53 protein-coding genes, 1 tRNA gene and 1 riboswitch (1 of these 55 only partly in view) are annotated in these 57671 nt (G+C 41.6%); of the genes, 22 read left to right on the top strand and 32 right to left on the bottom strand.

Annotated features, from left to right (window positions below):
- Positions 1-52: 52 nt before the first annotated feature.
- Both CZ809_RS16285 and ppa read right to left on the bottom strand, forming a co-directional pair.
- On the bottom strand, positions 53-433 hold the full coding sequence (locus CZ809_RS16285; RefSeq protein ID WP_080158617.1) for a rhodanese-like domain-containing protein: 381 nt from the start codon (positions 431-433) through the stop codon (positions 53-55).
- Between the two features lie 11 nt (positions 434-444).
- On the bottom strand, positions 445-972 hold the full coding sequence (gene ppa, locus CZ809_RS16280; protein WP_080158616.1) for an inorganic diphosphatase: 528 nt from the start codon (positions 970-972) through the stop codon (positions 445-447).
- Between the two features lie 48 nt (positions 973-1020).
- Between ppa and CZ809_RS21490 the strand changes: the two genes are divergently transcribed.
- Positions 1021-1155 carry a hypothetical protein gene (locus CZ809_RS21490; RefSeq protein WP_255418384.1) on the top strand — a complete coding sequence of 45 codons (135 nt, stop codon included), beginning with the start codon at positions 1021-1023 and terminating at the stop codon, positions 1153-1155.
- Here CZ809_RS21490 and fbp read toward each other — a convergent pair.
- A complete protein-coding gene (gene fbp / locus CZ809_RS16275; RefSeq protein ID WP_080158615.1) occupies positions 1134-2147 on the bottom strand; it encodes a class 1 fructose-bisphosphatase in 1014 nt (337 codons plus the stop codon). The two genes, CZ809_RS21490 and fbp, sit on opposite strands and share 22 nt — an antisense overlap.
- 196 nt (positions 2148-2343) lie before the next feature.
- Here fbp and mpl point away from each other — a divergent pair, with 196 nt between their 5' ends.
- Complete coding sequence (mpl, locus tag CZ809_RS16270; protein WP_080158614.1) at positions 2344-3699, top strand: UDP-N-acetylmuramate:L-alanyl-gamma-D-glutamyl-meso-diaminopimelate ligase; 1356 nt, start codon at positions 2344-2346, stop codon at positions 3697-3699.
- A gap of 11 nt (positions 3700-3710) precedes the next feature.
- Positions 3711-4325, top strand: coding sequence for a flavin prenyltransferase UbiX (locus CZ809_RS16265; protein WP_080158613.1), 615 nt, complete (start codon positions 3711-3713; stop codon positions 4323-4325).
- 115 nt (positions 4326-4440) lie between these two features.
- On the opposite strand, the gene argR is transcribed toward CZ809_RS16265, so the two are convergent.
- The gene (gene argR, locus CZ809_RS16260; RefSeq protein ID WP_080158612.1) at positions 4441-4911 is read right to left on the bottom strand and encodes a transcriptional regulator ArgR; all 471 of its coding nucleotides are present in this window, start codon (positions 4909-4911) and stop codon (positions 4441-4443) included.
- 394 nt (positions 4912-5305) lie between these two features.
- On the opposite strand from argR, the gene mdh reads away from it, so the two are divergent.
- Positions 5306-6244 carry a malate dehydrogenase gene (gene mdh / locus CZ809_RS16255; RefSeq protein WP_080158611.1) on the top strand — a complete coding sequence of 313 codons (939 nt, stop codon included), beginning with the start codon at positions 5306-5308 and terminating at the stop codon, positions 6242-6244.
- 90 nt (positions 6245-6334) lie between these two features.
- Here mdh and CZ809_RS16250 read toward each other — a convergent pair whose 3' ends face one another.
- Together CZ809_RS16250 and ispB are read right to left on the bottom strand one after the other, a co-directional pair.
- On the bottom strand, positions 6335-6526 hold the full coding sequence (locus tag CZ809_RS16250) for a hypothetical protein (protein ID WP_045038638.1): 192 nt from the start codon (positions 6524-6526) through the stop codon (positions 6335-6337).
- 144 nt (positions 6527-6670) lie between these two features.
- A complete protein-coding gene (gene ispB / locus CZ809_RS16245) occupies positions 6671-7642 on the bottom strand; it encodes an octaprenyl diphosphate synthase (protein ID WP_080158610.1) in 972 nt (323 codons plus the stop codon).
- 278 nt (positions 7643-7920) lie between these two features.
- Between ispB and rplU the strand changes: the two genes are divergently transcribed.
- The 7 genes from rplU (at position 7921) to folA (ending at position 12700) form a co-directional block, all read left to right on the top strand.
- On the top strand, positions 7921-8232 hold the full coding sequence (rplU, locus tag CZ809_RS16240) for a 50S ribosomal protein L21 (RefSeq protein WP_005369904.1): 312 nt from the start codon (positions 7921-7923) through the stop codon (positions 8230-8232).
- Positions 8233-8250: 18 nt separating this feature from the next.
- On the top strand, positions 8251-8508 hold the full coding sequence (gene rpmA, locus CZ809_RS16235) for a 50S ribosomal protein L27 (RefSeq protein ID WP_036796188.1): 258 nt from the start codon (positions 8251-8253) through the stop codon (positions 8506-8508).
- A gap of 67 nt (positions 8509-8575) precedes the next feature.
- Entirely contained in the window at positions 8576-9502 is a 927-nt protein-coding gene (locus CZ809_RS16230; protein WP_080158609.1) for a DMT family transporter, read from the top strand.
- A gap of 87 nt (positions 9503-9589) precedes the next feature.
- Positions 9590-10762, top strand: a complete 1173-nt coding sequence (gene cgtA / locus CZ809_RS16225; protein ID WP_080158608.1) for an Obg family GTPase CgtA — start codon at positions 9590-9592, stop codon at positions 10760-10762.
- Positions 10763-10910: 148 nt separating this feature from the next.
- Entirely contained in the window at positions 10911-11702 is a 792-nt protein-coding gene (locus CZ809_RS16220; protein ID WP_080158628.1) for a threonine/serine exporter family protein, read from the top strand.
- The gene (locus tag CZ809_RS16215; RefSeq protein WP_107276407.1) at positions 11699-12163 is read left to right on the top strand and encodes a threonine/serine exporter family protein; all 465 of its coding nucleotides are present in this window, start codon (positions 11699-11701) and stop codon (positions 12161-12163) included. Before CZ809_RS16220 ends, CZ809_RS16215 begins: the two co-directional genes overlap by 4 nt.
- 51 nt (positions 12164-12214) lie before the next feature.
- Positions 12215-12700, top strand: a complete 486-nt coding sequence (folA, locus tag CZ809_RS16210; protein ID WP_080158606.1) for a type 3 dihydrofolate reductase — start codon at positions 12215-12217, stop codon at positions 12698-12700.
- Between the two features lie 65 nt (positions 12701-12765).
- Here folA and CZ809_RS16205 read toward each other — a convergent pair whose 3' ends face one another.
- The 6 genes from CZ809_RS16205 to lptD all read right to left on the bottom strand — a co-directional run bounded on the left by CZ809_RS16205 (position 12766) and on the right by lptD (position 19728).
- Positions 12766-13584 (bottom strand): symmetrical bis(5'-nucleosyl)-tetraphosphatase, encoded by an 819-nt coding sequence (locus tag CZ809_RS16205; protein WP_080158605.1) that lies wholly within the window; start codon positions 13582-13584, stop codon positions 12766-12768.
- Positions 13585-13634: 50 nt separating this feature from the next.
- Positions 13635-14051, bottom strand: coding sequence for a Co2+/Mg2+ efflux facilitator ApaG/CorD (gene apaG, locus CZ809_RS16200; RefSeq protein ID WP_369925598.1), 417 nt, complete (start codon positions 14049-14051; stop codon positions 13635-13637).
- A gap of 101 nt (positions 14052-14152) precedes the next feature.
- Positions 14153-14974 (bottom strand): 16S rRNA (adenine(1518)-N(6)/adenine(1519)-N(6))-dimethyltransferase RsmA, encoded by an 822-nt coding sequence (rsmA, locus tag CZ809_RS16195; protein WP_080158603.1) that lies wholly within the window; start codon positions 14972-14974, stop codon positions 14153-14155.
- Entirely contained in the window at positions 14971-15963 is a 993-nt protein-coding gene (gene pdxA / locus CZ809_RS16190; protein ID WP_080158627.1) for a 4-hydroxythreonine-4-phosphate dehydrogenase PdxA, read from the bottom strand. Before pdxA ends, rsmA begins: the two co-directional genes overlap by 4 nt.
- Positions 15964-15973: 10 nt before the next feature.
- A complete protein-coding gene (surA, locus tag CZ809_RS16185; RefSeq protein ID WP_080158626.1) occupies positions 15974-17281 on the bottom strand; it encodes a peptidylprolyl isomerase SurA in 1308 nt (435 codons plus the stop codon).
- A 47-nt stretch (positions 17282-17328) separates the two neighbouring features.
- Positions 17329-19728 (bottom strand): LPS assembly protein LptD, encoded by a 2400-nt coding sequence (gene lptD, locus CZ809_RS16180; protein ID WP_080158602.1) that lies wholly within the window; start codon positions 19726-19728, stop codon positions 17329-17331.
- A 170-nt stretch (positions 19729-19898) separates the two neighbouring features.
- Between lptD and djlA the strand changes: the two genes are divergently transcribed.
- Positions 19899-20753 carry a co-chaperone DjlA gene (djlA, locus tag CZ809_RS16175; RefSeq protein ID WP_080158601.1) on the top strand — a complete coding sequence of 285 codons (855 nt, stop codon included), beginning with the start codon at positions 19899-19901 and terminating at the stop codon, positions 20751-20753.
- Positions 20754-20840: 87 nt separating this feature from the next.
- Here the strand turns inward: djlA and CZ809_RS16170 are convergent, their stop codons facing one another.
- The 3 genes from CZ809_RS16170 to rapA form a co-directional block, all read right to left on the bottom strand.
- Complete coding sequence (locus CZ809_RS16170; RefSeq protein ID WP_080158600.1) at positions 20841-21794, bottom strand: D-2-hydroxyacid dehydrogenase; 954 nt, start codon at positions 21792-21794, stop codon at positions 20841-20843.
- Between the two features lie 66 nt (positions 21795-21860).
- Positions 21861-22559 carry a bifunctional tRNA pseudouridine(32) synthase/23S rRNA pseudouridine(746) synthase RluA gene (rluA, locus tag CZ809_RS16165; protein WP_080158625.1) on the bottom strand — a complete coding sequence of 233 codons (699 nt, stop codon included), beginning with the start codon at positions 22557-22559 and terminating at the stop codon, positions 21861-21863.
- Between the two features lie 158 nt (positions 22560-22717).
- Complete coding sequence (gene rapA, locus CZ809_RS16160; RefSeq protein WP_080158599.1) at positions 22718-25639, bottom strand: RNA polymerase-associated protein RapA; 2922 nt, start codon at positions 25637-25639, stop codon at positions 22718-22720.
- A 342-nt stretch (positions 25640-25981) separates the two neighbouring features.
- Between rapA and CZ809_RS16155 the strand changes: the two genes are divergently transcribed.
- Positions 25982-27358: a PhoH family protein gene (locus CZ809_RS16155; protein WP_080158598.1), complete on the top strand. Its 1377-nt coding sequence runs from the start codon at positions 25982-25984 to the stop codon at positions 27356-27358.
- A gap of 78 nt (positions 27359-27436) precedes the next feature.
- On the opposite strand, the gene thiQ is transcribed toward CZ809_RS16155, so the two are convergent.
- The 8 genes from thiQ to leuA form a co-directional block, all read right to left on the bottom strand.
- Positions 27437-28159: a thiamine ABC transporter ATP-binding protein gene (gene thiQ, locus CZ809_RS16150; RefSeq protein ID WP_080158597.1), complete on the bottom strand. Its 723-nt coding sequence runs from the start codon at positions 28157-28159 to the stop codon at positions 27437-27439.
- Positions 28152-29759, bottom strand: coding sequence for a thiamine/thiamine pyrophosphate ABC transporter permease ThiP (thiP, locus tag CZ809_RS16145; RefSeq protein ID WP_080158596.1), 1608 nt, complete (start codon positions 29757-29759; stop codon positions 28152-28154). The genes thiQ and thiP overlap by 8 nt, the downstream gene beginning before the upstream one ends.
- Before the next feature lie 12 nt (positions 29760-29771).
- The gene (gene thiB / locus CZ809_RS16140; protein ID WP_370738022.1) at positions 29772-30764 is read right to left on the bottom strand and encodes a thiamine ABC transporter substrate binding subunit; all 993 of its coding nucleotides are present in this window, start codon (positions 30762-30764) and stop codon (positions 29772-29774) included.
- Between the two features lie 114 nt (positions 30765-30878).
- A riboswitch (TPP riboswitch) is annotated at positions 30879-30995 on the bottom strand.
- Positions 30996-31023: 28 nt separating this feature from the next.
- Entirely contained in the window at positions 31024-31806 is a 783-nt protein-coding gene (locus CZ809_RS16135) for a DUF547 domain-containing protein (protein ID WP_080158594.1), read from the bottom strand.
- Between the two features lie 121 nt (positions 31807-31927).
- Entirely contained in the window at positions 31928-32530 is a 603-nt protein-coding gene (gene leuD / locus CZ809_RS16130; RefSeq protein ID WP_080158593.1) for a 3-isopropylmalate dehydratase small subunit, read from the bottom strand.
- A gap of 13 nt (positions 32531-32543) precedes the next feature.
- Positions 32544-33971 (bottom strand): 3-isopropylmalate dehydratase large subunit, encoded by a 1428-nt coding sequence (gene leuC, locus CZ809_RS16125; RefSeq protein ID WP_080158624.1) that lies wholly within the window; start codon positions 33969-33971, stop codon positions 32544-32546.
- 26 nt (positions 33972-33997) lie between these two features.
- Entirely contained in the window at positions 33998-35086 is a 1089-nt protein-coding gene (gene leuB, locus CZ809_RS16120) for a 3-isopropylmalate dehydrogenase (RefSeq protein ID WP_080158592.1), read from the bottom strand.
- Positions 35087-35144: 58 nt separating this feature from the next.
- Positions 35145-36686, bottom strand: a complete 1542-nt coding sequence (leuA, locus tag CZ809_RS16115; protein WP_080158591.1) for a 2-isopropylmalate synthase — start codon at positions 36684-36686, stop codon at positions 35145-35147.
- 865 nt (positions 36687-37551) lie between these two features.
- Here leuA and leuO point away from each other — a divergent pair.
- From leuO to ilvN, 4 genes are all read left to right on the top strand, one after another.
- The gene (leuO, locus tag CZ809_RS16110) at positions 37552-38511 is read left to right on the top strand and encodes a transcriptional regulator LeuO (RefSeq protein ID WP_080158590.1); all 960 of its coding nucleotides are present in this window, start codon (positions 37552-37554) and stop codon (positions 38509-38511) included.
- A 369-nt stretch (positions 38512-38880) separates the two neighbouring features.
- Positions 38881-40704, top strand: a complete 1824-nt coding sequence (locus CZ809_RS16105; RefSeq protein WP_080158589.1) for an AMP-dependent synthetase/ligase — start codon at positions 38881-38883, stop codon at positions 40702-40704.
- A gap of 330 nt (positions 40705-41034) precedes the next feature.
- On the top strand, positions 41035-42753 hold the full coding sequence (locus CZ809_RS16100; RefSeq protein WP_080158588.1) for an acetolactate synthase 3 large subunit: 1719 nt from the start codon (positions 41035-41037) through the stop codon (positions 42751-42753).
- A complete protein-coding gene (ilvN, locus tag CZ809_RS16095; RefSeq protein WP_080158587.1) occupies positions 42753-43250 on the top strand; it encodes an acetolactate synthase small subunit in 498 nt (165 codons plus the stop codon). Before CZ809_RS16100 ends, ilvN begins: the two co-directional genes overlap by 1 nt.
- A gap of 74 nt (positions 43251-43324) precedes the next feature.
- Here ilvN and CZ809_RS16090 read toward each other — a convergent pair whose 3' ends face one another.
- The 7 genes from CZ809_RS16090 to rpsU all read right to left on the bottom strand — a co-directional run bounded on the left by CZ809_RS16090 (position 43325) and on the right by rpsU (position 51036).
- Positions 43325-43948 carry an FCD domain-containing protein gene (locus CZ809_RS16090; protein WP_080158586.1) on the bottom strand — a complete coding sequence of 208 codons (624 nt, stop codon included), beginning with the start codon at positions 43946-43948 and terminating at the stop codon, positions 43325-43327.
- Between the two features lie 378 nt (positions 43949-44326).
- On the bottom strand, positions 44327-45739 hold the full coding sequence (gene pykF, locus CZ809_RS16085; protein ID WP_080158585.1) for a pyruvate kinase PykF: 1413 nt from the start codon (positions 45737-45739) through the stop codon (positions 44327-44329).
- 510 nt (positions 45740-46249) lie between these two features.
- Positions 46250-46325: transfer RNA gene (locus CZ809_RS16080), tRNA-Ile, on the bottom strand.
- 181 nt (positions 46326-46506) lie between these two features.
- Positions 46507-48366, bottom strand: a complete 1860-nt coding sequence (gene rpoD / locus CZ809_RS16075) for an RNA polymerase sigma factor RpoD (RefSeq protein ID WP_080158584.1) — start codon at positions 48364-48366, stop codon at positions 46507-46509.
- 92 nt (positions 48367-48458) lie between these two features.
- A complete protein-coding gene (gene dnaG, locus CZ809_RS16070) occupies positions 48459-50216 on the bottom strand; it encodes a DNA primase (protein WP_080158583.1) in 1758 nt (585 codons plus the stop codon).
- Between the two features lie 129 nt (positions 50217-50345).
- Complete coding sequence (locus tag CZ809_RS16065) at positions 50346-50789, bottom strand: GatB/YqeY domain-containing protein (protein WP_080158582.1); 444 nt, start codon at positions 50787-50789, stop codon at positions 50346-50348.
- Positions 50790-50820: 31 nt separating this feature from the next.
- Complete coding sequence (gene rpsU / locus CZ809_RS16060) at positions 50821-51036, bottom strand: 30S ribosomal protein S21 (RefSeq protein ID WP_005301411.1); 216 nt, start codon at positions 51034-51036, stop codon at positions 50821-50823.
- Between the two features lie 249 nt (positions 51037-51285).
- Here rpsU and tsaD point away from each other — a divergent pair, with 249 nt between their 5' ends.
- A complete protein-coding gene (gene tsaD, locus CZ809_RS16055; protein WP_080158581.1) occupies positions 51286-52302 on the top strand; it encodes a tRNA (adenosine(37)-N6)-threonylcarbamoyltransferase complex transferase subunit TsaD in 1017 nt (338 codons plus the stop codon).
- 74 nt (positions 52303-52376) lie between these two features.
- Here the strand turns inward: tsaD and plsY are convergent, their stop codons facing one another.
- Complete coding sequence (gene plsY, locus CZ809_RS16050) at positions 52377-52991, bottom strand: glycerol-3-phosphate 1-O-acyltransferase PlsY (RefSeq protein WP_080158580.1); 615 nt, start codon at positions 52989-52991, stop codon at positions 52377-52379.
- A gap of 251 nt (positions 52992-53242) precedes the next feature.
- On the opposite strand from plsY, the gene folB reads away from it, so the two are divergent.
- The 3 genes from folB to CZ809_RS16035 are packed head-to-tail and all read left to right on the top strand — an operon-like array spanning position 53243 to position 54916.
- The gene (folB, locus tag CZ809_RS16045) at positions 53243-53596 is read left to right on the top strand and encodes a dihydroneopterin aldolase (protein WP_080158579.1); all 354 of its coding nucleotides are present in this window, start codon (positions 53243-53245) and stop codon (positions 53594-53596) included.
- Positions 53596-54069 carry a 2-amino-4-hydroxy-6-hydroxymethyldihydropteridine diphosphokinase gene (gene folK, locus CZ809_RS16040; protein ID WP_080158578.1) on the top strand — a complete coding sequence of 158 codons (474 nt, stop codon included), beginning with the start codon at positions 53596-53598 and terminating at the stop codon, positions 54067-54069. Before folB ends, folK begins: the two co-directional genes overlap by 1 nt.
- Before the next feature lie 43 nt (positions 54070-54112).
- Positions 54113-54916 (top strand): undecaprenyl-diphosphate phosphatase, encoded by an 804-nt coding sequence (locus CZ809_RS16035; RefSeq protein ID WP_080158577.1) that lies wholly within the window; start codon positions 54113-54115, stop codon positions 54914-54916.
- A gap of 60 nt (positions 54917-54976) precedes the next feature.
- Here the strand turns inward: CZ809_RS16035 and CZ809_RS16030 are convergent, their stop codons facing one another.
- A complete protein-coding gene (locus CZ809_RS16030; RefSeq protein ID WP_080158576.1) occupies positions 54977-56206 on the bottom strand; it encodes a multifunctional CCA addition/repair protein in 1230 nt (409 codons plus the stop codon).
- Positions 56207-56450: 244 nt separating this feature from the next.
- On the opposite strand from CZ809_RS16030, the gene CZ809_RS16025 reads away from it, so the two are divergent.
- Positions 56451-57671, top strand: the 5' portion of a protein-coding gene (locus CZ809_RS16025; protein WP_162841609.1) for an AAA family ATPase. It continues 396 nt past the right edge of the window; 1221 of the gene's 1617 nt are visible here — the first part of the coding sequence; it begins with the start codon at positions 56451-56453; the stop codon falls past the right edge of the window.

Genomic DNA, 57671 nt, shown 5'->3' with positions numbered 1-57671 from the left:
CTGATAATGAAAGGCCCGATTAGTAATAATCGGGCTTTTTTTTATCATGTTATTATGGGATTGGATGTGGTTGTGTTGCTTTGAGATCTTGATAATTACGCCCATTATATACTGCGGTGTATCCTAGCTCTTGTAAGCTTGTTGCTGCTATTTCTGCTCGTCGACCTGATTTACAATAAAGTAAGATTGGTTGCTCTTTATCTTTATAGGTCGTCACTATGGCTGCAATATCTTGGTAAGGGACATTAATTGCTGAAGTTAGATGGCCTTGTGAAAATTCATTTGGTGTTCTAACGTCGATAATGACATGCGGTTGTTGTTGCTGTAGTTGCCAAAATTGTTGGACAGAAACATTCTGGGCATAAGTTATTGGAACGATAACGGTAAGACTAAATATGGTTATCAACAATTTATATTGTAGAGTGTGTTTCATGGCGTTGATCGCTATTTTTGTGCACGTTCAAATGAGGTGATGATTTCTTCTTTTGCTGCCGTTACATTTTCCCAACCATCAATTTTGACCCACTTATTGGCTTCTAATTCTTTGTAATGTTCAAAAAAGTGAACTATTTGTGCTTTCAATAAGCTTGGTAGATCATCGATATTCTGAATATGATCATATTCAGAGCTGAGTTTACTATGAGGAACTGCGACAATTTTGGCATCTTCACCTGATTCATCAGTCATTTTTAATACCCCAATTGGACGACAACGAATCACTGATCCTGTCAGTAATGGATATGGTGTTGGTACTAAGACATCGACAGGATCGCCATCAAGAGAAAGAGTATGGTTAATATAGCCATAGTTACATGGATAAAACATTGGTGTTGATGTAAATCTATCAACAAAAATAGCCCCACTGGCTTTATCGACTTCGTACTTAATTGGATCGGCATTGGCGGGAATTTCAATAATCACATTGATATCGTGAGGAATATCTTGACCTGCTGTTACTTTATTTAAACTCATGACTGATCTCTTTGTTGTTAATTAAATGTTAATGGTGTTGAGGTTATCATGATTGATATTAAAAACAACCGTCGTCATGGCGCAGCTGTTGAGGTACAAACAACAGCTGAATATATTGCTGACACTATCAAGGTGGTTAAGACCACCTTGAACATTAGTGATTATGATTCATCGACTTCATGAAGGAAGGCTTCTACTTTGTTGACCATGTTGGTTGAGCCAACAAAAAAAGGTACCCGTTGATGCAATTCTGTTGGCACGAGATCTAAAATACGTTGTTGGCCATTAGTAGCCCGTCCTCCTGCTTGTTCAATTAATAATGCCATCGGATTACATTCATACAGTAACCGTAACTTTCCATTTGGATAACTGGCAGTACTTGGGTAAAGGTAGATGCCACCTTTTAATAGATTACGATGGAAATCAGCGACTAACGACCCAATGTAACGTGATGTATAAGGACGGTTATCTTGTGGTGCATATTCTTGGCAGAATTTGATGTATTTTTTAACACCTAATGGAAAGCGAATATAGTTACCTTCATTGATGGAATAGATATTGCCATCAACAGGAATTTGCATATTTTCATGAGAGAGGCAAAATACACCGAGTGAGGGATCATAAGTAAAACCATGTACACCATTACCTGTGGTGTAAACTAGCATGGTGGATGAACCGTAGATAACATAACCGGCAGCTACTTGGCGATGCCCTGGTTGCAGAAAATCAACCTCTGTTGCGGGGGAGCCAACGGGAGATATACGGCGATAAATAGAGAAAATTGTACCGACAGAGACATTAACATCGATGTTAGATGAACCATCAAGAGGATCCATTAGTACCACATATTTAGCATCTCGGTTTAACTGTCGATTAAAGCTAACTGCTTGATCTTCTTCTTCACTGGCAATACCGCACACTTGATCGCGTGCTTCTAATGCGGCTTTAAATTTGTCATTAGCATAAAGATCAAGTTTTTGTTGTTCTTCACCTTGTATGTTTTCTGTGCCTACGGCTCCTGTTATATCAGCTAATCCGGCTTTATTGATTTCGCGATTTACGATTTTAGCCGCCAGTTTTATCGAGCCGAGCAGTGAGGATAGTTCGCCACTGGCATGAGGAAAATCACTCTGTTTCTCGACAATAAATTCACCAAGCGTTCTAATATCGGTCATAAACAATCCTTGCATTATGTTGTCATAAGAAGATGTAGGTTCAGTTGTATACTTGTTGGATCTCAACTTGTAATGAGAGCGAATGCCTCACAGTATTTTTTGTTATATAAAGAATTGTATATAAAGATCTTTTTTATGGTAACGAAGTAACGTCAAAGCGTGACATTAATAAAATTTAAGGATGGAAACAGCAGTTATGCATATTCATATTTTAGGTATTTGTGGAACATTTATGGGAGGCGCTGCCACATTAGCAACTAAGCTGGGCCATAAAGTGACTGGTTCTGATGCCAATGTATATCCGCCGATGAGTACGATGCTTGAGTCTCAAGGTATTGAAATAATTCAAGGATATGATCCAGAACAATTAAAGCCTGCGCCTGATTTAGTGGTCATTGGTAACGCCATGAGCCGTGGTAATCCATGTGTTGAATATGTGCTTAATAATAATTTACGTTATACCTCGGGCCCACAATGGCTACAGGATTATTTATTGCATGATCGCTGGGTTATGGCAGTGGCTGGCACCCATGGTAAAACCACAACCGCGAGTATGTTAGCGTGGATCTTAGATGATTGTGGTTATCAACCCGGTTTTCTTGTTGGGGGAGTGCTTGGAAACTTTGGTGTTTCTGCTCGTCTTGGCGAAAGTATGTTCTTCGTTGTTGAAGCTGATGAATATGACAGTGCTTTTTTTGATAAACGTTCGAAGTTTGTTCATTATCATCCTCGCACATTGATCATGAATAACCTTGAGTTTGATCACGCTGATATTTTTGATGACTTAAAAGCCATTCAACGCCAATTCCATCATTTAGTACGTACAGTACCTGGTAATGGACGTATTTTAGCGCCGCATGGCGTGAAAAATATTGATGAGACATTAGCAATGGGCTGCTGGAGTGAGCTGGAATATATCGGTGATGATGGTCATTGGCGTGCAGATAAAAAGTTAGCTGATGGCAGTGTGTTTGATGTTTATCTTGATGATCAATTAGTCGGCACTGTCGATTGGGCATTAGTCGGCGACCATAATGTCAATAATGCCTTAATGGCCATTGCTGCGGCTCGACACGTTGGAGTTACCGCGAATTTAGCGTGTGATGCATTAGCTAAATTTATCAATACTAAGCGTCGATTAGAGTATAAAGGTGAGGTAAATGGTATTACGGTTTATGATGATTTTGCTCATCATCCAACGGCGATTGAATTAACATTAGGTGGATTAAGAGCTAAATTACCTCAGTCTCGTATTCTTGCTGTACTTGAACCGCGTTCAAATACCATGAAATTAGGGGTGCATAAGCATGATTTAGCGCCAGCCTTAGCTGCCGCAAATGAAGTGTTTTTATTTCAGCCTGATAACATTCCATGGTCAGTGCAGGAAATTGCCGATCAATGTCCTCAACCTGCATTTTGTAGTGATAACATTGATACGCTGGTGGCGAATATTGTTGAATCAGCACAAGTTGGTGATACGATTTTAGTGATGAGTAATGGTGGTTTTAGTGGTATTCATGACAAACTATTAGCGGCATTAACTGCAAAATAAAGTGAGAGATAATGACAAATAAACAGATAACATTAGCATGGACGGGCGCGTCTGGTGCACCTTATGGTTTGCGTTTACTTGAATGCTTGTTAGCTGCAGATTATCAGGTTTATCTGTTGATTTCATCTGCTGCTCGAGTGGTATTAGCGACCGAACATGGACTTAAATTATCGGCGGCACCAGCAACGGCACAGCAACAGTTAGTGGCACATTTACAGTGTCCTGCTGAACAGCTGGTGGTGTGTGGTAAAGAAGATTGGTTTTCACCGGTAGCATCGGGATCGGCGGCGCCAAAACAAATGGTAATTTGTCCGTGTTCAGCATCAACATTGGCATCCGTGGCTTATGGAATGTCTAATAACTTGCTTGAGCGGGCTGCGGATGTGGTTATTAAGGAGCGTGGTCAGTTACTGCTGGTGATTCGAGAAACGCCATTTTCAAGTATTCATTTAGAAAATATGCTTAAGTTATCGCAACTGGGGGTGACGATTATGCCTGCGGCTCCGGGGTTTTATCATCAACCGCAAACCATTGATGATTTGGTTGATTTTATGGTGGCTCGAATATTAGATCATTTAAATATTGAGCAGGGTTTGGTGCCGTGTTGGGGATATGATCAACGTTAACCGTGAGCATGTCGCGATTAACATGAGTTAAGCACGATAAAAACGAAGGGTCTATATTTCTTGAGCAATTATGCTGATGCCATATAAAGTTAGATAGACCCTAATCGTCGGTCAATCAGTTGCTGTAATCAAACAGCTCACACACTGATTCATAAAGCTCATCAGTGGTGATGTTATTGGTCGGTGTGATAAAGATAGTATCATCACCCGCAACAACACCAAGGATCCCTTCTGCTCTACCTAAAGAATCTAATAGACGCGCAATGACTTGTGCAGCACCAGGACCGGTGTGGATCACAACTAATGCGCTGTTAAAACCAACTTCCATTACTAGTTCTTTTAATGGGCTTGTAATTGTTGGTACGCCAAGTTCAATCGGTAAACAATACACCATTTCCATTTTGGCATTGCGAGTACGTACTGCACCAAATTTTGTTAGCATGCGAGAGACTTTTGATTGGTTAATATTATCAAAACCCTGTGCTTTCAATGCATCAACAATCTCACCTTGAGAACTGAACTTTTCTTCTTTTAAAATTAATTTAAACGCTTTAACTAAACGTTCTTGCTTATCTGAATTTCGCATAAGTAAATATTATCTACAGGGACGAGGTGAGCCATTTTTGCATAACCTGTGACTCACTGGCAAACAAAGTGCATTAAAATAAATATGTGAAATCGCATTTTTAGCGTATATAAAATTTTTTATTGTGACTCTTGTCATTGTTTTATCATGACTTATTAGATGAAACCCACGAAAGGCGAGTCACGATTAAATTTATAATTTATTTGTCTGATAAAAGCGTTTGAGTGCATTTTTATGGGATTCTGCGTTACTTCGCAAAGCGAGTCGGAGATGATTGTATTTTTTTTTTGCTTAATATAACGTCCATAGATTGTTATTCAGTTACTACGATTATTAACTGGATCAGATTGTACCCACGTCAATAAATATACTTCTATCGTAAAGGAGAACGAATATGAAAGTTGCTGTAATTGGTGCGGCTGGTGGTATTGGTCAAGCATTAGCGTTGCTATTGAAAAACCGTTTACCTGCAGGCTCAGATCTTGCTTTATATGATATAGCTCCAGTAACACCCGGTGTTGCGGCTGATTTAAGTCATATCCCAACACCTGTAGCAATTAAAGGGTATTGTGGGGACGATCCAACACCAGCATTGGAAGGGGCTGATGTTGTGCTTATTTCTGCGGGTGTGGCACGTAAACCTGGAATGGATCGTGCCGATTTGTTCAATGTTAATGCTGGTATTGTTAAATCATTGGCTGAAAAAATAGCGGTAGTATGTCCAACAGCTTGTGTTGGTATTATTACAAATCCGGTCAATACCACAGTTGCAATTGCTGCTGATGTACTCAAAAAAGCGGGTGTATACGATAAGCGTAAGTTATTTGGTATCACAACATTAGATGTGATTCGTTCTGAAACATTTGTAGCAGAGCTTAAAGGTATTTCTCCGTGTGATATTCGTGTTCCTGTTATTGGCGGCCACTCGGGTGTGACAATTTTACCATTGTTATCACAAGTTAAAGGTGTGAGTTTTTCTGAAGATGAAGTTAAAGCATTAACCCCACGTATTCAAAACGCAGGTACGGAAGTTGTGGAAGCTAAAGCGGGTGGTGGCTCTGCAACGTTATCTATGGGTCAAGCGGCATGTCGCTTTGGCTTAGCCATGGTACGTGCACTACAAGGCGAGCAAGGTGTGGTTGAATGCGCTTACGTTGAAGGCGATGGTCAGCATACACGTTTCTTCGCTCAACCTGTGTTATTGGGTAAAGAAGGTATTGAGGAAGTAATGGATTACGGCAACTTAAGTGCGTTTGAACAAAATGCCTTAGAAAGCATGCTTGAAACATTACGTGCAGATATCGCGCTTGGTGAAGAGTTTGCGGCTAAATAAGTCACAGTTCTACTAAGCTTAAAAAAGTAAACATAAAAAAAAGCGGCTTAATTAAAAAGCCGCTTTTTTATGTTCTAAAGAGTGTGAATGTTAATAATAGCGTTCACAGCCATTATGTAATTGAGGCTGTTCGATAAGATCGGCGACGTCAATCGACTGTAATTGATGATCCTGACCGTGTTCAATGATCGCTGAATGATATTGATGATCGATGCCGATCACTTTTCCTACCCCGTGATGAGATTCTACCCACATACCCGTTGTTAAATGATTAATATCCATGATCGCCTTCTTGGTCTACAGCTCATAAAATGATGTGATAGCTATAGTATAGATCATGATTGATCGTGACCTTGGTATTGAACGCGAGGTATAAAAAAACCTGCCTTTAAAAAAGACAGGTTTGAATAAGATAGGGGGAATAGATTATTTTTTACGTTGCACAGCCATATGAGCAAGCGTAATCAGTGCTTGTTTATAATCTGACTCAGCAATAGGGGCTAGTGCGGCAATGGCTTTCTGGGCTTCTTGTTCTGCACGTTGTTGGGTATACTCCAACGAGCCGTGTTGACGCATACAAGCCAGAATTGCATCAAGCTTATCCATACCATTAGCATGCACAATAGCGTCTCTAATCATTGCTGATTGCGCTTGATCGCCATGATGCATAGCATGCAATAATGGCAATGTGGGTTTACCTTCTGCAAGATCATCGCCAACGTTCTTACCCATTTCTTTGCCATCGGCAACATAGTCAAGAACATCATCAATTAATTGGAAAGCCGTCCCTAAATAACGACCATACTCTTGCAATGCGATTTCAACTTCCGCAGATGCATCAGCGATGATCGCTGCAATTTGAGTTGATGCTTCAAATAAACGTGCTGTTTTTGAGTAGATCACCTGCATGTAGCTTGTTTCTGTGGTGTCGGGATCATTACAGTTCATTAACTGCAGCACTTCACCTTCGGCGATCACATTAGTTGCTTCACTCATGATGTCAAGGATCCTTAATGATCTTAGGCTTGTCATCATTTGAAAAGAGCGCGTATAGATGTAATCACCAACTAACACACTGGCCGCATTTCCGAAAGCTGCGTTGGCGGTTTCTTTACCACGACGCATATCTGATTCATCAACCACATCATCATGAAGCAATGTGGCAGTGTGAATAAATTCAACAAAAGCAGCGGCTGTGGTGTGTTTATCACCGTCATAGCCAAGTGCGCGGGCTGTTAATACAGCCAGCATAGGGCGAATACGTTTTCCACCACTGTTTACAATGTAGAATCCGAGTTGATTAATCAGGGCTACATCTGAGTTCAGTTGCGCCTGTATCTTCGCGTCGACTTCCGCCATATCGTTGGCGGTGAGCGCTTGGATAGCTTTAAAATCCATTATACGTCCAGCAAGATTGTTAGCCGCGTAGGGCGGAAAATATTTCGAATTGATACGTGAATCTTACACTAAAATAACCATATCGTCATAACCTCAAATACAGCTATTTCAAACAGTTTTTGTGCTGGGTAGCTTTTCACCAATTTTCTTTCGAGAATGGCTTGCCACAAAGTCTCTTTTCGCGTAACATTCGCGCCCTATTGATGACAAGATTAAGCGCATACCCATTGCCCATTTTAGACGTGGCAAATGGCCTATGCGGAGAAGCGGAGTAAGACATGTACGCTGTTTTCCAAAGTGGTGGTAAACAACACCGTGTAAGCGAAGGCCAAACCTTACGCTTAGAAAAACTAGACGCTGAAACTGGCGCTAGCATTGAATTTGACTCAGTACTTTTAGTAGCTAATGGCGAAGAAGTATCTGTAGGCGCACCTTTTGTAGCTGGCGGTAAAGTAACTGCTGAAGTTGTTACTCACGGTCGTGGCGATAAAGTAAAAATCGTTAAGTTCCGTCGTCGTAAGCACTCTCGTAAGCAAATGGGCCACCGTCAGTGGTTCACTGAAGTCAAAATTACTGGCATCAGCGCTTAATAACAGGAGAATTTAAAGATGGCACATAAAAAAGCTGGCGGTTCTACTAATAACGGCCGTGATTCAGAAAGCAAACGCCTAGGTGTTAAGCGTTTTGGTGGCGAGTCTGTATTAGCAGGCAACATCATCGTTCGTCAACGTGGTACTAAGTTCCACGCTGGCACAAACGTTGGCCTAGGTAAAGACCACACTCTATTCGCTCTATCTGACGGTAAAGTGAAGTTTGAAGTTAAAGGTCCTAAAAACCGTAAATTCGTATCTATCGACGCTGAATAATTTTCAGAATCGACACGAATATTAAAGCCCTGCCTTTTTGGCGGGGCTTTTTATATCTGGAGGGTTTATGATTAATAGCAACCCCATGATTGGTTTTTTTCTCGCAATGACAACCGCCGTTTTTTGGGGCGCATTACCCATTGCAATGAAACAAGCCGTAGAAGTGATGGATCCTTTTACGATCGTTTGGTATCGCTTTCTTGTTGCAGCATTTGGCCTTGGCCTTTTTTTAATGTGGCGCAAGCAACTACCGATTATATCAAATCTTGGGAGAATGAGTTGTGTGGTGCTTGCCATCGGCAGCTTGGGTCTTGCAGGGAACTTTGTGCTGTATAACAGCTCATTGAAATATTTAAACCCTCACGTTGTACAAGTTATTATCCAATTAGCGCCGGTGATGCTATTAGTATCAAGTGCTTGGGTGTTTAAAGAGAAATTAGGTCGGCATCAAGTTGTGGGAGTCATTGCTCTCATTGGTGGTTTGATCCTATTCTTTAATGAACGGCTTATTGAGCTGTTTACCAGTTTTTCTGGCTATACTGTAGGTGTTAGCCTTGCTGTTACCGCAGCGTTAGTATGGGTTGTTTATGGCCTAGCTCAGAAGTGGCTATTACGGCAATTTTCATCAGCACAAATATTACTGATGATTTATATCATATGTGCTGTAATACTGACCCCAATGGCACAACCACAACAAATTTTCGCAATGGATAACCGCCAATTAGGGATGTTGTTATTCTGTTGTATTAATACGCTTGTTGGCTATGGTGCATTTGCAGAAGCAATGTCACGTTGGCAAGCATCACAAGTGAGTGCGGTGATTACACTGACGCCCTTGTTTACGATATTATTTGTCGATCTTGCGAGTTTGGCTTGGCCACAATATGTTGCGACGGTCTCTTTAAATATATGGGGCTATCTCGGTGCTATAGTTGTGGTAGGTGGCGCTGTTTGTTGTGCTATAGGCCATAAGTTTATTAGCCCAAGCAAATAGCCAAGGTCCATGAAATAATTACTACGCGGTGATATGTGCTAAATGCCTTCATCGCAGTATGTTAAACGCCACAGTGCGGAGAAAAAAATGAAGTTTATAGATGAAGCGGTTATTCGCGCCGATGCCGGTGATGGCGGTAATGGTGTAGTAAGTTTTCGTACTGAAAAGTACATTCCTCGTGGCGGCCCTGACGGCGGTGACGGCGGCGATGGTGGTGATGTTTACCTATACGCTGATGAAAACTTCAATACACTGATTGATTACCGTTTTGAGCGTTTCCATGCCGCTGAGCGTGGTGAAAACGGCCGTGGCGGTAACTGTACTGGTAAACGCGGTGCGGATGAAGTATTAACAGTACCTGTAGGTACACGTGCTATCGATGAAGATACGGGCGAAGTGATTGCCGATCTTACTGAGCATGGTATGAAAGTGATGGTTGCTAAAGGCGGTTTCCACGGCCTAGGTAACACCCGCTTTAAATCATCTGTAAACCGTGCACCACGTCAAAAGAGTATGGGCAGTAAAGGTGAAATTCGTCACTTACGCCTAGAACTGCTACTTTTAGCTGATGTGGGTATGCTAGGTTTGCCTAATGCGGGTAAATCTACCTTTATTCGCGCTGTATCGTCTGCTAAGCCAAAAGTAGCTGATTACCCGTTCACTACCCTTGTTCCAAGCTTGGGTGTGGTACGTGTCGATGCAGAGCGTAGTTTTGTTGTTGCCGATATTCCTGGTCTAATCGAAGGTGCTGCTGACGGTGCTGGCTTGGGTATTCGCTTCTTGAAGCACCTTGAGCGTTGTCGTGTGTTATTACACATGGTTGATCTGCTTCCTGCCGATGGTTCTGATCCAGTAGAGAATGCCTTTACTATCATCAATGAACTTGAGCAATACAGCGATAAACTTGGTAATAAGCCTCGTTGGATCGTATTTAACAAAGCAGATCTTCTTGATGAAGAACAAGCACAAGAAAAGATCACTGAAGTGCTTGAAGCATTAGCATGGGAAGGCAAACACTATAGTATCTCAGCGTTAAACCGCATTGGTACTAAAGAGCTGACTTATGATCTGATGGCTGCTATCGAGGCTCTACCTCGTGTTAAGTATGAAATTGAAGAGCAGAAAGAAGATAAAGTCGACTTTAAGTGGGATGATTACCACGCTGAACAAATTAAGAAAGTTCAGGATGAAGACGACGATGATGATTGGGATGACTGGAATGAAGATGATTACGATGTAGAAATCATCTATAAGCCATAAGCCATAAGCCATTATCGGCGACATGCATAAGAAGCCATACCGTTGAGGTGTGGCTTTTTTTTGTGCTTAATCAACACGCGTGGTAGTGGGTTAGGTATGCTAGTTATTCTGAAATGATTTTTATAATGGATTGTAAATGGATATCAACATGGAGAGGGTCTTGCTACCGTTGAGCGAAACCCAGCAACGGAAAGTGACTCGGTTGGCAATAGAGGCGGGACAGCGGTTATTACAGCATGGCGCTGAGAGTACCGTAATTATGGATGTTACCCGTCGATTGGGATTAGCGCTTGGTGTCGAGCATGTTGAGGTGTCATTATCGGCCAGTTCGATGGTGATCAGTACTCGCCATTTAGGTTGTTGTATTACCACTACTCGACGTTGCCAAGACGGCGGGATCAACATGCAGATAGTGACCGATATTCAACGAATTTGTATTCTTGTTGAGCGGGGTTTATTGGATGACAATGACGTTCAACATCGTTTAGAAAACCTCAAAACTCAACGTTATAATCGCTGGTTAGTGGTGGTTATGATAGGTCTATCTTGCGCCGCATTTAGCCGTTTAGCTGGTGGTGATTGGCCAGTATTTTTACTGACTTTTTGTGCCTCTTCTGTCGGAATGTATGTTCGCCAACAAATCGCCAGTTACCATTTTAATCCACTGCTTAATTTTGGGGTGACAGCGTTTGTAACCACGCTCATTTCAGGCCTTGGTGAAGTGTATAATATTGGTGCTCAACCGTTTTTAGCTATGGCTTCATCGGTATTGATGTTAGTGCCTGGTTTTCCATTAATTAATGCTGTGGCTGATATGGTAAAAGGCTTTCCAAGTATGGGGTTAGCCCGTTGGACCATGGCAAGTTTATTAACCTTATCGACCTGCATGGGCATCATCGCTGCGATGAATGTATTGGGAGTATGGGGGTGGTTACTATGACATTAATGGTGGCATTACTGAATGATATGTTACTGGCAATGATCCCTGCTTTGGGATTTGCATTGGTGTTTAATGTACCTCAAAAAGCGTTAAAATATTGCGCTATTGGTGGCGCAATTGGCCATGGAACACGGTTTCTATTAATGCATTGGGGGCTTTCGATTGAATGGTCGACACTTGCGGCGGCAACCTTAGTTGGCATGATTGGTGTGCATTGGTCGCACCGCTTTTTAGCCCACCCTAAAGTGTTTACGGTGGCGGCATTGATCCCTATGGTGCCTGGAGTGTTTGCCTTTAAAGCGATGATTGCTATCGTTGAAATCAACCATCGGGGTTTTTCGTTAGCTTTATGGGGATTGATGATCGATAACGTGCTAAAAGCGGTATTTATTGTTGCTGCACTAGCGATTGGGTTAGCTATGCCAGGGTTATTATTTTATCGTCGCCGTCCTGTGGTATAACTACGACAGAATGACAAGACGAATACTGGTAACGTAAATGGAGATGCAAAAATGAAGATCAGTATGATCGCTGCAATGGCTCACCAACGGATCATTGGTAAAGAGAATAGCATGCCATGGCATTTACCCGCTGATTTTGCATGGTTTAAGCATTGCACGCTAGGTAAACCGATAGTGATGGGACGTAAAACCTTTGAATCAATTGGACGACCATTACCGGGACGATTAAACATTGTTATTAGCCGTAATCCTGATTTTTATGCAGAAGGGATCACTGTCGTTAGTGATATGGCGGCTGCAAAATTAGCCGCAGGTGATGCACCTGAGCTAATGATCATTGGTGGCGGCAGTATTTATCAAGCGTGTTTACCGATAGCGGATAGATTATATTTAACCTTTATTGATGCTGATATTGATGGCGGTGATACCCAATTTCCTGAGTGGGGTGATCATTGGCATCGCGTTGAAAGTCAGCATTATGATGCCGATGATAAAAATGCTTATGCGATGGAGTTTGTGATCTTAGAGCGATCATAACCAAAGTTGCAGACGTTAATATCAAGAATGCCGACAATAACTGTCGGCATTTTTATGTGTCTCGATCATGCGTAAAGCGGGCACTCTGTAACGAATCGCTGCCCATCTTCCCAACGCAGCATAGTTAAGCTATTGCCCCATACACAGCCAGTATCTAATCCAATACAGTGTTCATCTTGATGACCCATTAAGGCAGCCCAATGACCAAAGATAATCGTCTTTGCTAATGGTTGTGTGCGCTTAACATCAAACCAAGGGATCAAGTTACCAGCACTTGGATCATTGGGTTGTACTTTACAGTGCATATCCAATCGTCCTTGAGGATCGCAAAATCGCATTCGCGTAAAACTGTTGATCGTAAATCGTAACCGTTCTATTTGAGAAAGATCGTCTTGCCACCAATCAGGGCCATCACCATACATGTTTTTTAATAACCACAAGTAATCATCAGACTGAAGCAGAGCCTCGACTTCTCGTGCATGTTGACGCGCCTGTTCAAGCGTCCATTGTGGCGTAATACCCGCATGTACCATAACCAATGGGTAATGAGGATGTTCCGCTAATAATGGCTGGTGGCGTAACCAATTAAGGAGTTCTGGGCCATCTTCAGCGGTAAAAATTTGATGGATATTATCGCTTTTTTTAGCGCGCGCCAGTTGATGAGATACCGCTAATAAATGCAGATCATGATTGCCTAAAATGACCGTAGCATGATCGCCCAATGCTTTTACAAAGCGTAATGTTTCTAACGATTCTGGGCCGCGAGCAACCAGATCGCCAGCAAGCCATAAATGATCATGATGAGGATCGAAATTTGCTTGGGCCAGTAATTTTTTTAAGTCGGGTAAACAGCCTTGAATATCACCGACAAGATAAGTCGCCATGGTGCTCCCATTATCAATGCGTTAATTAACATGAAATTAATCGCATTAGGTTAATGAAGAATGTTCGGCATTGCTAGTCGAAATGGTGTCACTTCAACTTTAAAGCGATTACCTGCTTCATCTTCCATGGTGTATTGACCTTGCATAACACCGACAGGGGTTTCAATGATAGTGCCGCTGGTATAAGTGAATTCATCAGCAGCGTTGATATGCGGTTGTTGTCCGACGACGCCTTCACCTTCAATAACCAATTTTTTGCCATTAGCATCAGTAATTAACCAATAGCGTGTTAGTAAGTGAGCGCTACCGCGGCCTAGATTTTTAATGGTGATAGTGTATGAAAATACATAACGTTGCTGATCAGGTTGCGATTGTTCTGCTAGATAATGACTGACAACATGGCATTTGATCGTTGGAGGAGATGAGATACTCACAGGCAATATCCTTTGCTGATGATTTATTCTCATTTTAGTATTGTTGGCTGATAAATAAAGAAAACCCTGCATAACACGTGATACGTTACACAGGGTTATTATGTTATAGGCGCAGTTGTTAATGCGCTATACCATTATTGCTCTTCTTTTTGGAAATTAACGTCAAGCCAATTAGCCATAGCAACAAATTGTTCTACCGTAATGTTTTCTGGGCGGTGGCCTGGGTTAATACCAAGCGCTTCTAGTTGTTCTGGTGTCAACAAGCCTTTGTAACAGTTACGAATTGTTTTACGACGTTGGTTGAAGCCTTCACGACACACACGATCTAGCCATTTAAGGTTAGTACATGGGAATGGTAGCACTTCATACGGCGTTAAACGTACTACTGCTGAATCTACTTTTGGTGCAGGTACAAAAGATTCTGGCGGTACTTCTAGTACTGGCATCACTTTACAGTAGTATTGCGCCATTACCGTTAGACGGCCATAAGCTTTACTACCAGGGCCTGCAGCAAGACGATTAACCACTTCTTTTTGAAGCATAAAGTGCATATCTAGTACGTCTTTATGAAATTCAAAAATGTGGAACATCAACGGGGTTGAGATGTTGTAAGGCAAGTTGCCGAAGATACGTAACTTATTATTTTCTTTAATAAGTTGCGTAAAGTCGAAACGCATTGCATCGCCTTCGTGGATGGTAAGTTTTGACGCTAGATCAGGGTGATTACGTAAACGCTCAGCCAAATCTCGGTCAAGTTCGATAACTGTAAATTTATCAACTAACTTACCAACATATTCAGTGATCGCACCAAGGCCGGGGCCAATTTCTACCAGATTTTGGCCTGGTAAAGGGTTAATCGCTGACACAATGCCATCAATAATATATGGGTCTTTTAAAAAGTTTTGGCCAAAGCGCTTACGCGCGCGGTGACCTAAGTGGACTTGATCGCTGCTCATGCTTGTTTTTCTACCAATTCGAGGGCGTGGGATAGCGCTGTCCGAAGGCTACCTATGTCTGCTTGCCCAGTACCTGCGAGTTCCAGTGCGGTACCATGATCTACTGAAGTTCTGATAAAGGGAAGTCCCAACGTAATGTTGACTGACTTACCGAAGCCTTTGTATTTCAGCACCGGTAACCCTTGATCGTGATACATGGCTAACACCGTATCGGCATCAGCTAAATATTTTTCTTGAAAGATGGTATCAGCCGGTAACGGTCCGATAAGATCCATGCCTTCTTGTTGACGTAGTTGTTCTAATGTTGGAGCAATGGTATCAATTTCTTCCATGCCCAAACAGCCATCTTCACCGGCATGAGGATTGAGCCCACAAACATAAATTTTGGGAGACGCAATACCAAATTTAGTCACTAGATCAGCATGCAAGATACGAATAACTTGCTTTAGCCGAGGTTCTGTAATGGCTTTTGCGACACAGTTTAACGGAATATGGGTTGTCACTAAAGCAACCCGTAATCCTTCTGTTGCAAGCATCATAACAACTTGCGCGGTATCTGACTGCTGTGCAAAAAACTCAGTGTGGCCACTAAAAGAAACCCCAGCGCGGTTAATAACCCCTTTATGAACAGGGCCGGTTATAACCGCAGCAAATTCACCACTCATACAGCCTGCAGCTGCACGCTCTAGTGTTGCTAATACATAGAGACCATTTTGCTCGTTAAGCTGTCCGCAGACAACCTCAGTGGTACTATTAATCTGTATAACAGTCATGGTTCCCGCTTGATGCGGTTGTGCTGCTAACTCAGGTTGATAAGGCAAAATGGTTAAAGGTAAACCTAATTGAGCCGCACGTTCTACCATAACCTGCGCATCAGCACAAATGACAAGTTGGTGCGGCCAAGGTTGTTGGCACAAGGCTATGACTAAATCAGGGCCAATCCCGGCCGGTTCACCTGGGGTGATAACAATCCGTTGTGTGTTAGTCATATGCTTGTTATTAGCCATTATTTACCTTATTCATTTGTTCGATATATGCGCCAGCACGAAGGTCTTGTAACCATGTTTGTGCTTCTTCATTAAACTTACGGTTAAATAGGATTTGAGCCGCACGATTTTTTAATGCAGCTTCGGTACGATCGACATTACGACGGCCTTCAACTTCAACAATGTGCCAGCCAAATTGAGATTTAAACGGTTGGCTAATTTGATCGACAGGTAATGTTTCTACTTCTTTTTCAAAAGCAGGCGCATAGATTGATGGTACCTGCCAGCCTAGCTGACCACCGTTAGCCGCAGAACCGGGATCTGCACTGTATTGTTTTGCAGCGGCAGCAAAGGTTTCTTTACCACTGATGATCTTTTGGCGAATTTGTTGTAATTCTTTTTTAGCGGCGGCATCACTTAAAATAACAGATGTTTTAATTAAAATATGACGAGCTTTCACTTCAACCACTGAAACGGTTGGCATGCCTTTAACATCATTAATTTTTAAAATATGGTAACCAACGCCACTACGGAAAGGACCGATGACACTGTCTTTGCTGCTAGTTTTGATTTGGTCAGCAAAAATTGTCGGCATTTCTTCTTTGCTCATCCAACCCCATTCGCCACCTTTTAGAGCTTTAGGGCCTTTTGAGTAACGGTAAGCCAATTCGGCAAAATTAGCGCCTTGTTTAATCTCAGCATAAATTTTGTCTGCTTCTTGCTTGGCTTTTTCTCGGGTCGCTTTATCAGCGTCGTCATTAACGGCAATTTGAATTTGGCTGATATTGTATTGCACGTTTTGTTGGGTTTGTTTTGCTAATTGTGCTGCAAGGTTATCCACTTCTTGAGGAAGAATGTTAACGCGTTTACGCACAATAATGGTGCGTGCTTCAGAGGCTAGCATGTCGTTACGTAATTGCTCACGGAACATTGGGTAGCTAATACCTGCGCTTGCTAAATCTTGACGCAGTTGAGTCACCGTCATCTTGCGCTGTTTAGCGACATCGGCAACGGCTTGATCTAACTGGCTATCATCAATGCGTAAACCTAGCTGCTTGGCTTGTTGAATCTGCAAATTCTCCATGATCAATTTATCCATCACTTGCTGACGTAAAATATTGTTCGGAGGCAGTTGCTGACCTTCTGCTGCAGCATTGAGATGAACCGTTTTCAACATTGCATTGACGTCACTTTGTAAAATCACGCCGTCATTTACTGTGGTGACAATTTGATTTAATTCTTGTAGTTGAGGTGCTGCAACCGCTGTTGCTGTCATACCCATGAGCATTACGCTTAGCGCCGAATACTTCCACTTTTTCATTGATAGTCCGTCATGTTGAGTGGCGATATTAATTACCGCCACGATCATTAATTTTTAAGTGTAAATGGGTCTGCATAACCCAGAATATTGCCGCCATCATCTGATGTTTGACCAAATGGTCGTGCACCTTGAAGACCAAGTAGACTAAACGAGAAACTAACATTGCTGTCGTATTCGGTAAAATCTTGGTTCAATGGATCTTTTGCATAGCGATTATAGCTTAAACCTATCATCCAACATGCCGAGCGGTAAACTAAACCTACGCGACTCTCTAACATTTTATTGACGTTCATATCTTGGAAATAATCCGCAGTAACATCAATGTTGTCATTAATAGGGAAACCTGCCGATAAACCTAATTGTGAAATACCATCGCGTTTGCCATTAACTTCAATATTAGGGTTATCAACATATTTGGTTAAGTAACTACTGGATACATAGCGATAACTTGGTTGCACAAACACACGTCCATTACGGTATTCAACCGCGGTACTGCCTTGCTGAACTTCATTTTCACTTGAATCATATTGCATTGCGCTCTTGAAGAATAAATTATCATCAAGGTTGAATTCAGTCTCTAATGCGGTTGCAGAATAGCTCTTTGCATCTGTGCCATCAGCGACGGGTTTATCAATATAGAAAATTTGACCCAATGAAAGGGTAAAACGTTCCTTAAAGTTTGCATCATAATAACGCGTGGTTGCACCAACCGTAAATTGGTTGGCCGGTGCGATATAATCATGACCACTATAAGTTCTATCGTTAAATAGGCCGTAATAGTCTTGTTGTAGGCGCGTTGAATCATAGCCGCCACCGTTATAATTAACCGGGTTATAGATGCCACTTTGATCAACATCCTTAACGTATAAATATTGCAGTTGTGGCTCTAAACTTTGGGTGTAATGCTCACCCATGATCGAGGTATCACGTTCAAAATAGAGGCTACTGTTAACTCTAAATTCGGGCACCGTACGGTCTGCAGTTTTGTCGAGAGTGTTGAGTTCGGGGTTTGCCTGAACATCAAACTGCTGATTGTAATGGGCATACATTAATTTAGCTTGCGTGGTAACAGACCACCAAGGGGTCGCATACGGCAAGGTTAATGTAGGTTCTACTGTGACTCGATCTGCTGTTGGTTTGGATCTGTCATCGGTATCAAATTTACTGATACTCATCGGTAAACTAAAATCTAACCCGTAAGGCAGATCAGATTTATAGTAGGTGCTCGATAGTTGGGGCATTAAACGATACTGGGTGCCTTCGCCACTTTCAGTCAGTGGTTGGAAGTCACGTACCATTAAGCTGGTGTCCCAATTATCATTACGATAAGCCAACGATGCCGTTTGAAGAAGGTTATTATCTTCACGTTGACCAATAATTGAGTCGACGTCATCAAAATATTGCGCATCACTGACTTTGCTGTAATCGATGTTCAGCAACCAGTTTTTATCGATAATGCCGCTATGCGTCCATTGGAAGCCCCAACGTTTATCATAGTCACGGTATTTTTTATCGTGGCCTAAATATTCACCGATTACTTTACCTTGACCAAAATCAGACAAGTAACGGAATTCAGAGGTTAACTGTAATCCTCTGTGGTTCATATACTTAGGGGTGAAGGTTAAATCGTAATTGGGAGCTATGTTCCAGTAAAAAGGTGTTTCTAGCTCCATACCGTTTTTCGAACCGTAGCTAATTGACGGGTATAAAAAACCAGTAAGACGTTGATCAGTAACAGGAACACGTAACCATGGTAGATAAAAAACTGGTACATCAAGGACTTCAAAACGGGCGTTGTACAAATCGGCAAATGGTGAATCACCATCACGATCTAGACTACCTGCTGCAAAGCGCCAGCTTTTATCGTTCTCAGGACAGGTGGTATAAGTACCATCTGTCATCTTGTAAAATTGAGTGCCATCCACATTGCGACGTTCAATTAATTTAGCGTCACCGCGGCCAGCCTGACAGGTCATTTGATAGACCGCATCATTCATTTGCGCATCTTTAGTATTAAGATCACTGGTTAAGCTTTTGGCATCAATGTCCATGCCACCATCTTGATAGAAAACATTGCCGTTAGCGGTCACAATGTTGGTAGGTTGTTGTAAGGTCGCTTTATCAGCAACAATCGTCCGCGTGCCTTGTTTTACTACCACATCGCCAGAATACACTGCTGCTGTATTTTGTTGTGCTTCCACACGGTTAGCACTGATATGGATAGGTTCGTTATTGGTATCTTGTTTGCGATCTTTTTCCGGGATGCAGACACCACGTACCATCGCAATTGGATTTTTGTTACCATTAATTGCATTATTAGCAGGATCGGCAATGTTTTTTTGGTTGTGACTATCACCGCTTGTAGGGGTAATGTCAGCAGCCATTGCTGGGCCATATAGGGCTAAGCTAATCATTGTGGCTAGTAAACTGTGAGAGGTAAGTGACATCTAATTCAACATTCCTGTATCAATTTGGTGCAAGGCGAATTGTTGCGCTTTTTACAAGCATTCCCGACAAATGACAGCTATCATAATGCAAATTTAACGCGACGGCATCTTTTCAGCGCATGCTGTTGGGTAAACAGTGAAAAAATTAACGAACTACCAGAGAGTATAGAATGCAGAGAACGGGTATATGGGGAAAAATTTTCGGTGCTCTACTGGGAATATTGCTTGGCCCTAAATATATAGGTCTTCTAATTGGCTTATTTATTGGTCATCAATTTGATAAAGCGTATGCCCGCCAAAGAAACGGTGGTTTTGGCGGTTTTGGTGGTAAAAATGCCACTAATGCAGAGCGCCAAGCTGAGTTCTTTAATGCTTGCTTTGCCACCATGGGACACATGGCGAAGGCCAAAGGTCGTGTCACTGAAAATGAAATTCGTGTTGCCAGTACGATCATGGATCGAATGGGGCTACAGGGTGAATCTCGCCGCCAAGCGCAAAATGCATTTCGTGAAGGTAAAGAAGATAACTTCCCTCTGGAAGAAACCCTTAATCGCGTTCGTAATAGCGCCGGTCGTGCTGACTTATTACAGTTTTTCTTAGAGCTTCAAATTCAAGCGGCGTTTGCGGATGGACAATTACACCCAAAAGAACGTCAACTCTTGCATGTTATTGCACGTTACCTTGGTTTCTCTGAAGCTCAGTTAGAACAACGCTTACAGATGCAAGAAGCAGCGTTTCGTTTTCAACAAGGTGGCTTTCATCAGCAATACCAACAACAAGGGGGTGGTTTTCAAGCGCCACCGACTCGTGATCAATTAGCGGATGCCTTTAAAGTGCTAGGTGTTAATGAAGACGCGTCAGCACAAGAAGTGAAACGTGCTTACCGTAAACAAATGAATGAACACCACCCTGATAAATTAGCGGCAAAAGGTTTACCACCAGAAATGATGGAAATTGCTAAGCAAAAGACCCAAGAACTGCAAGCAGCTTATGATCTGATCCGTAAAGAAAAAGGCTTTAAATAGTCAGTTAACGGCATCGATAGTTGAACCGCAATTAGCAATAAAAAGAAGCGAGCGCCATGCTCGCTTTTTTGTGGCTAAAAATCGAGATTAGAGCTGATTTTTATGGGTACCTTGATGGAAGCTATTAATATTATCTATCAATTGATTAACCAATGTTTGAATGGCGGAATCAGATCCCCATGCTACATGTGGCGTTAGAATCAGATTGGGCAACTGACTATGAACAATTAATGGATTTGACGGCAATGCTGGCTCAGTTGTAAAAACATCGATTCCTGCTCCTGCTATTTGGTGAGAGAGGAGTGCATCAACTAATGCTTGTTCGTTAATTAAACCGCCGCGGCTAGTATTAATTATTATTGCGCTTGATTTCATCAGAGCCAATTGTGATTCGGCAATCATATTATGGGTGGTTGGTGTCAGTGGGCAGTGTAAGCTAATGATATCAGCTTCGCGCAGCACTTGCTCAAAGGGATGATAGCCATCACGGCATTGAGTTGCCCCTGCATGTTCGGCAAATAACACCTCAATACCAATAGCGCGTGCCAGTGTGGCGACAGCCTGACCTAAGCCTCCGTTACCAATAATACCCAAAGTTGATCCTGCAACATCAGTAATTGGGTGGGTGAAAAAACAAAATTGCTGCTGACGTTGCCATTCACCGTTAGCGATGTCTTGTTGATAGCCCGCAAGATTGCGTTTAAGGGCAAAAATCATCGCAATAACATGTTCTGGCACTGAGCGAGTAGCATAACCTTGAATGTTAGCGACCTTGATATTGTGAGTGCGACAATAATCGAGATCAACGTTGTTAGTCCCTGTTGCAGCAATGGCGATAAATTTGAGGAGAGGTAATTGAGCCAGTACCTGACTATTTAGTACAACTTTATTGGTGATTGCTATCGTGGCGTGTTGTAGGCGTTCAACCACTTGTGATGCAGTTGTTGCGTCGTATTGATGCCATTGGTGACAAAAATCAGGGCGAGGAAGACTAATGTGTGCCGGAATAGTGCCATGATCAAGAAAAACGATAGTTTCCATGGGTCATCTCAATAAACAATGAATGCAAGCTGTACGCTAGCATTCATTGTAAAAGATGCCTACCGTTTACGGGTAAATTGTTTGCGTTAGTGCTTGTGGGTAAAATTCACATGGCGCAAATAGGTGCATTGGCTCATCAGTCCCTGGATGGGTAAAGGTCAGTTCTGCTGCATGCAATAATAGTCGTGGTGATGCCGCAATCGCTTCGTCATTGGCATAGAATTTATCACCTAAAATAGGGTGCCCTAGCGCTTGCATATGTACGCGTAGCTGATGTGAGCGACCTGTAATCGGTAATAAGCGAACTAGAGTGCTATTTTCATCGCGACTTAATACTTCATAGTGGGTTACTGACGGCTTTCCGTCATCAAAACATACTTTTTGACGAGGGCGGTTAGGCCAATCACAAATTAGTGGCAAATCAACCGTACCTGTATCATGCTCCATTTGTCCCCAGACTCGTGCGTAATACACTTTTTTGGTTTCACGCTCACGAAATTGTGCTTTGAAGTGGCGTTCAGCAGCTTTATTTAATGCCAATACAATCAAGCCAGAGGTACCCATATCTAACCGATGTACAATTTGTGATTGAGGATATTGAGCTAATACGCGCGCAAATACACTGTCATGATGCTCAGGTTGACGACCTGGATTTGATAACAGACCCGCTGGTTTATTGATCGCTATAATATCGCTATCAATAAAAAGAGTATCCAGCCAAGGATCCGTGGGGGGATTATAGTTTAGCACTGGCAATGGTTTCATGATGCGCTCGCAAATTGAGAGTGAAAAATTGGTCAGCATACTAATATGAATGCCTTACAATTGGTATGTCTATAGTATGTTAGCTATAAAAAAACCGCCGATAAGATGCTGTAAACATACTCTCGACGGTTAAATTTTCATACCGATAATGTCAGTAATTAGTTATGGCTAACAACAATTAAACGCAGTGAATCCAGTTGAATTTGAGCCTTAGCAATGTAGTCTGTTAAATCCAAAATTTGAGATTCAATCAATTCTAACTCGTCATCACGAATGTTAGGGTTAACTGTTTTTAGTGCCAGTAAACGTTGATGCTCAGCACGTAATGTTGCTTCCATCTCGGCTTGTGCTTGGCTACGTACGGTAACTAACTCTTTGTCAATTTCACGTTCAGCATGAGCAATAAGAGTATGGATTTCTTTTTGTACTGAGTTGACTAACTTGCTGCCTAAATGACGGTTAATTGGGCTTAACTGACGGTTAAAGCTTTCAAACTCAACATTGGCAGACAGATTATTACCTTTGCTATCAAGTAGAATGCGAATAGGTGTTTTAGGTAAGAAACGACCAATACCCGATTGTTTTGGTGCTTGCGCATCAACCACGTAAATCAGTTCTAATAACAAAGTACCGACAGGCAGTGCTTTGTTTTTCAGTAATGAAACTGCCGTTGTTCCGACACCTTCACTCAATAGCAATTCAATGCCACCTTGAATCATTGGGTGTTCCCAGCTGATAAAATGCAGATCTTCGCGTGATAGCGCAGTATTACGATCAAAGGTGATGGTACAACCGTCGTAAGGTAAGCCAGGGTAGCTTGCAACCATCATGTGCTCTGATGGTGTTACCACAATTGCGTTTTCACCCTTGTCGTCTTGGTTAAGACCAATGGTATCAAATAAGCCCAGTGCAAAAGAGACCAAGTTGGTATCACCATCTTTGCTGCTAATTTGTTCCACTAACTGTTGTGCGGCTTCGCCACCATTGGAGTGGATTTCAAGTAAGCGGTCACGGCCTTGTTCAAGTTTACCTTTAAGTTCGTTATGTAGTGCCGCACTTTGAGTGATCACCGCTTCCAGTGCGTCACTGTCTTGCTTATCACTAGCAAGTAGTGTGATTAAATCTTCACATACCGCTTCATAGACAGGACGACCCGTTGGGCAGGTTTCTTCAAACGCGTTTAAGCCCTCATTAAACCAACGTGCTAATAAGGCTTGTGAGGTGCCTTCAAGGTGCGGTACGTGGATTTCAATTTCACGTTGCTGACCGATACGATCTAAACGACCAATACGTTGCTCTAACAAGTCAGGGTTACTTGGTAAATCGAACATCACTAATTGATTAGCAAATTGGAAGTTACGACCTTCTGAACCAATCTCTGAACAGATTAATACCTGAGCGCCACTCTCTTCTTGCGCAAAATACGCCGCCGCTTTATCACGTTCAATGATCGACATGCCTTCGTGGAACACGGTCGCACGAATACCCTCACGCTCACGTAGGGCTTGCTCTAACGTTAATGCGGTTTGAGCACGAGAACAGATCACCAATACTTTCTCATTACGGTTGGCTTTTAGCATATCTAGCAACCAGTTAATGCGAGGGTCAAAGTTCCACCATGTCGCTGATTCACCTTCAAACTCTTGATAGATATCTTCAGGATAAAGCAGTTTAATCGCTTTTTCGTTAATGCTTAGTTTACCTGCCATCATGCCAGCTACACGCATCGCGGTGCTGTACTGATTTGGCATTGGTAATGGATACATATTGAGGTGACGCTTAGGGAAACCTTTGATTGCTGAACGGGTGTTACGGAATAATACGCGGCCAGTACCGTGACGATCCATGAGATTACGGATTAATTCGTGACGTGCTTCAAGCGCTTCTGCATCATCTGCTGTGGTTGCATTTTCAATCGCCGTGATCATTGGCTCAACGTTTTGGCCTGCAAGTAAATCAACTAGAGTCTGCTTAGCGTTGCTATCAAGTTTTTCACCAGCAAGTAACTTTGATACGGCGTCAGCAACCGGCTCATATTGACGTTCTTCTTCGACGAAGGCTTCGTAATCGTAAAAACGATCAGGGTCTAATAAGCGTAGGCGAGCAAAGTGGCTTTCACGGCCTAATTGTTCAGGGGTTGCCGTTAGCAGTAATACGCCAGGTGTTTTTTCAGCAATAGCTTCAACCACTTGGTATTGACGGCTTGGACGCTCTTCACTCCATTCAAGGTGATGCGCTTCATCAACAATTAATAGATCCCAATCGGCATCTAATGCTTGTTCAAATCGACGGCGGCTTTTGCGTAGGAAATCAAGTGAACACAGTACGTATTGTGCGGTATCAAATGGGTTAGCCGCATCCGCTAAAGACTCAACACAACGCTCTTCATCAAAAATAGAAAAATGAAGGTTAAAGCGACGCATCATTTCTACAAGCCATTGGTGCTGTAGCGTTTCGGGTACCAAAATCAGAATACGTTCAGCACGGCCAGATAGCACTTGTTGGTGAATGATCATGCCCGCTTCAATGGTTTTACCTAAACCTACTTCATCGGCTAAAAGTACGCGTGGTGCATAACGACGACCGACTTCATGAGCGATATAAAGCTGGTGCGGAATCAAACCTGCACGCATGCCACATAAACCACGCAATGGGCTTTTTAGTTGTTCATATTGATTTTTTAGCGCGCGGTAACGTAATGCAAATCGATCCATACGATCAATTTGACCTGCAAATAATTTATCTTGCGGTTTATTAAAACGAATTTGATGGCTTAAAAATATTTCACGTAACGCGACATCGCTTTCTTCGGTATCTATACGGGTACCGATATAAGTGATAATTCCTTTATCTTCTTCGATCGCTTCAACTTTGAGCGACCAGCCTTCGTGGCTTTCAATCACATCGCCAACATTAAACATTACACGGGTAACTGGTGCATCATGTCGAGCGTATAAACGGTTTTCATCTGATGCTGGAAACATCAAGCTAACAGTGCGAGGCTCAATCGCGACGACTGTTCCCAAACCTAAATCACTTTCTGTATCACTGATCCAACGTTGACCCAAAGCAAATGGCATAGTGCTAGAAACCTTCTAATTATTTGATATAAAGGAAAATATTATAATTCGCGTTGTCTATTTATCGTCTATAATAAAACTAAATGCATAGATGAATAATATGGCATACGCATAACTCAAAAATGGGGGAGTTATGTTACTGCATGATGTGATTAAGGTCACGGTGAAAGTGTGCAAAAGAAGCGTGAGTCTTAATGTCATTTTAGTTTAATCAATAGATGCTTTAATTGTTATGCCTGCTAATCGTTATAAATGCTGTAATTAACACAAACGTTAATTTTGACGTAAGCTAAAAGAGTGATAGCCAAGTTTATTGTTGTTCGCCCTACCAAGGAGGTGCTTATGGACAATGCCGAACGGAAACTGTTTGTACTTGATACAAATATTCTGCTTCATGAACCTCTCGCTATCTTTTCTTTCCAGGAACACGATGTCGTGATTCCGATGACAGTCCTGGAAGAATTAGATCGTATTAAAGACAGTAAGCGTGATGTTTCACGTGATGCGCGGGTTGCTATTCGCGCACTAGAAAATATCTTTCACGATGCGACCCCTGAGCAAATTTCAGCGGGAATTCCTTTTAATGATCAGATTCCACATAACGGCACTATTGCTATTTTTGCTGATTATGAAGTCAAACAAACGGTGCATGCTTTTAGTGATAAAGCAGGTGATAACCGTATTCTTAATAGTGTTCTTTTTCTACAACAAAAACATACCCCTAGAAGCGTAGTCTTAGTGACGAAAGATATCAATATGCGTTTACGAGCCAAAGGGGCTGGGGTGCTGAATGTTGATGATTATCGCTCCGATCAATTGATTGATGATATCGCTTTACTCAGTAAAGGTTTTCACCGTTATCAAGGTAATTTTTGGAGTAATGTCGCTGAATGCCATTCTGAAAATCGCGGTAGTTCAACCTTACATATTTTGCCTCGATCGTTATTTGATAATCCGTACATGAATCAATATTTACTGGATGACAGTGAAGAATTTGCCGCGCGAATCAAAGCGATTGATGGTGAAGAGGTTACGATTAAAGACATCAGTTATGAGCGCTTAATGCATCGCCAAGCATGGGGGGTTCATCCTAAAAACATTTATCAAGGTATGGCATTGGACGCCATGCTCGATCCCAGTATTGATTTAGTGATATTAACTGGTCCTGCTGGGTGTGGTAAAACTATTTTAGCGATGGCAGCAGCGTTAGAGCAGGTGATAGAAAAAGGCATGTATGACAAGATAATTGTTACGCGTAATACACCTGAAATTGCTGAATCTATTGGTTTTCTACCCGGTACTGAAGAAGAGAAAATGTTACCGTGGTTAGCGGCGGTTACCGACACCATGGAAGCATTACATAAGCATGATGTCTGCACTGATGGTTCAATGAAATATATTTTTGATAAAGCCAATATTCAATTTAAATCGATTAACTTTATGCGTGGACGTTCAATTCAAAATGCCTTTGTGCTGCTTGATGAGTGTCAAAATTTAACTGCATCACAGATAAAAACCATTATTACCCGTTGTGGTGAGGGGACTAAGTTGGTGTGCTCGGGTAACTTGGCGCAAATTGATTCCAATTATCTATCACCAGTAACATCAGGATTAACTTACATTGTTGAACGGTTTAAACATTTTGAGGGTAGCGCCAATATTTATATTAATGGTGTGGTGCGAAGTCGTTTAGCTGAATTTGCGGAAGAAAATCTTTAAGTTCCTCGTTGTTGTTTTAATAATATAAGCCGAGCTCTAGGGATAACATACTGAGCTCGGCTTTGTTTATGGCCGTTATTACGCTAAGCCTAAGTAATGACGTAAGTCTGGTTGTTGGGGGTGGTTTAATAGCGCATCAGTCTCCCCAAATGCTTTCACTTCTCCGTTATCAATAAAGATGCATTTATTGGTGATTTTTTTAGCATCATCAGGGCTATGAGTGATCATTAATACGGTGATGGCTTGCTGCTGAGCCAGTTGCTGTACCAGCTGTAGCATGTCGTTACGCAACGTAGGATCAAGTGCCGAAAACGGTTCATCAAGCAATAATAAAGGCCGTTGTCGAATTAAACAGCGCGCTAATGCCACTCGCTGCCGCTGTCCGCCAGACAGTTGCTCGGGTAGGCGGGGTAAATACGCTGTTAATCCCACTTTTTCTGCTGCATCATGTACCTGTTGGCGTTGCTGGGTACTCAATTTAAGACGAGGATCAACGCCAAGAGCAATGTTTTCATAGACCGTTAAATGCGGAAATAAATTATGCTCTTGAAACAGCATTGATAATGGCCGTTGAGCAGGATCAAGCGTAATAATTGATTGCTGGTGGATGGTTATATCACCATGTTGTGGCTGTAAAAACCCCGCAATAAGCGCCAATAAGGTACTTTTCCCTGCACCACTTGGACCGATTAACGCCGCAATATCACCTTGTTGAAGGCTAAAGTTAAAGCTTAACTGCATAGGATGTTCATGTTGGCGTTGAGGTTGATAGGTATAACATAATTGGTTTATATCAAGCATGGTGTTTGCCTTTGGTTCGCCGAGGCTGGAAACAATATTCAATCGCGCTGAATAAACCTAAGCTGAGTAATAACAATAATAATGCCGCCACAGCAGCACCATCCATGCGATAGCTACCCATTAATTGGAATAAATACAGTGGTAGCGTTTGAAAATCTTGGCTACCAAATAAAGCAATTGCCCCAAGATCACCCAGTGACAATACTAAGCTTATAGCCAATGACTGTGCAATCGGTTTACGCAGTGCTCGCCACTCTACAAGTCGTAATCGAGACCAACCACGCATGCCTAAACTATGACATAACGTATTGTATTGTTGAGCAATATGCAGCATGGGTTGGCTAAGGGTTTTGATCACATAAGGCAGTGCCATTAAAGCATTAACCCCTACTACAACCCAAAAAGCAGCGCCATAGGCATCGGTATATTGACGCAGTAATAAGAAAATACCGGTACTTAATACTAGCCCTGGAGTAACTAAAATAATGGTGCCGATCATTTCAATACTATCGGCACTCAAACGTTGTTTATTTAAGCGTAATTGTCGACTCGCGAGTAAGATCATCATGCCAAAAACAAACGCTAAGCTACATGCCATGACCGCAATTTCAAGTGAATTAGCGACTGCATGCCACAGTGCCGGTTGTTGTAATAACTGCGGCAGTTGACGGTTTAATCCAGCAACAAAAACTGCAATAATTGGTGGGATAACCAGCAATATTGCAGCCACGATCCAACTCCAATCCCACCATTTTGCACGCCAATTATCTTGATAATTAACCACATTTTTGCCCACAGAGGCACTAAAGGTTGCTAGTGGTTTGGCAAAGCGATGGCTAAGTAACACTAATCCTCCACAAAGTAACATTTGCCACAGCGCTAAAATAGCACCAGTAGCAAGATCGAAGTCATAGCGAATCGCTTGGTAAATTGCCAGTTCAATGGTGGTTGATTTAGGACCGCCCCCTAGTGACATGATCACCGCAAAACTGGTAAAACACAGCATGAAAATAAGCCCCGCCACATGGGGCAATTGTTGACGTAACCGAGGCCAAGCGACAAGTTTGAATTTATACCAGCCACGAAGATCTAAATGGGCGGCTAATTGATGTTGTTCATAGGGAATTGATTCTAGACTTTGGAGTAAAAAGCGTACCGCTAATGGTAAGTTGAGAAACACATGTGCCAGTAAAATGCCACTTAAACCATAAATGTTTAGTCGGGGTAATCCGAGCCAGCTTAACCCATGGCTAATGATACCGCTTTTGCCGTAGATCGCTAATAAGCCAAACACCGCCACTAATACAGGCATCACTAGCGTCATCGCAAACAAACGTAATAACAGTTGTTTACCTATAAAATTGCGTCGTGATAGTGCGTAAGCAATCGCAATTGCAGGCACAATACTGAGTAAAGTAGACAGCAAGGCTTGGTAAAAACTAAATCGCGTCACATGACGTAGATAAGGATCATGCCATAAGCTACTCAGTTGCCATTGCCCAGCATGAAGTATAAGGCTGGTGATCGCGGCGATCACCAGTAATAAAATAAGCCCGACACTCAATAGTCCGGGCAGAAGTTGAGTTACACGTTTATTCACAACGGTATGCCATTATTGGGTCAGCGCTTGCTGCCATTCTCGAATCCATTCTTTACGCTTGTGAGCCACTTCATCAGCACTAAATTCTAATGCTTTATCTGGCACGCTTAATTGATTAAATGCGGCGGGCAGTGGTTGTTTAGTAACAGGATACATCCAGTTGTGGGTCGCAATTTGAGATTGAAACCCATCACTGACAATGAACTGCATAAATTGATCTGCCAGTTTAGGATGTGGGCTATTTTTCATTTTGGCGGCAACTTCAACCTGCATGTAATGACCTTCTTTAAAGTTGGCCGCTTTATACTGATTTTTATGCTCTTCCATAATGTGATAAGCCGGTGAGGTGGTGTAAGACAATACCATATCAGCTTCACCATCAAGGAACATGCTGTAAGCTTCTGACCAGCCTTTTGTTACCGTTACTGTGTGTTTAGCAAGTTGTTGCCATGCGGCAGTCGCTTTATCGCCGTACACTGATTTTATCCATAACATCAGCCCTTGACCTGGGGTTGAGGTGCGCGGATCTTGGTAGATGATACTGATGTTTTGATCGTTAACCAGCGCTTTTAAACTGGTGGGTGGATGGGGTAATTTGGTGCTGTCATAAACAAACGCAAAATAGCCATAATCAAAAGGAATAAAGGTATCGTCATGCCAACCTTTAGGTAAGGTTAATTTACTTAGATCAACATGTTGTTTTGCCAGTAATCCCGTTTGTTTAGCTTCAGTCATCAGGTTGTTATCAAGCCCCAATAGAATATCCGCTTGGCTACGGCTGCCTTCTAAACGAACTCGATTAAGAATTGATACGCCATCTTCTAAAGAGACAAAGTTAACTTTGCAACCATCGCATTGGGCTTCAAAGGCTTTTTTGATAATAGGTCCAGGCCCCCACTCGGATGAAAACGAGCTGTAGGTATAAACATTAAGGGTATTATCGGCCGCCAAGACGTTATTTGAGAGTAACGCTATCGATATTAGCGGTAAAAGTGTGTAACTGATTTTCACTATGCGCTCCTGATGTCAGCATCCTGCGAACAAAATAAAAAGAGAGAGCGGCACAGGCTTGAGAGGTAGTAGCAGCATGCTGTAATAGCAGCTAGACAGGGGTAAAATACCCATGCGTTTCTCAATTCCTACGCCAGCATTACCTGGTTCAGGTTCAATGGGTTCTGCTATATCAATCAAGATAATAACAACAATCTCAGCCTAATGGCTCCCCAATGAGAACACGAGCATTGTACCTGTAACTTGTACTAAGTTATAGCTTCTGATTTAACTGCCAGTTGTAATCAAATTTAATGTTATCGCCATTGATTTTTTTATGCACTCGATAATGGTTTATATGCTGCAATAAGGCCTGTTGATTACCAAAATCAACGCTATACCAATCATAAATTGACGATAAAGTTGTTTGTTTTAAGTTGGTACGTACCCCTTTATTACTATTAATAAAACGGCTGGCAGCATTGTTGAGTTGTCGATCAAGGTGATGACTATCAAATACTTGAGGCAGTAAGTCAGGACAACCTAAGCTGGCACAATTAACCGCATAATGAATGCGAGGATCGCGCCAAATCGGACGTAATATACGATGTTCAATGTCATTTAAACTTAAGGTTTTATTTGTGATGGTCACAATGGGTTGATCCCAAGGTCCAAAACTGAAAAAACCACCGAGTTTAGTAATTGATGTGATTGGGTAATTATCAATGATCAATTGTACTGTCAGCGCATTATAAAGATTCACCCAATAAGCAAACTGAACATTACGATTATATTGGCGCGGATCAAGTTTAGCTAACTGAGTAATATAATTCTGTAATTGCTGTTTATCGGCGGGAGTCACTGCGCTGTAACGAAACAGTGTTTGTTGTGGGCTAACAACTAAGTATTTAGTTAATAATTGTTGCCATGGGTGATGATTGATATCGCGTTGATTGCTGGCCACCTGATCTTGCCAATAAGGTAATAGATCCGCTTTCGGGGCGGCACATAGAGACCAAGAAGCGAAAATCAACAATAAGCTAAACACAATACGCATACTGAACCTGTTATAAAAAGAGATATCAACAGAAGACCGTAATGATATCTGATTTATTACAGCCGAGTAGGGCGATACTAATGCCTGAGATTAACAGGCATTAGTATTAAGATTAGTTAATTTAAGCGAGATAAGTAGGAATATTAGCTTCATATCCAGCAATTTTCGCTTGGTATTGCAGGGTTAAGCCTATGTTATCTAATCCGTTTAATAGACAGTGACGTCGAAATTCGTCAATTTCAAATGAATATTGGTTACCGTTCGCTGTTACTGTCATAGCCGCTAGATCTACGGTGATTTTTGCCCCTTCAGTGGTTGCTACATAATCAAATAACGCATCAATCTGTGGCGTTGTAAGACGAACAGGGATCATTTGGTTATTGATTGAATTGCCATAAAAAATATCAGCAAAACTAGGGGCGATCATTACTTTAATGCCGTAATCGGCTAACGCCCATGGTGCATGTTCACGCGATGATCCACAGCCAAAGTTTTCGCGAGCCAGTAAAATGGTTGCACCTTGGTAACGAGGGGCATTCATTATAAAATCGGGATTAGGTTGTTGACCGCCATCGTCTAAAAAACGCCAATCATGAAATAAATGTTGTCCAAATCCAGTACGGGTTACTTTTTGAAGAAACTGTTTTGGAATAATGGCATCGGTATCAATATTGGCGGTATTTAACGGTACCACTAACCCTGTATGTTGAGTAAAGCCTGTCATAGTTATGTCCTTATTATGCCGATAGTGGTTCAAGTTGACGAATATCGACAAAGTGTCCTGCACATGCCGCCGCCGCCGCCATGGCTGGGCTGACTAAGTGGGTACGACCATCTCGTCCCTGACGTCCTTCAAAATTACGGTTACTGGTGGATGCGCATCGCTCTTGAGGGCCTAAGCGATCGTTGTTCATTGCAAGGCACATTGAGCACCCAGGTAAACGCCATTCAAACCCCGCTTCAATAAAGATCTTATCTAGGCCTTCTTGCTCTGCTTGAGTTTTTACTTGTTCAGAACCCGGCACGACTAAGGCTTGGACATTAGCGGCCACTTTACGGCCTTTAGCAATAGCAGCTGCGGCGCGCATATCTTCGATACGTGAATTGGTACAAGAACCGATAAAAACTTTATCGATAGCATAATCAGATAATGATTTATGAGGTTCTAGTCCCATGTAAGCCAAGGCTTTTTTAGCGGATGTTTGCTCAACTAAATCACTGAAACTTTCAGGTGCAGGGATCGGCTCATCAACAGCAATCACTTGACCGGGATTCGTGCCCCATGTCACTTGTGGTTTGATCTCGGTAGCATTTAAGGTGACAACTGCATCAAACTCTGCGTTGTCATCACTGGTGAGGGTTTGCCAATAAGTGATAGCGGCGTCTAAATCAGCACCTTGAGGTGAAAATTTACGGCCTTTAATATAATCAAAAGTAGTTTGGTCAGGGGCAATTAAGCCTGCTTTTGCACCTAACTCTATCGCCATATTACACACTGTCATACGACCTTCCATCGACAGATCCGTGATAGCTTCGCCACAAAATTCAACCACATAACCTGTTCCGCCAGCAGCGGTAGTTTTACCGATAATCGCTAGTACGATATCTTTCGCGGTAATACCCTCTGCTACTTTTCCTGTAACTTCAATTTTCATGGTTTTAGCGCGAGATTGTTTAAGAGTTTGGGTCGCTAATACGTGCTCAACTTCTGAGGTGCCAATACCGAAAGCCAGTGCGCCAAATGCACCGTGAGTCGCGGTATGTGAATCGCCACAAACAATAGTCATTCCGGGTAAGGTAATACCTAACTCTGGTCCCATTACATGGACAATACCCTGATATTTATGGTTTAAGTCATACAAGGTAACCCCAAAATCAGCACAGTTTTTTGCTAGGGTTTCCATTTGGATTCGTGCCATTTCACCACTGGCGTTAATGTCTTTGGTTTGAGTTGAAACGTTATGATCCATGGTGGCAAAGGTTTTATTTACTTGGCGAACTTGGCGACCTTGTTCGCGCAGCCCATCAAATGCCTGTGGTGAGGTCACTTCATGCACTAAATGACGATCAATATATAAGATTGGGTTTTCGCCAGCCGCTGCTACTACCACATGGGCATCATAGACTTTTTGATAAAGCGTTCTGGCTTGGCTTGAGGGTGACATTATTGTATTCGACATCATGCTGTTCCTTATGCATGTTGAATATAGGCGGCGATTTTGTCACCCATTTCGCTGGTGGTAAGGGCGGTGTTATTACTGGCTAAATCTGCCGTTAGTTGCCCCGCTTCTAGTGCTTGTGCCACCGCTTTTTCTATTGCACGAGCCGCATTTTCTTCACCAAGGCTGTAACGCAACATTAAGGCTGCGGATAGAATCTGGGCTATGGGGTTGGCAATATTTTTACCTGCGATATCAGGTGCTGAACCGCCAGCCGGTTCATATAGACCAAATTTTTGTTGGTTTAAACTTGCAGATGGCAACATGCCCATTGAACCGGTGATCATGGCGCATTCATCGGAAATAATATCGCCAAAAATATTGGAACATAACATCACATCAAATTGTGATGGATCTTTGATAAGTTGCATAGTGGCGTTATCAATGTACATGTGAGTTAAGCTGACATCGGGGTAATCAACCGCAATTTCTTCAACCACTTGACGCCATAAAATTGAGCTTTGTAGTACATTGGCTTTATCAATTGAACAGACTTTTTTACGGCGTAAACGCGCAGATTCAAAGGCTATTTTAGCAATGCGTTCAATTTCATAGCGATGATAAATTTCAGTATCAAAGGCTTTTTCTTGTGCGCCTTCACCTGATCGACCTTTGGGCTCGCCAAAATAAATGCCGCCAGTGAGTTCACGTACAACGGCAATATCAAATCCACGCTCAGAGATATCAGCCCGTAGTGGAGAAAAGTGTTCTAGACCACGGTGGATTTGTGCTGGGCGTAAGTTACAAAATAATTCAAAGTGCTTACGTAGTGGTAAGAGTGCGCCACGCTCCGGTTGATCATTGGGAGCGAGGTGTTCCCATTTAGGGCCACCAACAGAGCCAAACAATACCGCATCTGCAGCTTCACAACCTTTTAGAGTGATGGACGGTAGGGGGCTGCCATGATTATCAATCGCAATACCACCAACATCGAACTGATGACAATTAAGGGTAATATCAAATTTTTGTTGGACTGCCGCTAAGACTTTGTGTGCTTGTTGCATCACTTCTGGGCCAATACCGTCACCGGGTAGTACTGCTATATTATATGAACCTGCCATGGTGGGTGCTCTCCATAATGTACTAAAAATAGATTGAATTTGTTGTTAATGAATAACGTTAGTGGCTATGTTGCTGTTTGATAGTTGCGATTTGATCGGCACGATAAATACTATTGATAACATGGATCAGCGCTTGACCTGACGCTTCTACAATATCTGTCGCAAGGCCTGTGCCGTGGTACTTGCGGCCTTTGTAATTAGCGATAATATCGGCTTGTCCTAGGCCATCTTCACCTTCGCCTTTGGCGGTAAGATCAAACTTATCAAGTACAATTTCATACCCTGTTAGGCGGTAGATACATTGATACAAGGCATCTACCGGACCATTACCGACAGCGGCTTCACACTTTTCCTGATCGCCACATTGAAGTTTTATGCTAGTGGTTGCCATTACACTGCCAGATTGGACGCTTAAATAGTTTATTTTGAAAAAGTCATCTTCATCGCGCAGATTAGAAAAATGCATTAAGGCTTCAAGATCATAATCAAACACTTGGCCTTTTCTATCGGCTAGGCTAAGAAAATCGGTATACAGTTTATCAAGGTCATATTCATGCTCGGTATAGCCAAGAGTATCCATATGACTCTTAACCGCGGCACGACCAGAACGACTGGTAAGGTTCAATGCTTGGTTTTTAAGACCAATCGAATTTGGGGTCATGATTTCGTAGGTATTTTTATTTTTCAGCATGCCGTCTTGATGAATGCCTGAAGAGTGACTAAAAGCATTACTGCCTACGATAGCTTTATTGGCTTGAATCGGCATATGACATAACTGACTAACCATTTTACTGGTGCGATGGATTTCATCATGCTTGAGGTTGGTATGCACCCCTAATAGTGATTGACGGGTTTTAATGATCATCGCTATCTCTTCAAGGGCGCAATTACCTGCGCGTTCACCTAAACCGTTAATGGTGCCTTCTACTTGGCGGGCGCCCGCTTGAATGGCTGCCATGGAGTTTGCGACTGACATACCAAGATCGTCATGACAATGCACGGAGATGATGGCTTTATCGATATTGGGTACACGATTAAACAGTTGGGTGATAATGCCACCAAACTCACTTGGTAGGGTGTAACCCACTGTATCGGGAATATTAATGGTCGTTGCTCCCGCATCAATTGCGGCTTCTACCATACGACATAAATTATCAATTGGTGTCCGTCCGGCATCTTCACAGGAAAACTCGACATCATCGGTATATTTACGCGCCCGTTTTACTGCCGCAATGCCCATCGCAATCACATCGTCATAGCTACGACGCAATTTATCTTGTACATGGACAGTTGAGGTTGAAATAAAGGTATGGATACGAAATGATTCAGCGGCTTTTAACGATTCAGCGGCAACATCAATGTCTTTTTCGACCGCACGCGACAAGGCACATATACGACTGTTTCTAATGTGCTTAGCGATGGTTTGTACTGATTCAAAATCACCAGGGGATGACACTGGAAAACCGGCCTCGATAACATCGATACCTAAGCGTTCTAGCGCATAAGCAATTTGCAATTTTTCTTTAACTGTTAGGCTGGCGGATAAAGCTTGTTCGCCATCACGCAAAGTGGTATCAAAAATAATGACCTGATCTTTCATAGTGACATCCTTTTACTTTTATATGTGAGCCTGTAATAAGACTGAGTTCCGCATTCACTTGCGCTGGTCAAAATATGAAAAAACCCGCGCTTGCTTGCGCGGGTTTTGAAATCTTTAGTGGTGTTTTCCACTCGATAGCAACCCGCGTGATTATGTCACGATAAGGAGGAGGGCTAAGAGGAGATAGAAATACGTTTTCATTTCATTAAAGACTTCAATAAATTTGGTTAACAAATGAATATCAAATAGACGGGCTATAGGTCAACCAAAAGTTGTGTTTTTTTTGTACTTTCAAGAACAGGCTATCGTTTGATAACCAAAAATAGACATCGTAATCACGCTTAATAACTGTATTAAATAATATATATTTCAATTAAGAATGATAAATATTAATAATGATTATTGAAGTGCTTTAAATAACTATTATTAAAATTAATAATTGTTATTGATTGTTATATTTATAGGTGTAATGACTTAAGGTTGTTTATATATACATAATACAAATATATAATAAGTACATAATATTCCCATTGTGAATTTATATTTGAAAATAAATGATAATCTTTGAAATTAAAACGTGATTTTATCTTATTTTATGAATGGTTATTTTATTTATATTAAATTAAAGAATATTGATTTAGCGACTAAGTGTTTGATTGTTAAAGTTTCATATTTCTGAATTATTTTTAAATAAGAGGTTGTTCATATTGTCTTATTTTCTATTATTAGTTACATCAATCTATATGGTTGATACTGGCTGTATCCCAACTAGGGCATTCAAAGCAAACACTGTAGACAAAAATTTAATGTCTAACTTATGTATAGCGTTGCGATGCACCAATAATGATTATTTTTAGAGGTATACATGAGCCGAACGACTACTTCAGTTGCTGCAGTTGATAATTTCAGTATGGAATCCACACTTCGTAGTGTTGACCTTAATCTATTGACCGTTTTTGATGCCGTTATGCAAGAGCAAAATATAACGCGAGCAGCACAAAATTTAGGTATGTCGCAACCCGCAGTAAGTAATGCGGTTGCGCGTTTAAAAGTGATGTTTAATGATGATCTTTTCATTCGTCATGGTCGTGGTATTCAACCAACGCAACGTGCTAAACAATTGTTTGGTCCATTACGTCAAGCATTGCAGTTGGTAAAAAACGAATTACCTTGCTCTATCTTTGCACCATTAACATCAAGCCGCACTTTTAAACTCGCAATTTGTAGCCCTTCAGATATGCGTTTCGCACCGACAGTATTGTCGACCATGCGCGAACAAGCACCACATATTCAACTGCAATTAGAAGCAGAAGTGGATGCCGAATTATCACAAAAAATGCGTTATCAAGAAGTTGATTTTGTGATTGACTATACTCGTTTTGATGAAGATGGTTTCTGTAGTACTGAATTATTTTGTGATGAGTTAGTGGCTATTGCAGCTAATAATCACCCTCGAATTGGTGACAGTATTTCTGCTGATGAATTCAGTAACGAAATGCATGCTGTATTAAAATCAGTATCAGATGTGAAAATGTTTGCTGATGATATCTATAATCACAGTGAAACAAATTGTCAGGATGCTTATCAAGGCGCAAGTCTGAACGACATTATGTTTGTTGTTAGCCAATCTGAATTGATTGCCGTTGCCCCGCGTTGGTTAGCTGAAGCATCTGCTGAAAACTTACAAATTAAAGTACTGCCGTTGCCTTTTACTAATGCAAAAATCACAGGCTACCTAAGCTGGCATGAATCAACGCAGAAAGATAAAGGTAATATCTGGATGCGTGATCAGTTAATGGCTATCTGTGGTGATCTGACCAGCTAATAGTTTATAAAGCGTTATTATAAGGCCAGCTTAAACGCTGGCTTTTTTTATGGTAAAAATAAAATCATATGCTTTGATTAGCAATAGGTTAGCGTGGCGAGATTTTATAGTAATGATATTTAAAGTTTCTATTTTCACGTAGATTGTTTAGGTTCTTTTTCTGTTATGAGACCATGTTATTTATAGATTCTTACACTTTTATTGTTTGTTTAAAAAGTCATTGAAGACAATAAGTAAGCGGGTATAGAGTGATCTCGGTCATCAGAAACTATAATTTAATATTCATTATAGTTGGCTTTTCAAAGACTGAATTGTAGACTGCATCTCTCAAATCAGCTTACAAGTGTAAGCTAAAAAAATAGAGTACTTATGGCACAACATGATTTCCATATTGTTCACCGTATTCGTCAGCAAATTGCGCGCTTAGGCGACACGCCTGCTTTACGTCATCAAGTTAATGATGAATGGCAAGATATTAGCTGGAATAATTTTGGTGAAAAAATTCAACAATTGGCATTAGCACTACTAAATCAAGGTTTAGCAGTACAAGATAAAGTCGGTATTTTTGCTAATAATATGCCTCGTTGGACGGTTGCTGATTTTGCTTCGCTATATAACCGCTGTGTTACGGTGCCTATTTATCCAACCAATACACCTCAGCAATCTGCATATATCATTAATGATGCCAATGTAAAAGTCCTCTTTGTTGGTGGACAAGCACAGCTAAATATAGCGGTAGCTATTGCTGATCAGTGTCCGAATTTAGAGCGTATTGTTGCACTAACAGATGATGTTGAATTACCTCAACACCCATTAGTTTGTCATTACGTCGATTTTTTAAAAACAGCCTCTTCAGAGTATCAGTCAGAGCTTGATGCCCGTTTAGACAGCTTGGCTATGGATGATTTATTAACGCTGATCTATACCTCGGGTACCACAGGTACACCTAAAGGGGTAATGCTTGATTATGCTAATATTGCTTCACAAATTATTGCTCATGATGAACGTTTAGCATTAGATGAAGGTGATACATCATTATGTTTCTTACCGTTATCACATGTCTTTGAACGTGCTTGGACATTTTATGTCTTACACCGTGGCGTCATTAATTGTTATCTGTCAGATACCAATAAGCTCAAAGAAGCGTTAGTGACAGTAAAGCCTAATTACATGTCTGCTGTGCCTCGTGTTTATGAAAAAATATATTCAGGTGTTCATGAAAAAGTCGCTCGTGCCCCTTTTCATCGTAAGATGATTTTTACTTGGGCTGTAAATATGGGTGCAAGGATGTCGTTGGCTCGTCAAGAGTGTCGTGAGCCTTCATGGTTATTACAGAAAAGCCATAACTTAGCCGATAAAATGGTGCTGTCTAAATTACGTGCAGTATTGGGTGGCAATATTAAGTGTATGCCATGTGGCGGTGCTAAATTAGATGCGGGCATTGGTCGTTTTTTCCATGCTATGGGGATTAACGTAAAGTTAGGCTATGGCATGACAGAAACCACTGCGACGGTGTCTTGTTGGGATGATCGCTGCTATAACCCTGATTCAATTGGTATGCCAATGCCAGGTGCTGAAGTTAAAATTGGTAAAGATAATGAAATTTTAGTACGCGGTCCGATGGTTATGCGTGGCTATTACAATATGCCAGAAGAGACAGCGAACAATTTTACTGATGATGGATTTCTTAAAACCGGTGATGCGGGTTATATCGATGAGCAAGGTAATTTGTTTATTACTGATCGTATCAAAGAGTTAATGAAAACATCGGGTGGTAAGTATATTGCACCACAAGTGATTGAAGGTGCGATTGGTAAAGATCATCTAATTGAACAAATTGCGGTTATTGCTGACACCCGTAAATTCGTATCAGCATTGATCGTACCTTGTTTTGAAACACTAGAAGAACATGCGCGTGAGCTCAATATTAAATATCAAGATCGCATGGAATTGGTTAAACACAGCCAAATTGTTGAATTAATTGAGAAACGTGTGATTGAGTTACAGAAAGATCTAGCACGTTTTGAGCAAGTAAAAAAATTCACCTTATTACCTAAATCATTCTCAATGGATAAAGGTGAATTAACACCAACGCAAAAATTACGTCGTAAAGTGATTCAAGATCGTTACCATAAAGAGATTGAACATATGTACGAAGAAAGCCATAAAAAAGCGCAACAAAAAGACGACTAATCTATTTTTTGCTTAGATTTAAGAAAGAAGCCTTTAAGGCTTCTTTTTTTTATTTGAGTAAAGAGAGATATTCTGAATTCACATCGAATAGTAGTCGTTGGTAGTATAGAGTTTACTAAGATCTATATAAAACATTAACAATTTTAGATCCGATAGATATAAACCGTAAACTTGTCTTTTGCTCTAGCAATGAATGATGCAAAAGCGTTAAAGTTGTTACGGTTATTCGTGGTTATTATTATAACCATGATAAACATAGCATGAGTATTCATGTTTTTTATTAGGCTAAAAATAAGCCCTAACTATGTTTTATCGATCTGGAGACAAAATATGGAAATGTTGTCTGGCGCAGACATGATCGTTCGTTCAATGATCGATCAAGGCGTTAAGCATATCTTCGGTTATCCCGGAGGCTCGGTTCTTGATATTTATGATGCTTTACATGAAAAAAGCGATATTGAACATGTACTTGTACGTCATGAGCAAGCCGCTGTGCACATGGCTGATGGCTATGCTAGAGCAACAGGAGACGTGGGTGTTGTCCTTGTTACCTCCGGCCCCGGTGCAACCAATGCGATCACCGGTATTGCTACCGCTTATATGGACTCGATCCCACTGGTTGTATTGTCCGGCCAAGTAATGAGTAACTTGATTGGTAATGATGCCTTTCAAGAGTGTGATATGGTCGGCATTTCCCGCCCTGTCGTAAAGCACAGCTTTTTGGTAACAAAACCGGAAGATATCCCCACTATTATCAAAAAAGCGTTTTATATTGCTGCCAGTGGCCGTCCAGGGCCGGTTGTGGTTGATATTCCCAAAGATATGCTTAATCCGGCAGAAACCTATCCCTACCAGTATCCTGAATCGATAGCATTACGTTCTTATAATCCCACAACTCAAGGTCATAAAGGTCAAATTAAGCGGGGTGTCAAAGCCTTATTAGCCGCCAAACAACCTGTGCTGTACGTTGGTGGTGGCGCGGTGATGTCTAACTGTAGTGAGCCATTGATAGCATTAGCTGAAAGTTTACATATTCCGGTGGTTAATACACTAATGGGGCTTGGTGCTTTTCCGGGAACACATGCGCAATGTTTGGGTATGTTGGGTATGCATGGAACCTATGAAGCTAATATGGCGATGCATAATGCAGATCTTATTTTTGGGATCGGGGTTAGATTTGATGATCGCACCACTAATAATCTTGAAAAGTACTGCCCCAATGCAACTATTATGCACATTGATATTGATCCGTCATCGATATCAAAAACGGTGGCGGTTGATATCCCTATTGTAGGTTCTGCTGATACTGTGCTGACGTGTATGCTTAAATTGGTTAATGAGCAAGACGATATTGATAATCAAGCAGCATTACAGCCATGGTGGCAACAAATATCGACATGGCGTCAGCGTCAATGTCTGCGCTATGACACCACAACAGATCGCATTAAACCGCAACAGGTAATTGAATCTTTGTATCGTCTTACTGATGGTGATGCTTATGTCTCTTCCGATGTAGGTCAGCATCAAATGTTCGCCGCATTGTATTATCCATTTGATAAACCTCGACGTTGGATCAATTCAGGCGGTCTTGGCACTATGGGATTTGGTCTGCCTGCAGCAATGGGGGTTAAATTTGCATTACCTGATGCAGAAGTGGTGTGCGTAACGGGGGATGGCAGTATTCAAATGAATATTCAAGAGCTTTCAACCGCATTGCAATACGATATTCCCGTGAAAATTATCAATCTTAATAATCGTTTTCTTGGCATGGTAAAGCAATGGCAAGATATGATTTATCAAGGTCGTCATTCTCAATCTTATATGGATTCTGTGCCTGATTTTGCCGCGATTGCTGAAGCTTATGGTCATGTTGGGGTTCGTATTTCCGATCCTAAACAGTTGGATCAGCAATTAGAACAAGCATTAGCCTTGAAAGATAAATTGGTTTTTATTGATATCAGTGTTGATGAAACTGAGCATGTGTACCCGATGTTGATTCGTGGTGGTGCGATGAGTGACATGTGGTTAAGTAAAACGGAGCGTACATAATGCGTAGAATTATTTCAGTATTACTTGAAAACCAGCCAGGGGCTTTGTCACGGGTGGTGGGCTTATTTTCCCAACGTGGTTATAACATCGAGTCATTAACTGTTGCTCCAACGGATGATCCTACCTTATCACGGTTAAATATTACTACCCACGTTGAAGATGAAGCCGCGTATGAACAAATTGAAAAACAGCTGCACAAACTCATCGATATTTTAAAGGTCAGTAATGTCACGGCATCTGATCATATTGAACGAGAATTAATGTTGGTAAAAGTCAAAGCCAGTGGTTTTGCGCGAGCAGAGGTAAAACGTACTGCTGATATTTTTAGAGGCTTAATTGTTGATGTAACCAGTCAGATTTATACCATCCAATTGGTGGGAACCGGCGGTAAGCTAGATGCATTTTTAGCTGCAGTGGGTGAGGCGACAGAGATCATTGAAGTGGCTCGTAGTGGTATTGTTGGTTTAGCTCGTGGTGAGCGTGCTTTAAAAGCATAGTCTTAGAGTATAACAAAAAAACCCATGACATTAATGTGGCATGGGTTTTTTGCTGTTTAATTATTGGAGTAAATCTAGAGATATGGACTCACTGAACTGACGGCATTTTTTGAGTGGTCATGCATGATTGTTCGTGCTAGTTCAACATCACGATCTAAGACTGCTTTCATTAACGCTTCATGTTCTCCACCATCATGATAACGGTTTTCGCTATCACGAGATTGACTTAGCCAAATATGACGATAACGCTTAAGTTGCTCATAAATATCAAGGTAAAGATCAAGTAATACCGGAGAATTACTGCCCGATAAAATAGCAATATGAAAATCACCATGACGCTGTTCCCACTCAGAAAGATCAGCGTTATCAGAGGTTGGATTAAGGCGGCTTAATTTATGGTAACTGGTGAGAATATTAAGTTCCCAAGCCTCATCACCTTGTAAAATGGCTTTTTTTAATAATTCATGTGAAATTAATTGGTGAGCATTAAAAAGATCTGTTAGTTCTTCCACAGAAACAGGCGCTACCCAGCAACCTTTTTGTGGGGCAAATTTAACATACTTTTTCCACGATAATTGGACTAAGGCTTCACGAATAGGTGATGCACCGACTTGATAGTGTTCTTTCAAATCAGCAACAACAAGTTTTTGTCCTGGCGTCAATTTGCCAAGCAAAATATCTTGTCGTATGACCTCCATAATTTTATTCGTTTGCGTAGGACTGGACACGGTTTCCCTCTTTGTTGTTATATTTATTCGACAGCATCCAAACACAACTTTTGTTGAAAGTTATTAATGCATGAATGTCTATTGATTAGAAGTATAACTGGCTTTGTTTGTTGCTTAAACATTAAAGAGGGTGATAAACAATGATTAAAATGGATTGATGGCGGGAATATTACTATTGTTAGGTATTGATTTATAAAATAACAATATGAACTATGTTTTATGGTTGTTATTTTATAAATAATAACGGTGTTACAAAGAATATCGGAATATGAAGGACGCTACAATTACAATTACCGATGAATAAAAAGGGAGCCGAAGCTCCCTTTTTTAGTGTCTATTTACGAACAATTATAGTACGTGAACAGATGCAGTGTTGGTTGTGCCTGAAGCAACTAGTGCGCCAGAAACCATAACAACGATATCGCCTTTAGCACCTAGGCCAGTTTCAAGAGCTAACTCTTTACCGCGTAGGTAGAATGCATCAGTACTGTCGATTGCATCAACAATAACAGGTGTAACACCTTTAGAAAGACATAGTTGAGCCGCTGTCTTAGTATTTGTTGTTACAGCAAGGATACGTGCTGTTGGGAAGTACTTACGGATTGAACGAGCAGATTTACCAGCTTCAGTTGCAACGATGATTAGCGGAGCATTTAGTTTCTCTGCTGTGTCAACTGCACCTTTACATACCGCTTCAGTAATACGTAGACGTGGGCTATCTAGACGTGAACCTAGCTCAGCTTTAAGTACTTTATCTGTACGTGCACAGATTTGCGCCATGATAGTTACAGCTTCGATTGGGTATTTACCCTTAGCTGATTCACCAGAAAGCATTACTGCATCAGTACCATCCATGATTGCGTTAGCAACGTCACCCGCTTCTGCGCGTGTTGGACGTGGGTTCTTGATCATTGAATCAAGCATTTGTGTTGCAGTGATAACTACTTTACGAGCGCGGTTACACTTCTCGATCATCATCTTTTGAGCAAAGATAACTTCTTCAACTGGAATCTCAACACCAAGGTCACCACGAGCAACCATGATACCGTCAGATGCTTCAAGAATAGCGTCAAAGTTATCAACACCTTCTTGGTTTTCGATCTTAGAGATGATTTGAATGTCAGCGCCGCCGTTTGCTTCTAGTAGCGCGCGGATTTCTAGTACGTCTTCAGCCTTACGGATAAAAGATGCAGCAACAAAATCAACGCCTTGCTCACAACCAAATTTAAGGTCAGCTTTATCTTTTTCAGCAAGAGCTGGAAGTTTTACAGAAACGCCAGGAAGGTTAACACCTTTGTTTTCGCCTAGGTCACCGCTGTTAAGTACTTTACACTTAACTTCAGTTTCTGTTGTTTCCAACACTTCCATTTCAATTAGACCATCGTCTACTAGGATAATGTTGCCTTTTGCTAGATCTTTAGCAAAACCAGGGTAAGTCACTGCCACACGGTCTTGATTACCGACTACAGATGTATCTGTTGTGAAAGTGAAATCTTGACCAGCTACTAGAGTGAAGTCATTGCCACCTTCTAGTTTGATAGTACGAATTTCAGGACCTTTAGTATCTAGCAAAATTGCTAGTTCTTTGCCTGTGTTAGCCATAACTTCACGTAGGTTAGTGATACGCTGACCGTGTTCTTCGAAGTCACCGTGTGAGAAGTTAAGACGCATTACGTTCATACCAGCGTTAGCTAGTTTAGTAAGCATTTCTACAGATTCAGTTTTTGGTCCAATCGTACATACGATCTTGGTCTTTTTCATTGAGGATACTCTCCGGACGAACTTTTTACCCAAGGGAAAATTAACATTAATCATGATCAGATCATCAACATGTTGTTAAGAGCTGATAGTGAGTAATGAATAAATAAAAAACGCTTTAAATATTACTTTAAAAAAGCGTTAGTGCGCTTTTGTAAAGTTCATCTCTAGGTGATCTTAAGCGGCATCAAATATATTGTTGTTATTATTGAACAAGTAGATAAATGCCTTTGCAACATTGATTGTAACCCTAATATTCAAGCGCAGGATTATAGCAGATATTCCACCATTTGGCACCCTGAGATATAGCTGTTCATTGTCAATGTCATGTGTGACATAAAAATGATGATTATGTGGAAAAATAAAAACAAAGCTTTGCTATTTATCAAGTGTCGGTGTGTTTTATGAATTTTTTGTGGTGTTGTTACTGAGAAAAATAGGAAGAGGGCTGAAACTTTCATGAAGCCCAAACGAAAAAAAGCTGAAGTAAAAATACTTCAGCTTTTTCGAATTTGGTGGCCCCTCCCAGACTTGAACTGGGGACCAAGCGATTATGAGTCGCCTGCTCTAACCACTGAGCTAAGGGGCCATATGCGGCAAATTATAGGGGATGGTGTCGCACTTGTCTAGCGATTAACGCCGAAAATTTGTTTGTTTTTTCAACAGTTAGATAAGTTTTATGGACTTGTTCACAGTTCAATGTTGCTATTGCCGATAATAAAAAAGCGAGCTCAAGGCTCGCTTTTTTTCGATAATGCTATCGGGTTTACTTATTCATCAAGGAAACTACGAAGCACATCTGAACGGCTTGGGTGACGTAATTTACGTAGTGCCTTTGCTTCAATCTGACGAATACGCTCACGAGTAACATCAAATTGCTTACCCACTTCTTCTAGCGTGTGGTCGGTATTCATATCGATACCAAAACGCATACGAAGTACTTTTGCTTCACGAGGCGTTAGCCCAGCAAGTACGTCGTTAGTTGCGGCACGCAAGTTAGTTGCTGTTGCTGCATCCATTGGAAGTTGAAGTGTTGTATCTTCAATGAAATCACCTAGGTGTGAATCTTCATCATCACCGATAGGGGTTTCCATTGAGATTGGCTCTTTCGCAATTTTCAGTACCTTGCGGATTTTGTCTTCCGGCATTTGCATGCGTTCAGCCAATTCTTCAGGTAATGGCTCACGGCCCATCTCTTGTAGCATCTGACGTGAGATGCGGTTCAATTTGTTGATGGTTTCAATCATGTGCACAGGGATACGAATAGTACGTGCCTGGTCTGCGATTGAACGTGTGATTGCCTGACGGATCCACCATGTTGCGTAAGTTGAGAATTTGTAACCACGACGGTATTCAAATTTATCAACCGCTTTCATTAGACCAATGTTACCTTCTTGGATTAGATCCAAGAACTGCAAACCACGGTTGGTGTACTTCTTCGCGATAGAAATAACCAGACGTAAGTTAGCTTCAACCATCTCTTTTTTCGCACGGCGCGCTTTTGCTTCACCGATAGACATACGACGGCTGATGTCTTTAATACGTTCGATTGAAAGACCTGTTTCTTGCTCAAGAATGCGTAGCTTTAACGTTGAACGACGAAGATCTTCTTCATAATTCTTTAAACGTTCAGCGTAAGGCTTACCTGAGTTAAGTGCAGTGTCGATCCAATCACTGTTTGATTCATTGCCTGCAAATAAGCTAATGAACGTTTTCTTTGGCATTTTGCTGTTATCAACACACATACGCATGATAAGACGCTCATTAGTGCGTACTTTATCCATTGAGTCACGTAGTGAGCTAACTAGACGATCAAATTGCTTTGGAATCAGACGGAATTGCTTGAAGATTTCTGACAATTCTTCAACGGCAACTTCAGTTGTCGCGTGCTGACGACCATTAGTGTTAATGGCTAAAGCCATTTTTTCATAAGATTGGCGAAGTTCTAAGAACTTTTCACGCGCCAATTCTGGGTCGATGCTGCCATCGTCTTCTTCTTCTTCAGCGCCATCTTCGTCATCGTCATCGTCACCGTCTTCAAGATCTTTATCTTCATCTGCAAGATCGGTTTCGCTTAATTCTGAGCCAATGTGTGTTGCTGTTGGCGCTGCAGTAGCTTCTTCGTTTGGATCAACAAAGCCTGAAATGATATCAGTTAGACGAAGTTCATCGGCTTCAACTTTGTCAAACTGCTCAAGTAAATGAGCGATTGCTGAAGGGTATTCAGCAACAGAGCATTGAACTTGGTTAATACCATCTTCAATGCGTTTTGCGATATCAATTTCGCCTTCGCGAGTAAGTAGTTCAACCGTGCCCATTTCACGCATGTACATGCGTACTGGGTCTGTTGTGCGACCGATCTCGCTTTCTACGCTTGATAATGCTTGCGCCGCTGCTTCAATGGCGTCTTCGTCGGCATTATCTTCAGTCATCATGAGTTCATCGGCATCAGGGGCAGTTTCAACTACCTTGATACCCATGTCATTAATCATTTGAATAATGTCTTCAACCTGATCAGAATCAACAATGTCTTCTGGTAGGTGGTCATTTACTTCGGCGTAGGTCAGATAGCCTTGTTCCTTGCCTTTAGCAACAAGTAACTTTAGCTGTGACTGCGGATTTTGCTCCATAGACGGTATCCAACTTCGGGTCTGAGTGATAATTTAGTATGCAGAGTTGCAAACCAGTCATTATAACAAATTTCTTAATTGTTGACTACTTATTAGGCAGGACGATCCAGTAATAAGGATTGTAATTCCTGCTTTTCTTCGACTGATAAGCCGACAGTTCTTGATTTAGTCTGCAACTGTTCAATTTGTTGATTAACACATTGAATAATAATTTTATCCATTGCGTCTAAAAATACATCGAGGCTGTTGTCTTCATCATTTGACAACGGTAGCTCCCACGCGGCAAGCCGTGCCATCATGGCTTCATTTTTGGTGCCACGCCAATATTCTAAAAGCTGTCCAGTGCTAATATTGGGATTGTTTCGGCATTTATCAACTATAGATAGCAATAAATTTAATCCGGCGAGCTCAATAACAGCAAATGCGTCCATATCAAATTCAAGCTGTTGCACAAAGTGTGGGTGTTGAATCAATAATGCGATAACTTCTCGCATTGGTGTACGCTTAATTTGTACTTGGCCTACCGGTTTAGTGATTTGACCATGCTTTGAGAGTAGTTGCTGTAATTGTGCTTCATCAGGTAAGCCGAGTTTTTTACCCAGTAACTCTCTCAAGTATAGTCGCAGAGTGCCACCTGGTACTTTATCAATTAAGGGAACAGCGAGTGTGGTGAGTTTCGCTTTACCTTCACGGCTACTGGTATCAATTTGAAGCATTAAGCTATTAAACAAAAATTCTGATAGCGATGTCGCTGCATCAATGCGTTGTTCAAATTGAGTTTTACCTTCGGCGCGAATACATGAATCTGGATCTTCGCCATCAGGTAAGAACATGAACTTTAGCTGACGACCATCGGTTAGGTAAGGCAATGCTTGTTCCATTGCTCGCCATGCAGCTTCTCGTCCTGCACGGTCACCATCATAACAACACACAACAGTGCTGGTTTGACGGAACAGGCTTTGAATATGATCACCGGTGGTTGAGGTGCCTAACGATGCAACCGCATAATCGACACCAAATTGGGCCAACGCGACGACATCCATATAACCTTCAACTACCATGATCTTTTCAGGTTCACGATGGGTTTGTAGTACTTCATATAATCCATAAAGCTCTCGGCCTTTATGAAAAATATCAGTTTCAGGGGAGTTAAGGTATTTTGGCGTACCATCACCTAATACTCGCCCCCCAAAACCAATCACGCGTCCTCGACGATCATGGATCGGAAACATCACTCGTCCACGGAAGCGGTCATAACGACGACCTTGATCATTTTCGATCAGCATTCCAGTGTTAACAAGTGCTTTTTGCGATTCATTATCACGCCCAAAGCGAGTGCGAACCATGTCCCATTGATCGGGAATAAAACCGATATTGAATTTTTTTACAATATCGCCTGATAAACCACGTCCCTTGAGATAATCAACCGCAACCTGAGCATCTTGCGCCCGTAGTTGTGATTGATAAAACTGTGACACTTGGCCCATGAGTTCATAGTAATTACGTTTATCTGCCGCTTTAGGGCCACGAGATGCATTGGTACCATCGTTTTCTCGTGGTACTTCTAAACCTAGTTGTGAGGCGAGCTCTTCAATAGCATCGACAAACTCTAACCGATCATACTCCATCACGAAATCAAGTACATTGCCATGAACACCGCACCCAAAACAATGATAGAACTGTTTTTCTTGGCTTACCGAAAAAGAGGGTGTTTTTTCGTTATGGAAAGGACAACAGGCACCAAAGTTCTTACCTTGTTTTTTGAGTTTTACGCGCGCGTCAATGACATCGACAATATCGTGTCGAGAGATTAAATCATCAATAAATGAACGCGGTATTTTTCCTGCCATAACAAAGCAAACAACCTAGAGTAAACAAAAAGAGTAACGGTTGAACCGTTAAAAGTGGGGATTGTCAGATACAAACAAGCCGCGCATTCCGAAAGAATAACACGGCTTGTTGCAGAATAAGAGGAGTGATTAGCCTAGCTTGATTTTCACCAGCTTGCTAACAATCCCCATATCGGCACGACCCTGAATTTGCGGTTTCAGTACGCCCATAACCTTGCCCATATCTTGCATGTTGACAGCACCTGTCGCAGCAATAGCTTCATCCATCAAAGCAGAGATTTCATCTTCACTTAATGGTTGAGGCATAAATTCTGCTAAGACGCTGATTTCAGCATGTTCAATATCAGCAAGATCTTGACGGCCTGCAGCTTCATACTGCGCTACAGAGTCACGACGTTGCTTCACCATTTTGGTCAAAACTACCAATACGTCATCATCGGAAAGAGTGATCTTTTCGTCAACTTCGCGTTGTTTAATTGCAGCAAGAACCAAACGGATAGCACCAAGACGAGGTTTATCCTTCGCCTTCATCGCCGCTATTTGTTCGCCTTTAAGACGTTCAATAAGAGTCATTACGCGATCCTTCTGTTTAATAATCTAACGATTAGTACAGACGAACGCGACGCGCGTTTTCGCGAGCCAATTTCTTCAGGTGACGCTTAACTGCCGCTGCTTTAGCACGCTTACGTACAGTTGTTGGCTTTTCGAAGTGCTCACGACGACGAACTTCAGAAAGGATACCTGCTTTTTCGCAAGAGCGCTTGAAACGACGTAGTGCTACGTCAAACGGTTCGTTTTCACGTACTTTGATTACTGGCATGTAATACTCACCTCAGAGTGATTCGGTTTAATACTGACGTTCAAAGTGTCAGATGATTAAAATGGTGCGAAATTCTAATCTGATTTGGGGGTATTTGTAAAGCATTCTACGCCTATGAACTGGTTAATTTGTGTTAACAGCGGTAACATGGCATCCAATTACTCCCTTATAAACCTGTATGAATTATCGGTTGTTGTTGAAACTAGGCTGATTTTTTAGATTAGGTCCCAGAATAGTATAGAGGCTGTTATGCGTATATTGGGCATTGAGACCTCCTGTGATGAAACAGGTATCGCAATTTTTGATGATGAAAAAGGTTTATTGGCACATGAACTTTACAGTCAAGTAAAGTTACATGCTGATTACGGTGGTGTTGTTCCTGAGTTAGCGTCACGTGATCATGTTAAAAAAACCATTCCCTTAATTACGGCAACCTTGGCTGCTGCGGGCTTAACGCCAGACGATCTTGACGGTGTTGCGTACACTGCTGGTCCTGGTCTTGTTGGCGCGCTACTAGTGGGCGCAACAATTGGTCGTAGTTTAGCTTATGCATGGGATTTACCTGCGGTTGCCGTACACCATATGGAAGGTCATCTACTCGCACCAATGTTAGAAGATAATCCACCTGAATTTCCTTTTGTGGCATTGCTGGTTTCTGGCGGACATACCATGATGGTAGATGTGCGTGGTATTGGTGATTATAAAATTCTTGGTGAGTCAGTGGATGACGCCGCGGGTGAAGCTTTTGATAAAACAGCGAAGATGATGGGGCTTGATTACCCTGGTGGTCCGTTACTGTCTAAAATGGCTGAACAAGGTACGCCGGGACGATTTAAGTTCCCACGTCCAATGACAGATCGCCCAGGTCTTGATTTTAGTTTTTCAGGATTAAAAACATTTGCGGCGAATACGATTCGGGGCAATGATGATGATCCACAAACACGTGCTGATATTGCGTATGCGTTCCAAGACGCTGTTGTTGATACGTTAGCGATAAAATGTAAGCGTGCATTAAAGCAAACGGGCTATAAGCGCCTAGTGATTGCTGGCGGCGTAAGTGCAAATAAATCATTACGTCAACAGCTTGAAACCTTGATGAAAGGCATGCATGGCCAAGTGTTTTATCCACGTACTGAATTTTGTACCGATAATGGTGCGATGATTGCTTATGCTGGTATGCAACGTCTAAAGAATAATGAATTGATGGATCTTGGTGTTAAGGTTTATCCACGTTGGCCTATCGATCAACTGAAGCCTGTTGCTTAGTAATAAATATGCATTAATTCAAACAAAAAGCGAGAACATATGTTCTCGCTTTTTTTGTGTTTTTTTCTGTGTATTTATTGCTTTTCGTTACTTTTTCGGGCAAATTTCTGCCATATTTTTGTTTCGTCACCGTCGAGTAAACGACGAATATTATCTTGATGACGAAAGATAATTAAGCAAGACAGCATCGCGACGGGCATGGTGTATTCAGGTTTGACCATCCATGTCATCAGTGGTGCAACAAGGGCGGTAATTAACGATGCGAGAGATGAATAGCCGGTTAATGTCAGTGCTGATATCCAAATAATAATTAAACCACCACTGAGATCCCAGCCGATAGGGGCTAATGCACCAAGTGCGGTAGCGACCCCTTTACCACCTTGAAAATGGAAGAAGATAGGGTAGATATGACCAAGGCAAGCTGCGATGCCTATGATGCCTAATAGGAAAGGATTTAAGCCTAAAAAGTAGCTTAACCAAACAGGAATCATGCCTTTTAAAATATCAGCAACTAAGACTAATATTGCGGCCGTTTTACCTCCGAGGCGAAGGACATTGGTTGCGCCCGGATTGAGTGAGCCATGGGTACGAGGATCTGGAAAGTGGTACAGTTTTGAAATTAATACTGCACTGGAAATAGATCCTAATAGATAAGCCGCAATGATCATCAGTAACGCTAATGGTGTCATGCAATATCCCGGTTATTTGAAAGATAAGTGGCATTCTTTATTGCCGCTAAATGTTAGCTGGATCTTATCTTGATCAATATTGGTACTGATAAATATCAGCGTGTTTATGGCTGTGATATAGTCATAATTATGGTCAGCATTCAATGTGTTGTTGACCAGTTAGCAGGTGTTTTCGCTAACTTATATAGCCTGATAATACGCGTTTTTGTGTGTATTAGGTATCCGACCTCTATCAAAATTAGCGATTAAATATGGACACGGTATTTATAGAACAACTTGAAGTTATCGCCACTATTGGAGTGTATGACTGGGAACAAAAAATTAAGCAAAAATTAGTATTAGATTTAGAGATGGCTCACGATAATCGTCCTGCAGCCATAGCGGATGATGTTAATTTAGCGTTAGATTACTCAATGGTTAGTACTGCGGTTACTGAACATATTACTCAAGGGCGTTTTTTGTTAGTTGAACGCGTTGCAGAAGATATTGCTACTTTGATCATGACGCGCTTTGCAGTGCCATGGATTAAAGTGCGCGTGACCAAACCGAGCGCCATTGCTAATGCCGCTGGCGTTGGGGTTCAGATCGAACGAGGCATTAAGTAGTGATCACCGCTTATATCAGCATTGGCAGCAATATTGATCGCGAACATTACTTACCCGCTGGCGTCAAGGCGGTGGCGCAGTTAGCGAGTTCATGGCGTATGTCACGTATTTTTGAAGCAGAACCTGTTGGTTTTAACGGTGATAATTTCTTTAATAGTGTCATTGAAATAAAAACGTCATTGTCATTAGCGACTCTGCAGCAATCACTAAAAGAGATTGAACGGCAATTAGGACGACCTGAAAATACCCAAAAAAATCAAAGTCGTACAATTGATCTCGATATTTTACTTTATGGTGACGTAGTTTGTGAGTGCTCACCTACAATACCTCGGTCTGATCTGTATAAATTTGCCTTTGTGCTTTGGCCAATGAGTGAATTATGTCCTGAGTTAGTTATTCCCGGACAGCAACAGACGATTGCGGAGTTATGGCAAAAATTTTCACCTCAACAGTCATTATGGCCTGTTGAATAAAATATTACTTATAGCGATATATAACCTAAATTAAGGATAATGAATGAGTCACTTTGAAGCGATTATGCTTGCCCTGTTACAGGGATTAACAGAGTTTTTACCTGTATCGAGTTCTGCCCATCTTATTTTACCGTCAGAAATATTGGGCTGGTCAGATCAAGGGTTGGCATTTGATGTTGCGGTGCATGTAGGAACATTATTAGCGGTAATGATTTATTTCCGTAAAGAAGTTGTTACGCTACTTAGCGCATGGCTAGCTTCAATTTTTAAACGTCAACATAATGCTGAATCTAAATTAGCATGGATGATTGTTATTTCAACCATTCCAGCCTGTATTTTTGGCTTGTTGATGAAAGACTTCATCGAGATGTATTTGCGTTCTGCGTGGGTTATTGCTTGTACAACTATTATTTTCGGCTTGCTGTTATGGTGGGTTGATAAACATGCTAAGCAGACTGACAATGAATATCAAACCACATGGAAAAGTGCGGTCTTAATCGGTTTAGCCCAAGCTGCCGCTATCATTCCTGGTACGTCTCGCTCTGGTGCAACCATGACAGCCGCTCTATATCTTGGCTTTACTCGTGAAGCAGCGGCACGATTCTCATTCTTAATGTCGATACCTATTATTTTGCTTGCGGGCGGGTATTTAGGTCTTAAACTGGTAACCGGCACTGAGCCGATTGATATCAGTAATCTAAGTATTGGTATTGCGGTTTCGTTTGTTAGTGCATATGCATGTATTCACGTGTTCTTAAAATTAGTGACACGTTTAGGTATGACGCCATTTGTTATCTACCGTTTAATATTAGGTGCTGGTTTATTCCTATTTTTATTATCTAAATAATTTTAGAATAAACGTGTTACAAAAAAGCCGACTTTATGTCGGCTTTTTTATTGCTGTAGATTAGGTGCGTGTACGCTGTAAATATTCATCAACAGCGAGGGTGCGGGCTTGCGTTAATTGCTGTTTGATTTCAGCGCCAATGAACCCTGCGGCAATAATCGGGGCGACAGGGACTGCTTGAGCGATATCAAAAGCAGCAATGGTGATGTCTGCTTGTGGATAGACCGTTGCTTCTAAACCGTGGCGACCGCGAGCATCAGCACGACAACATATGGCCAGTTGCTCAATGCGATGGGGTTTTCGCCATGCATCTATTTGATCAAATATCGAAATAAAAGTGCTGGCGCGCATTTCTTGTGCATGGTGGATCTTGGTATGTTGAGCACAAACTAACAGTGCTAAATCACGATAATCATTTGGTACTTTTATTCGCTGACATAACTGTTTGATTGGCTTAATACCATCACGGCAATGGGTCTTATGGTGAGGTAAATCATCTTTAGGGGAAAGTGCTTTACCAAGATCATGTACTTGGGCAGCAAAACGAATGATTGTATCATCGCTGAGTACAGCTGCTTGTTTTGCGACAAGCAACGTATGGATACCACAATCGATTTCAGGATGCCATTTTACGGGTTGTGGTATGCCAAATAACGCATCGATTTCAGGCATAATTACCGCTAAAGCACCACACTGACGTAATACGCTTAAAAAGACCTGTGGATCATTGCTTGAAAGTGATTTGTGCCACTCAAGCCATACTCGCTCTGGGGTTAGGTTGGCTAATTCACCACTGACGACAATTTCTTGCATTAATGCCATGGTTTCGGCAGCAATAGTAAAGCCTAAGTGAGCAAAACGAGCGGCAAAACGGGCGACGCGTAATACGCGCAATGGATCTTCGCTAAATGCAGGTGAAACATGACGTAAGATCTTATGTTCTAGATCATATTGACCATGGTATGGATCGATGAGTTGCCCTTGTTGATCTTGGGCAATAGCATTGATGGTTAAATCACGTCGTAATAGATCTTGTTCAAGGGTAACATCGGCAGCGGCATAACAGCTAAAGCCAGTGTAACCATGGCCTGATTTACGCTCGGTACGTGCGAGGGCATATTCTTGTTTGGTTCGAGGATGAAGAAAAACGGGAAAATCACTGCCAATTTGCTCATAACCTAATTCAAGCATGGCCGTTGGTGTGGTGCCAACAACAACCCAGTCTTGATCTGTTATAGGTAAGCCTAATAAAGTGTCGCGAACAGCACCACCGACAAGATAGGTTTGCAATGAAGACTCCTTAATACCACGCGGGGCTAATAGTTGTAGATCACAATGAAAAAGTCACCATTATCACAGCATGATAATGTTAATCGGTATTATTTTGTTAACCAATATACACTGGTTTGTTGATGTCATCATAATAGCAAATATCGCTCAGCAATGAGAGTTTGTCAGTACTAAGTATTTTTATGTTGTTGATGATGTTATCGATAATTTATTCCTAAATAATTTTAAGTATTAGAGTATAGATATGTACCAAGATTTTTTTGGCATAAATGAAGCACCATTTTCAATTGTGCCAAGTGCCCGTTTTCTCTACCTCAGTGAGCGTCATCGAGAAGCATTAACGCATATGCTATCAGGACTCACCGATGGTGGTGGTTTTGGCTTATTAACGGGGGAAGTGGGGACAGGAAAAACAACGGTATTGCGGGCGATGATTTCACGATTACCGCAACAAGCGCAAGTGGCGGTGATCCTCAATCCGGCGTTATCATCACATGATTTATTGGCCACTATTTGTGATGAATTAGGGCTATCTTATCGCGACGAAGCCAGTTTCAAGCAATTAACCGATATTATTTATCAGCATCTTATTGCTAATCATGCTGCGGGTCGGCAGACACTATTGTTAGTCGATGAAGCCCAACATTTGATGCCTGATGTGCTAGAACAATTACGATTATTGACTAATTTAGAAACCGATAGCCGTAAATTATTAAAAGTTGTTTTGATTGGCCAGCCTGAATTACAGCAGCTATTACAACAAGAACGCTTACGCCAATTAGCACAGCGGATCACTTCCCGTTACCATTTGCTGCCATTGACCGAAACGGAAGTCAGTGAATATATTCATTACCGTCTTAATGCGGTTGATTGTTTATATTCGGTATTCAATGCCAGTATTGTCAGTTATATCGCTAAACAAACGCAGGGAGTACCTCGGTTAATTAACTTGGTGTGTGATAAATCGATGCAGTTAGCCTGTCAGGGTGGTACTCACAGTGTGACCAAGGCAATGGCGGTTCAAGCCTGTGAAGATATATTGAGTTGGCAAGTACCATCAGTCACTTCGTCACGTTCAAGCTTAGCATGGCTGCCATGGACAATCGCAGCGGCACTGTGTGGCGTGATGGCGACAGTGACGTGGCAATATTGGCCTCAAACACCCACATCAGCATTATCTTTAACTACGGTATCTTCTTCACCTGCGGTAACACCGAATACGGCACCGTTAAAAAAGGCCGTCGTCAGCACTGAAATTCGATTAGTGACCGCCATTAATGATAGCCGTAATCAACGTAATGCCATGCAAAGTCTGTATAAATTATGGGGTTTTGATACTGCATTAAATCAAGCAACGTGTGCGACTAGCGCTCGAATCGCATTGACGTGTTTTTCTGGTTCAACGACATTAACGCGCTTAGGATTAATTAATCGACCAGTGATCGTAACCCTTAAAGATGGTCAA

Origin of the sequence: Photobacterium piscicola (assembly GCF_900166965.1) — a bacterium.
Classification (GTDB): domain Bacteria; phylum Pseudomonadota; class Gammaproteobacteria; order Enterobacterales; family Vibrionaceae; genus Photobacterium; species Photobacterium piscicola.
The sequence above is the reverse complement of the archived record's forward strand: the minus strand, read 5'-3'. Positions and strand labels throughout refer to the sequence as shown.

Bases quoted from the DNA above. Each gene is read 5' to 3' on its own strand.
- CZ809_RS16285 (WP_080158617.1), bottom strand. From the start codon at position 433: ATGAAACACACTCTACAATATAAATTGTTGATAACCATATTTAGTCTT.
- ppa (WP_080158616.1), bottom strand. From the start codon at position 972: ATGAGTTTAAATAAAGTAACAGCAGGTCAAGATATTCCTCACGATATC.
- CZ809_RS21490 (WP_255418384.1), top strand. From the start codon at position 1,021: ATGATTGATATTAAAAACAACCGTCGTCATGGCGCAGCTGTTGAGGTA.
- fbp (WP_080158615.1), bottom strand. From the start codon at position 2,147: ATGACCGATATTAGAACGCTTGGTGAATTTATTGTCGAGAAACAGAGT.
- mpl (WP_080158614.1), top strand. From the start codon at position 2,344: ATGCATATTCATATTTTAGGTATTTGTGGAACATTTATGGGAGGCGCT.
- CZ809_RS16265 (WP_080158613.1), top strand. From the start codon at position 3,711: ATGACAAATAAACAGATAACATTAGCATGGACGGGCGCGTCTGGTGCA.
- argR (WP_080158612.1), bottom strand. From the start codon at position 4,911: ATGCGAAATTCAGATAAGCAAGAACGTTTAGTTAAAGCGTTTAAATTA.
- mdh (WP_080158611.1), top strand. From the start codon at position 5,306: ATGAAAGTTGCTGTAATTGGTGCGGCTGGTGGTATTGGTCAAGCATTA.
- CZ809_RS16250 (WP_045038638.1), bottom strand. From the start codon at position 6,526: ATGGATATTAATCATTTAACAACGGGTATGTGGGTAGAATCTCATCAC.
- ispB (WP_080158610.1), bottom strand. From the start codon at position 7,642: ATGGATTTTAAAGCTATCCAAGCGCTCACCGCCAACGATATGGCGGAA.
- rplU (WP_005369904.1), top strand. From the start codon at position 7,921: ATGTACGCTGTTTTCCAAAGTGGTGGTAAACAACACCGTGTAAGCGAA.
- rpmA (WP_036796188.1), top strand. From the start codon at position 8,251: ATGGCACATAAAAAAGCTGGCGGTTCTACTAATAACGGCCGTGATTCA.
- CZ809_RS16230 (WP_080158609.1), top strand. From the start codon at position 8,576: ATGATTAATAGCAACCCCATGATTGGTTTTTTTCTCGCAATGACAACC.
- cgtA (WP_080158608.1), top strand. From the start codon at position 9,590: ATGAAGTTTATAGATGAAGCGGTTATTCGCGCCGATGCCGGTGATGGC.
- CZ809_RS16220 (WP_080158628.1), top strand. From the start codon at position 10,911: ATGGAGAGGGTCTTGCTACCGTTGAGCGAAACCCAGCAACGGAAAGTG.
- CZ809_RS16215 (WP_107276407.1), top strand. From the start codon at position 11,699: ATGACATTAATGGTGGCATTACTGAATGATATGTTACTGGCAATGATC.
- folA (WP_080158606.1), top strand. From the start codon at position 12,215: ATGAAGATCAGTATGATCGCTGCAATGGCTCACCAACGGATCATTGGT.
- CZ809_RS16205 (WP_080158605.1), bottom strand. From the start codon at position 13,584: ATGGCGACTTATCTTGTCGGTGATATTCAAGGCTGTTTACCCGACTTA.
- apaG (WP_369925598.1), bottom strand. From the start codon at position 14,051: ATGAGAATAAATCATCAGCAAAGGATATTGCCTGTGAGTATCTCATCT.
- rsmA (WP_080158603.1), bottom strand. From the start codon at position 14,974: ATGAGCAGCGATCAAGTCCACTTAGGTCACCGCGCGCGTAAGCGCTTT.
- pdxA (WP_080158627.1), bottom strand. From the start codon at position 15,963: ATGACTAACACACAACGGATTGTTATCACCCCAGGTGAACCGGCCGGG.
- surA (WP_080158626.1), bottom strand. From the start codon at position 17,281: ATGAAAAAGTGGAAGTATTCGGCGCTAAGCGTAATGCTCATGGGTATG.
- lptD (WP_080158602.1), bottom strand. From the start codon at position 19,728: ATGTCACTTACCTCTCACAGTTTACTAGCCACAATGATTAGCTTAGCC.
- djlA (WP_080158601.1), top strand. From the start codon at position 19,899: ATGCAGAGAACGGGTATATGGGGAAAAATTTTCGGTGCTCTACTGGGA.
- CZ809_RS16170 (WP_080158600.1), bottom strand. From the start codon at position 21,794: ATGGAAACTATCGTTTTTCTTGATCATGGCACTATTCCGGCACACATT.
- rluA (WP_080158625.1), bottom strand. From the start codon at position 22,559: ATGAAACCATTGCCAGTGCTAAACTATAATCCCCCCACGGATCCTTGG.
- rapA (WP_080158599.1), bottom strand. From the start codon at position 25,639: ATGCCATTTGCTTTGGGTCAACGTTGGATCAGTGATACAGAAAGTGAT.
- CZ809_RS16155 (WP_080158598.1), top strand. From the start codon at position 25,982: ATGGACAATGCCGAACGGAAACTGTTTGTACTTGATACAAATATTCTG.
- thiQ (WP_080158597.1), bottom strand. From the start codon at position 28,159: ATGCTTGATATAAACCAATTATGTTATACCTATCAACCTCAACGCCAA.
- CZ809_RS16135 (WP_080158594.1), bottom strand. From the start codon at position 31,806: ATGCGTATTGTGTTTAGCTTATTGTTGATTTTCGCTTCTTGGTCTCTA.
- leuD (WP_080158593.1), bottom strand. From the start codon at position 32,530: ATGACAGGCTTTACTCAACATACAGGGTTAGTGGTACCGTTAAATACC.
- leuC (WP_080158624.1), bottom strand. From the start codon at position 33,971: ATGTCACCCTCAAGCCAAGCCAGAACGCTTTATCAAAAAGTCTATGAT.
- leuB (WP_080158592.1), bottom strand. From the start codon at position 35,086: ATGGCAGGTTCATATAATATAGCAGTACTACCCGGTGACGGTATTGGC.
- leuA (WP_080158591.1), bottom strand. From the start codon at position 36,686: ATGAAAGATCAGGTCATTATTTTTGATACCACTTTGCGTGATGGCGAA.
- leuO (WP_080158590.1), top strand. From the start codon at position 37,552: ATGAGCCGAACGACTACTTCAGTTGCTGCAGTTGATAATTTCAGTATG.
- CZ809_RS16105 (WP_080158589.1), top strand. From the start codon at position 38,881: ATGGCACAACATGATTTCCATATTGTTCACCGTATTCGTCAGCAAATT.
- CZ809_RS16100 (WP_080158588.1), top strand. From the start codon at position 41,035: ATGGAAATGTTGTCTGGCGCAGACATGATCGTTCGTTCAATGATCGAT.
- ilvN (WP_080158587.1), top strand. From the start codon at position 42,753: ATGCGTAGAATTATTTCAGTATTACTTGAAAACCAGCCAGGGGCTTTG.
- CZ809_RS16090 (WP_080158586.1), bottom strand. From the start codon at position 43,948: ATGGAGGTCATACGACAAGATATTTTGCTTGGCAAATTGACGCCAGGA.
- pykF (WP_080158585.1), bottom strand. From the start codon at position 45,739: ATGAAAAAGACCAAGATCGTATGTACGATTGGACCAAAAACTGAATCT.
- rpoD (WP_080158584.1), bottom strand. From the start codon at position 48,366: ATGGAGCAAAATCCGCAGTCACAGCTAAAGTTACTTGTTGCTAAAGGC.
- dnaG (WP_080158583.1), bottom strand. From the start codon at position 50,216: ATGGCAGGAAAAATACCGCGTTCATTTATTGATGATTTAATCTCTCGA.
- CZ809_RS16065 (WP_080158582.1), bottom strand. From the start codon at position 50,789: ATGACTCTTATTGAACGTCTTAAAGGCGAACAAATAGCGGCGATGAAG.
- rpsU (WP_005301411.1), bottom strand. From the start codon at position 51,036: ATGCCAGTAATCAAAGTACGTGAAAACGAACCGTTTGACGTAGCACTA.
- tsaD (WP_080158581.1), top strand. From the start codon at position 51,286: ATGCGTATATTGGGCATTGAGACCTCCTGTGATGAAACAGGTATCGCA.
- plsY (WP_080158580.1), bottom strand. From the start codon at position 52,991: ATGACACCATTAGCGTTACTGATGATCATTGCGGCTTATCTATTAGGA.
- folB (WP_080158579.1), top strand. From the start codon at position 53,243: ATGGACACGGTATTTATAGAACAACTTGAAGTTATCGCCACTATTGGA.
- CZ809_RS16035 (WP_080158577.1), top strand. From the start codon at position 54,113: ATGAGTCACTTTGAAGCGATTATGCTTGCCCTGTTACAGGGATTAACA.